Annotated in this window: 51 protein-coding genes, 1 tRNA gene and 1 pseudogene; 35 read left to right on the forward strand and 18 right to left on the reverse strand. The window is 57.7% G+C overall.

Annotated features, from left to right (window positions below):
• Positions 1–112 precede the first annotated feature (112 nt).
• Positions 113–448, forward strand: coding sequence for a YnfA family protein (locus tag AD949_RS03600; RefSeq protein ID WP_048836199.1), 336 nt, complete (start codon positions 113–115; stop codon positions 446–448).
• A 158-nt stretch (positions 449–606) separates the two neighbouring features.
• On the opposite strand, the gene AD949_RS03605 is transcribed toward AD949_RS03600, so the two are convergent.
• Positions 607–1,962 carry an inorganic phosphate transporter gene (locus AD949_RS03605; protein WP_048836223.1) on the reverse strand — a complete coding sequence of 452 codons (1,356 nt, stop codon included), beginning with the start codon at positions 1,960–1,962 and terminating at the stop codon, positions 607–609.
• A 422-nt stretch (positions 1,963–2,384) separates the two neighbouring features.
• Between AD949_RS03605 and AD949_RS14020 the strand changes: the two genes are divergently transcribed.
• Complete coding sequence (locus AD949_RS14020; protein ID WP_156475917.1) at positions 2,385–2,558, forward strand: hypothetical protein; 174 nt, start codon at positions 2,385–2,387, stop codon at positions 2,556–2,558.
• Between the two features lie 181 nt (positions 2,559–2,739).
• Here AD949_RS14020 and AD949_RS03610 read toward each other — a convergent pair whose 3' ends face one another.
• From AD949_RS03610 to AD949_RS03625, 4 genes are all read right to left on the reverse strand, one after another.
• Complete coding sequence (locus tag AD949_RS03610; protein ID WP_048836200.1) at positions 2,740–3,801, reverse strand: CorA family divalent cation transporter; 1,062 nt, start codon at positions 3,799–3,801, stop codon at positions 2,740–2,742.
• A 138-nt stretch (positions 3,802–3,939) separates the two neighbouring features.
• Complete coding sequence (locus tag AD949_RS03615) at positions 3,940–4,212, reverse strand: hypothetical protein (protein WP_048836201.1); 273 nt, start codon at positions 4,210–4,212, stop codon at positions 3,940–3,942.
• A gap of 173 nt (positions 4,213–4,385) precedes the next feature.
• Entirely contained in the window at positions 4,386–5,453 is a 1,068-nt protein-coding gene (gene hisC / locus AD949_RS03620; RefSeq protein ID WP_048836202.1) for a histidinol-phosphate transaminase, read from the reverse strand.
• 90 nt (positions 5,454–5,543) lie between these two features.
• The gene (locus AD949_RS03625) at positions 5,544–6,113 is read right to left on the reverse strand and encodes an ankyrin repeat domain-containing protein (protein WP_048836203.1); all 570 of its coding nucleotides are present in this window, start codon (positions 6,111–6,113) and stop codon (positions 5,544–5,546) included.
• Positions 6,114–6,682: 569 nt separating this feature from the next.
• Between AD949_RS03625 and tkt the strand changes: the two genes are divergently transcribed.
• From tkt to AD949_RS03660, 8 genes and pseudogenes are all read left to right on the forward strand, one after another.
• Positions 6,683–8,785, forward strand: a complete 2,103-nt coding sequence (tkt, locus tag AD949_RS03630; RefSeq protein WP_048836204.1) for a transketolase — start codon at positions 6,683–6,685, stop codon at positions 8,783–8,785.
• A 90-nt stretch (positions 8,786–8,875) separates the two neighbouring features.
• Positions 8,876–11,731, forward strand: a complete 2,856-nt coding sequence (locus AD949_RS03635; protein ID WP_048836205.1) for a bifunctional transaldolase/phosoglucose isomerase — start codon at positions 8,876–8,878, stop codon at positions 11,729–11,731.
• 47 nt (positions 11,732–11,778) lie between these two features.
• On the forward strand, positions 11,779–12,777 hold the full coding sequence (gnd, locus tag AD949_RS03640) for a phosphogluconate dehydrogenase (NAD(+)-dependent, decarboxylating) (RefSeq protein WP_048836206.1): 999 nt from the start codon (positions 11,779–11,781) through the stop codon (positions 12,775–12,777).
• A gap of 219 nt (positions 12,778–12,996) precedes the next feature.
• Complete coding sequence (locus tag AD949_RS03645) at positions 12,997–13,911, forward strand: Cof-type HAD-IIB family hydrolase (protein ID WP_048836224.1); 915 nt, start codon at positions 12,997–12,999, stop codon at positions 13,909–13,911.
• A gap of 32 nt (positions 13,912–13,943) precedes the next feature.
• The gene (gene pgl / locus AD949_RS03650; RefSeq protein WP_048836207.1) at positions 13,944–14,687 is read left to right on the forward strand and encodes a 6-phosphogluconolactonase; all 744 of its coding nucleotides are present in this window, start codon (positions 13,944–13,946) and stop codon (positions 14,685–14,687) included.
• 93 nt (positions 14,688–14,780) lie between these two features.
• Positions 14,781–15,479, forward strand: a pseudogene (gene rpiA / locus AD949_RS03655) (ribose-5-phosphate isomerase RpiA); the annotation flags it as partial.
• 102 nt (positions 15,480–15,581) lie between these two features.
• The gene (locus AD949_RS13680; protein WP_082064763.1) at positions 15,582–16,115 is read left to right on the forward strand and encodes a gluconokinase; all 534 of its coding nucleotides are present in this window, start codon (positions 15,582–15,584) and stop codon (positions 16,113–16,115) included.
• 211 nt (positions 16,116–16,326) lie between these two features.
• Positions 16,327–16,557, forward strand: coding sequence for a hypothetical protein (locus tag AD949_RS03660; protein WP_048836208.1), 231 nt, complete (start codon positions 16,327–16,329; stop codon positions 16,555–16,557).
• A gap of 3 nt (positions 16,558–16,560) precedes the next feature.
• Here the strand turns inward: AD949_RS03660 and AD949_RS03665 are convergent, their stop codons facing one another.
• Complete coding sequence (locus AD949_RS03665; RefSeq protein WP_174766790.1) at positions 16,561–16,761, reverse strand: hypothetical protein; 201 nt, start codon at positions 16,759–16,761, stop codon at positions 16,561–16,563.
• 92 nt (positions 16,762–16,853) lie between these two features.
• Between AD949_RS03665 and AD949_RS03670 the strand changes: the two genes are divergently transcribed.
• From AD949_RS03670 to AD949_RS03735, 14 genes are all read left to right on the forward strand, one after another.
• Positions 16,854–18,014 (forward strand): TroA family protein, encoded by a 1,161-nt coding sequence (locus AD949_RS03670; protein WP_082064761.1) that lies wholly within the window; start codon positions 16,854–16,856, stop codon positions 18,012–18,014.
• A 118-nt stretch (positions 18,015–18,132) separates the two neighbouring features.
• Positions 18,133–19,902 (forward strand): chloride channel protein, encoded by a 1,770-nt coding sequence (locus AD949_RS03675; RefSeq protein WP_048836210.1) that lies wholly within the window; start codon positions 18,133–18,135, stop codon positions 19,900–19,902.
• A 66-nt stretch (positions 19,903–19,968) separates the two neighbouring features.
• The gene (locus AD949_RS03680; RefSeq protein ID WP_048836211.1) at positions 19,969–20,997 is read left to right on the forward strand and encodes a hypothetical protein; all 1,029 of its coding nucleotides are present in this window, start codon (positions 19,969–19,971) and stop codon (positions 20,995–20,997) included.
• A complete protein-coding gene (locus tag AD949_RS03685) occupies positions 20,994–21,710 on the forward strand; it encodes an ATP-binding cassette domain-containing protein (protein WP_048836212.1) in 717 nt (238 codons plus the stop codon). The genes AD949_RS03680 and AD949_RS03685 overlap by 4 nt, the downstream gene beginning before the upstream one ends.
• Before the next feature lie 34 nt (positions 21,711–21,744).
• The gene (locus tag AD949_RS14500) at positions 21,745–22,371 is read left to right on the forward strand and encodes a Dabb family protein (protein WP_244463390.1); all 627 of its coding nucleotides are present in this window, start codon (positions 21,745–21,747) and stop codon (positions 22,369–22,371) included.
• Between the two features lie 228 nt (positions 22,372–22,599).
• Positions 22,600–24,321 carry a D-lactate dehydrogenase gene (gene dld, locus AD949_RS03695; RefSeq protein WP_048836213.1) on the forward strand — a complete coding sequence of 574 codons (1,722 nt, stop codon included), beginning with the start codon at positions 22,600–22,602 and terminating at the stop codon, positions 24,319–24,321.
• A gap of 49 nt (positions 24,322–24,370) precedes the next feature.
• Entirely contained in the window at positions 24,371–26,020 is a 1,650-nt protein-coding gene (locus tag AD949_RS03700; protein ID WP_048836214.1) for an ABC-F family ATP-binding cassette domain-containing protein, read from the forward strand.
• Positions 26,021–26,078: 58 nt separating this feature from the next.
• Entirely contained in the window at positions 26,079–26,501 is a 423-nt protein-coding gene (arfB, locus tag AD949_RS03705) for an alternative ribosome rescue aminoacyl-tRNA hydrolase ArfB (RefSeq protein WP_048836215.1), read from the forward strand.
• A 97-nt stretch (positions 26,502–26,598) separates the two neighbouring features.
• Positions 26,599–27,633 (forward strand): NAD(P)H-quinone oxidoreductase, encoded by a 1,035-nt coding sequence (locus tag AD949_RS03710; RefSeq protein WP_244463391.1) that lies wholly within the window; start codon positions 26,599–26,601, stop codon positions 27,631–27,633.
• A gap of 127 nt (positions 27,634–27,760) precedes the next feature.
• A complete protein-coding gene (locus AD949_RS03715) occupies positions 27,761–28,444 on the forward strand; it encodes a YggS family pyridoxal phosphate-dependent enzyme (RefSeq protein ID WP_048836216.1) in 684 nt (227 codons plus the stop codon).
• Between the two features lie 97 nt (positions 28,445–28,541).
• The gene (locus AD949_RS03720) at positions 28,542–30,539 is read left to right on the forward strand and encodes a potassium transporter Kup (RefSeq protein WP_048836217.1); all 1,998 of its coding nucleotides are present in this window, start codon (positions 28,542–28,544) and stop codon (positions 30,537–30,539) included.
• A gap of 8 nt (positions 30,540–30,547) precedes the next feature.
• Entirely contained in the window at positions 30,548–31,717 is a 1,170-nt protein-coding gene (gene hemW, locus AD949_RS03725; RefSeq protein ID WP_048836218.1) for a radical SAM family heme chaperone HemW, read from the forward strand.
• A 426-nt stretch (positions 31,718–32,143) separates the two neighbouring features.
• Positions 32,144–33,256, forward strand: coding sequence for a nucleoside hydrolase (locus AD949_RS03730; protein WP_048836219.1), 1,113 nt, complete (start codon positions 32,144–32,146; stop codon positions 33,254–33,256).
• A gap of 168 nt (positions 33,257–33,424) precedes the next feature.
• On the forward strand, positions 33,425–33,853 hold the full coding sequence (locus tag AD949_RS03735) for a DUF1489 family protein (protein ID WP_048836220.1): 429 nt from the start codon (positions 33,425–33,427) through the stop codon (positions 33,851–33,853).
• Between the two features lie 60 nt (positions 33,854–33,913).
• Here the strand turns inward: AD949_RS03735 and AD949_RS03740 are convergent, their stop codons facing one another.
• Complete coding sequence (locus AD949_RS03740; protein ID WP_244463392.1) at positions 33,914–36,889, reverse strand: TonB-dependent receptor domain-containing protein; 2,976 nt, start codon at positions 36,887–36,889, stop codon at positions 33,914–33,916.
• 365 nt (positions 36,890–37,254) lie between these two features.
• Here AD949_RS03740 and AD949_RS03745 point away from each other — a divergent pair, with 365 nt between their 5' ends.
• The gene (locus tag AD949_RS03745; RefSeq protein WP_048836221.1) at positions 37,255–39,402 is read left to right on the forward strand and encodes a M3 family metallopeptidase; all 2,148 of its coding nucleotides are present in this window, start codon (positions 37,255–37,257) and stop codon (positions 39,400–39,402) included.
• A 55-nt stretch (positions 39,403–39,457) separates the two neighbouring features.
• Here AD949_RS03745 and AD949_RS03750 read toward each other — a convergent pair whose 3' ends face one another.
• Positions 39,458–39,790 (reverse strand): hypothetical protein, encoded by a 333-nt coding sequence (locus tag AD949_RS03750; protein ID WP_244463393.1) that lies wholly within the window; start codon positions 39,788–39,790, stop codon positions 39,458–39,460.
• 334 nt (positions 39,791–40,124) lie between these two features.
• On the opposite strand from AD949_RS03750, the gene AD949_RS03755 reads away from it, so the two are divergent.
• From AD949_RS03755 to AD949_RS03775, 4 genes are all read left to right on the forward strand, one after another.
• Positions 40,125–40,200, forward strand: a tRNA-Glu gene (locus AD949_RS03755).
• 131 nt (positions 40,201–40,331) lie between these two features.
• A complete protein-coding gene (locus AD949_RS03760) occupies positions 40,332–41,480 on the forward strand; it encodes a site-specific integrase (protein ID WP_061504634.1) in 1,149 nt (382 codons plus the stop codon).
• A gap of 181 nt (positions 41,481–41,661) precedes the next feature.
• Positions 41,662–42,036 carry a helix-turn-helix transcriptional regulator gene (locus tag AD949_RS03765; RefSeq protein WP_052944628.1) on the forward strand — a complete coding sequence of 125 codons (375 nt, stop codon included), beginning with the start codon at positions 41,662–41,664 and terminating at the stop codon, positions 42,034–42,036.
• A gap of 893 nt (positions 42,037–42,929) precedes the next feature.
• Positions 42,930–43,820 (forward strand): 3'-5' exonuclease, encoded by an 891-nt coding sequence (locus AD949_RS03775; RefSeq protein ID WP_006560305.1) that lies wholly within the window; start codon positions 42,930–42,932, stop codon positions 43,818–43,820.
• A 135-nt stretch (positions 43,821–43,955) separates the two neighbouring features.
• Here AD949_RS03775 and AD949_RS03780 read toward each other — a convergent pair whose 3' ends face one another.
• The gene (locus AD949_RS03780; RefSeq protein WP_048837087.1) at positions 43,956–45,380 is read right to left on the reverse strand and encodes a DHA2 family efflux MFS transporter permease subunit; all 1,425 of its coding nucleotides are present in this window, start codon (positions 45,378–45,380) and stop codon (positions 43,956–43,958) included.
• A gap of 48 nt (positions 45,381–45,428) precedes the next feature.
• Positions 45,429–45,995 carry a hydrolase gene (locus AD949_RS03785; protein ID WP_048837086.1) on the reverse strand — a complete coding sequence of 189 codons (567 nt, stop codon included), beginning with the start codon at positions 45,993–45,995 and terminating at the stop codon, positions 45,429–45,431.
• Positions 45,996–46,103: 108 nt separating this feature from the next.
• On the opposite strand from AD949_RS03785, the gene AD949_RS03790 reads away from it, so the two are divergent.
• Complete coding sequence (locus AD949_RS03790; RefSeq protein WP_048837085.1) at positions 46,104–46,763, forward strand: TetR/AcrR family transcriptional regulator; 660 nt, start codon at positions 46,104–46,106, stop codon at positions 46,761–46,763.
• Between the two features lie 319 nt (positions 46,764–47,082).
• Here AD949_RS03790 and AD949_RS03795 read toward each other — a convergent pair whose 3' ends face one another.
• Positions 47,083–48,147, reverse strand: a complete 1,065-nt coding sequence (locus tag AD949_RS03795) for a hypothetical protein (protein WP_141325436.1) — start codon at positions 48,145–48,147, stop codon at positions 47,083–47,085.
• 53 nt (positions 48,148–48,200) lie between these two features.
• Here AD949_RS03795 and AD949_RS14265 point away from each other — a divergent pair, with 53 nt between their 5' ends.
• Positions 48,201–48,842: a hypothetical protein gene (locus tag AD949_RS14265; protein WP_052944626.1), complete on the forward strand. Its 642-nt coding sequence runs from the start codon at positions 48,201–48,203 to the stop codon at positions 48,840–48,842.
• Entirely contained in the window at positions 48,836–49,306 is a 471-nt protein-coding gene (locus AD949_RS14270) for a hypothetical protein (RefSeq protein WP_048837083.1), read from the forward strand. Before AD949_RS14265 ends, AD949_RS14270 begins: the two co-directional genes overlap by 7 nt.
• Before the next feature lie 282 nt (positions 49,307–49,588).
• Here the strand turns inward: AD949_RS14270 and AD949_RS03810 are convergent, their stop codons facing one another.
• On the reverse strand, positions 49,589–50,584 hold the full coding sequence (locus AD949_RS03810; RefSeq protein WP_048837082.1) for a lipase family protein: 996 nt from the start codon (positions 50,582–50,584) through the stop codon (positions 49,589–49,591).
• Between the two features lie 972 nt (positions 50,585–51,556).
• On the opposite strand from AD949_RS03810, the gene AD949_RS03815 reads away from it, so the two are divergent.
• Complete coding sequence (locus tag AD949_RS03815) at positions 51,557–52,924, forward strand: AbiJ-related protein (RefSeq protein WP_048837081.1); 1,368 nt, start codon at positions 51,557–51,559, stop codon at positions 52,922–52,924.
• Positions 52,925–53,291: 367 nt separating this feature from the next.
• Here the strand turns inward: AD949_RS03815 and AD949_RS03820 are convergent, their stop codons facing one another.
• The 5 genes from AD949_RS03820 to AD949_RS03835 all read right to left on the reverse strand — a co-directional run bounded on the left by AD949_RS03820 (position 53,292) and on the right by AD949_RS03835 (position 55,403).
• Entirely contained in the window at positions 53,292–53,948 is a 657-nt protein-coding gene (locus AD949_RS03820) for a class I SAM-dependent methyltransferase (protein WP_048837080.1), read from the reverse strand.
• Positions 53,949–54,140: 192 nt separating this feature from the next.
• On the reverse strand, positions 54,141–54,644 hold the full coding sequence (locus AD949_RS03825) for a hypothetical protein (RefSeq protein ID WP_048837079.1): 504 nt from the start codon (positions 54,642–54,644) through the stop codon (positions 54,141–54,143).
• A gap of 75 nt (positions 54,645–54,719) precedes the next feature.
• Positions 54,720–55,007 (reverse strand): hypothetical protein, encoded by a 288-nt coding sequence (locus AD949_RS03830; protein WP_020943931.1) that lies wholly within the window; start codon positions 55,005–55,007, stop codon positions 54,720–54,722.
• Positions 55,000–55,137, reverse strand: a complete 138-nt coding sequence (locus AD949_RS14025; RefSeq protein ID WP_156102453.1) for a hypothetical protein — start codon at positions 55,135–55,137, stop codon at positions 55,000–55,002. Before AD949_RS14025 ends, AD949_RS03830 begins: the two co-directional genes overlap by 8 nt.
• A 26-nt stretch (positions 55,138–55,163) precedes the next feature.
• Positions 55,164–55,403, reverse strand: coding sequence for a hypothetical protein (locus tag AD949_RS03835; RefSeq protein WP_048837078.1), 240 nt, complete (start codon positions 55,401–55,403; stop codon positions 55,164–55,166).
• Positions 55,404–55,586: 183 nt separating this feature from the next.
• On the opposite strand from AD949_RS03835, the gene AD949_RS03840 reads away from it, so the two are divergent.
• Both AD949_RS03840 and AD949_RS03845 read left to right on the forward strand, forming a co-directional pair.
• A complete protein-coding gene (locus AD949_RS03840; protein WP_048837090.1) occupies positions 55,587–56,231 on the forward strand; it encodes an XRE family transcriptional regulator in 645 nt (214 codons plus the stop codon).
• Between the two features lie 145 nt (positions 56,232–56,376).
• Entirely contained in the window at positions 56,377–57,255 is an 879-nt protein-coding gene (locus tag AD949_RS03845; RefSeq protein ID WP_048837077.1) for an FkbM family methyltransferase, read from the forward strand.
• Positions 57,256–57,346: 91 nt separating this feature from the next.
• Here the strand turns inward: AD949_RS03845 and AD949_RS03850 are convergent, their stop codons facing one another.
• A complete protein-coding gene (locus AD949_RS03850) occupies positions 57,347–57,556 on the reverse strand; it encodes a hypothetical protein (protein WP_048837076.1) in 210 nt (69 codons plus the stop codon).
• Positions 57,557–57,671 lie beyond the last annotated feature (115 nt).

The raw sequence follows: 57,671 nt of genomic DNA on the forward strand, positions 1-57,671 counted from the left end.
GCATCGCATCGCATCGCATCGCATCGCATCGCATCGGGTGATTGCGGCCAGCACAACCGCTTTGTAAAGCTGCCTGCGTGTTCAGACTGACCTATTTTGGAAGTATGAAGCCATGCTTTTGCTCAAACCTCTCCTGATCTATCTGGCCGCAGGCTTTGCGGAAATTGCCGGATGTTTCGCCGTCTGGCTATGGCTGAAGGACCATCGCTCCGCATGGCTGCTGCTGCCCGGTCTTGCCAGCCTCTGTCTGTTCGCCCTGCTGCTGACCCGCATTGAGTCGGACTCCGCAGGGCGGGCTTATGCAGCCTATGGGGGCGTCTATATCACGGCATCATTGATCTGGATGCGCGTGGTGGAAGGCCGCTCGCCGGACAGATGGGAGCTTCTGGGCGCGCTGGTCTGTCTGGCGGGCGCAACCCTGATTCTGCTGGCTCCCCGCGGGACGTAGTCTGAACCCGGGATACGTAGTTTGAGAAACGTGCTTCACGCGCAATAAAAAGGGCGGACATGCAGAGGATCTGCCTATCCGCCCTTCAAAAAACCTCAGCCACGCTGAACGAAACGCCCCTGCCCGTGCGCGTCTGGCACAAGCAGAGAGTTCGGGTTTTACATGCTGATAACGTAAAAGAGTGTCGCTGCGATCAGGATGGTGATCGGCAGAGTGAAAATCCATGCCAGAGCAATTTTGGTCAGCATCTTCGGGTTGATCCCGCTGCCTGAGCCCAGCATGGTCCCGGCGATACCTGCCGTAATGATGTGCGTGGTGGAAACCGGCAGGCCGGTATAACCCGCCGTGGCAATCAGGCCCGCACCCACCAGTTCGGCAGAAGCTCCCTGCGCAGGGGTAAGATGCGTGTTGCCGATCTTTTCACCCAGCGTATGCACAATGCGTTTATAGCCGACCATGGTGCCGATACCGAGGCACAGAGCACTGAGCAGACGCACCCACCAAGGGGCATATTCCACTGTCGGGCGCAGGCTGGCACCGATATCTTTGGCGGTTTTCTTCTCCGCCGCGGAAGCCTGCTCACTGGAAGCCACGGATTTCAGACCCGCCAGAACTTCATAAATATCTGCGCGAAGCTGAGAAGCTACAATCTTTTCGGGGTCAGTCGCCTGCAGGCGCTGGACAGACTCCAGAGCTTCCGCACGCAGGCCGTCATGATCATACTGTTGCAGCAGCGGGGCTGCGATAATGGCCTGTGGGGCCACGTGCGGGATGTGGGAGCCTGCTTCCGGGCTAAGCGCAAACGTGGCGGGCAGAATGCCGATAATGGTCAGCATAATCAGGCCGATACTCTTCTGGCCATCGTTGCTGCCGTGAGAGAAGCTGACCCCAGTGCAGGTCAGGATCAACAGGCCACGCACCCAGCCATGCGGGGGCTTTTCACCCTGCGGCGGCTGGTAGAGTTCCGGGTCCTTCACCACATGCTTCATGATGAAATACAGGCCACCGGCCCCGATCAGCCCCAGAATCGGAGAAATGGCCAGAGCGCGTAGCACTTTCCAGATCTGGGACCAGTCCACACTATTGCCCAGTCCGCGTGTGTGCAGGAAGGCATCGCCAATGGCCACGCCAATCAGAGCGCCAATAACGCAGTGAGAGCTGGAGTTGGGAATCCCGAACCACCAAGTAAACAGGTTCCATGCCAGCGCCGTGCCGAACAGAGAGATCAGCATCGGGATGGCCGGGTCTCCATTGGGAGGAGACAGCACGTCCGCAGGCAGCAGTTCCACCAGCCCGTAGGCCACGCTGATACCGCCCGCCAGCACACCGATAAAGTTCATTAGGCCGGACCAGATAACGGCCACGCGCGGTTTGAGGGAATGGGTGTAAATGACTGTCGCCACCGCGTTGGCGGTGTCATGAAAGCCGTTTACAAATTCAAAAACGCAGACCAGCAGAAAGCATGTGGCCAACGTCAGGAGGGAAAGCACCGAATACGGGGCAAAATGAAGCATGGAAACCAGTACCTGTGTTACACTGTTCCGCATTAAGACCAATTTTGTACTTTTTTCATCGCCCTGACAGTGGATTTCACAAAACCTTAATCGTACCGATCTTGCATCACCCAGCCTCATGTCAGGAAATGCGTTGTGTTTTCAATGGGCTGTCAACAGTCTGTCAATTAGGGCTTCCGCTTTAGAGAAATAGACAGCGCAGCTCTTTTGGCATTCAATAGCCCAGCCACCAGCCTTCTAGAGCGCCAGCCTGTTGCGGTTTGCCCCCGTCTGACCGATCTGGCGCTCTTTTCAGCCGTTGGGAAACATCACCAAAGACCTGACCATGCCTGCCAACGACGCTGAAAACGTAAAGACGCCAAACACGCCAAAATTATGCGTATTCCAAACGTCTGCCCCCCTATCATAAAAGAGACGGTAAAATGATTAAACAGGCTTTTCTTCCAGCGCTTTTTGGAATTTTATTCTATAAAATATTAGAAGCGCCCATGCATACTTATCCCTATATTGCCGAGATCGCTGGAGCTTTGGGAGGATGCTTCATGGTCTGGTTTTGTGATCGCATGAGCTTTTTTCTTCGCAAGAAGAAAATCTAAAAACCTATATCATTTCTCCGCCCCTTCCCCCGGATCATGCGGGTTCGGGTTCTGATACGGGCATGACTGCTCCTGTTGCCCGATCCTATAGCTCTACGGCATCGCCTTATAAACCTGCGAAGAACACAAACAGGGAAACGATGTCGCAGAAGCTCTCACCTGCGGAACGCAAAGCTGTCTCTTACAGCAGACGGGTGAACTTAAGCAGCACCCATGTTCCCAACATGATGGCAAAGCACAGCCCCCCGGCCTCCACCGTGCCCCATGATCCATTGGTCAGAAACATACCGCCGGTATTCATGCCGAAAAAACCGGTGACAAAGGTGGCAGGGAGCATCAGCGTTGTACCAAGGGACACGATATACAGCCGATGGTTGGTTTCTTCCGCCTGATTGGACGTTAGTTCATCCTGCAGGGAGCGCGCGCGGTCCTGCAAGGCGAGAAGGTCATCCAGCGCGGCGTGAACCTGCCGTTGGGAACGGTCACGCAGGTCATCCTCCGCCCATTCCGGCAGTTCCAGTTCCTCATCATGAAAAAGACGATCCACCGGAGCCAGAACACGGCGCAGTTCCGTGGACCGACGGCGCACAAGGCCGAGTAGACCGCTCATGCGGCCCAGATCAGTATCCCGGTCCAGCATCAGCAGGACATCTTCCGCACGGTCCAACTGATCATCCAGCCGGGCGAAGTCCCGTCGCAGAGTATCGGCAAATTCTAGCAGGGCACGGTCGACCAAATAGGCGGGAGAGCGCGGCACCAACCTGCGCCGGAGTTCATGAAACACCACGCCAAGGGCTGGAATCGGGTGCCGACGGGTTGTCACCAGCAGATCGGGCTGGAGCGCAAATCGCCATGTGCTGACATTACGGTCATCATCCGTCGTGGTATCATCAAAGGCAGGCAGTGCGCCAAACACTGTCTCGTCCTCACTATCCAGACGGATACTGCGCTCCAGATTGGTCAACACCTGCCGCACTTCTTCCGGCAGAGAAGGAATGCTTTCAATCTGTGTACGAGAAAGCGTGTGGACAATATCAAAGTGAAACCATGCCCACCCGTCTGTTTCCGCCAGTTCTGGCGGAAAAGCGCCGGTTAGCAGACGTTGGGTGACAACACTGCGTTCCAGTTCAACCGGCTCATGCCCCGGGCGACAGAAAATGGCCCAGATCAGGCCATCACGCAGGAGCGTTCCCCCTTCCGAGATTGGCTCAGGTAAAGTGGATGAGGCTGTTCCGGCCATCATTGAACTCCCTGTTTCCCGAAAAGGGCGATCGTTACCTGTCCCGTAAGGAAGCGCACTGTCCACGACCGGTCGCCGCAAACTGGTCCGCTTCATATCACAGCAGGCTTACAGGACCAAGGCTCTGTTCTTGCCTCCGTTTTAACGCGGGCGCATCGGGCGGGCGGGACGACGCGCATCCCCACCAGCCCGAGGCGCAGCCGCGGGTTTGTTGCCCGGCTTAAGGGCGGGGGCCGCCGTCACTTCCGCCTCAAGCTGGGCAATCCGTTTCCGCACGCTTTCCCGCAGAGCCGGAGACGTATGAGATTTCATTGCGGCCAGCGTTTCCTTCAGGTCCCGAAGCTGCTTCTGCTTTTCCTGCAGGCTACGGCGGATAGGCTGGTTGTCTGACATCTGACCATGAAAGGCACGCATGGGTTTACTCCCTTAATATTGTAACAGCCCTTCAGCAGCCATCAGGCTGCCAGAGCACACAGACACACGCCCGCCACCGGGTTAAGGCCGGACTGGCGGGGAAAACACTGTTTTTTCATGTAAGGTACGCACAAAACCTAGTCGGCGGGTTCAAGCCAGCCGGACCACCGCATTCAGCGGTTGTGGAGAAGACACTCCCGCAGGGCGGAGAGAAGCATCTCGCTCTGCTGGTCCGTCCCAACCGTGATCCGCAGCCACGAGGATGTGCGTACACCGCGCAGATGCCGGACGATAATGGCGCGTTCCCGCAGGGTTGCCGCCAAGGCCGCAGCATCGCGGTCAGCATGGTGAATATACACAAAATTAGCCTGTGATGGCAAGACCTTGAAGCCCAGTTCCGCAAGCTTTGTGGACAGGATTTTGCGCGTGGCCATTACCTTTTCCACACTCTCCAGAAACCACTCCTCATCCTCCGCCGCAGCCGTCGCCCCGGCCAGCGCAATGCGGTCCAACGGGTAGGAATTGAAGCTGTCTTTCACCCGCGTCAGACCTTCAATCAGCTCTGGCTGAGCAAAAGCAAATCCCACGCGCGCCCCGGCCAGCGCGCGGGATTTGGAGAAGGTCTGCACTACCAGCAGATTCGGATAGTCTTTCACCAGTGCGACAGCACTCTCCGCGCCGAAATCCACATAGGCTTCATCCACCAGCACTACGCGGTCCGGGTGGGCGTCCAGCAGACGGCGGATTGTGGCCAGATCCAGCGCAATGCCGGTGGGAGCATTGGGATTGGCCAGCACCACGCCGCTGCACGGGCCGGTATAATCCACCACATCAATCGCCATCTCCGCGTTCAGCGGCACGAGGCGATAGGGCAGATTATACAGACCGCAATAAACCTTATAAAAACTATAGGTGACATCCGGAAACAGAATGGGCTCGCCATGCGCGAAAAAGGCCTGAAAGGCATGGGCCAGCACTTCATCCGAGCCATTGCCGACAAACACGTTTTCCGCCTTCAGCCCCACGCGCTCCGCCAGCACCGTGCGCAGGCGGGTCGCTTCCGGGTCTGGATACAGACGCATACTGTTATCCGCCGCGGCCCTCATGGCGTCCAGAGCGCGAGGGGACGGGCCGTAAGGGGATTCGTTGGTGTTCAGCTTGATGAGGTCTGCCATTTTGGGCTGCTCACCCGGCACGTAGGGCGTCAGGCGATGGACAAGAGGGCTCCAGAAACGGCTCATGGCTGAAACATCCGCAAAAAGAAAAGGTAGCCCGAATGGACTGCCTTCACCCCTAACCGATGCGTTTCCGCCTGAAAAGCCTGCCTGCCGTCAGCCCTGCCCGGCGTTCTGCTCTTTTATAAGCGCCACCAATGCCGCGTTGCCCTGCCTCTGGGCAAGATCCAGCGCGTTCAGCCCTTCTCCGTCCCGGCAGGTGGGGCTGGCCCCCGCCTTGAGCAGGAGTTTTGCCATATCATCCCGCCCGAACATAACGGCAAACATCAGCGGTGTGCGGCCTACGGCGTTAGGCACATCAACCTTTGCTCCTGCTTCCAACAGCATATGTGCAATAGGCATAAACCCCTTGAACGCCACACCAGCCAGTGCGGTCGCTCCTTTTTCATCCTGAAGGTCAGGCAACGCGCCACGCATCAGGAGTGTGCTGACAGCCTCCTTATGGTCGTTATAGGAGGCCAGAATGAGCGGGGTGTAGCCTTTTTCCGCCCGCAAATTGGGGTCCATCCCGGCATCCAGAAAGCTGGAGAGCAGATCGGCCTCCCCTTCTCGCGCGGCGTTGACAAACAGGGCTTCAACCTGCGCCTGCGTAAAATCACTCAATGCGCCGGCTCCCGGGGTCTGGGCACCCTGAGAACGCGGGTCCTGAGAAGAAACCTGTGTCATGCTCGACCTCCGGTGAAATTCATACATCTGACATAAGCAGTCACACTCTATAGTGCAAACGGCCCGCCCTGTGCAGCGTTTCCTGCCCGTGCCACGGCTGACTTTTAGGAGAGGCTGCGCAGAGAGGGTTCAGCCTGCAAGCAAAGAGCGCCAATAAAGAGCGTAAGGCATATCTGGCGCAGGCCGATCGACGGCCAATCAGGAGTCTCACGAGCAAGTGATGACCGCTACTTACGCGCGCTCTTTAATGGCCGATTTACCCGCCAAACCCACGAAAAAACAAAACGCTATCCGTTCAACCATCAAAACAACACTGCCCGTTTCAAGCGGTGTTATTTCTCTCAAAAACGAAATTATTGGTGTCTTTCAGGCAGCCTGCACCCTGCGGATTGCGTTGCGTGATAGAATAACAGCTCCTCACCCACACGGAAGAGGCAGGGTCTCGCATCAGCTCTCTTGCTCATTACGGTCGGACCGTGTGATTGTATTTCCCCCGACCCGGCCGGGTTTCCGGCTGCGTGCTCCCACCGGGCCAGAACAAAACGTCCATTCTGAAGGATTAGGTTTGCATGTGTGCTTCTTCTCCCACTCCTCTTCACGCACCAAACAATCTGGAAGCCGGGGGGACATCCAGCCTCGATAACCTGTGCATCAACACCATCCGCACACTCTCTATGGATGGGGTCCAGAAAGCTAATTCCGGCCACCCCGGCACGGCCATGGCGCTGGCACCAGTTGCCTATACGCTGTGGCAGGACGTTCTGAATTACGACCCGGCAGACCCGCTCTGGCCCAACCGGGACCGCTTTGTGCTGTCTATCGGCCATGCGTCCATGCTGATCTATTCGCTGATCTATCTGGCCGGTGTCCGGCTGGTGAAGAACGGCAAAGTGACCAATGAGCCCGCTCTGACACTGGCTGACCTTGAGCAGTTCCGCCAGCTTGATTCCAAAACGCCCGGCCACCCGGAATATGGTCACACCTCCGGTGTTGAAACGACCACCGGCCCGCTCGGGCAGGGCTGTGGTAACTCCGTTGGCATGGCGATGGCGGAAAAATGGCTGGCCGCGCGTTTCAACAAGCCGGGTTTCGAGCTGTTCAACCACCATGTTTACACGCTGTGTGGCGATGGTGACATGATGGAAGGCATCTCCAGCGAGGCCGCCTCCACCGCAGGCCACCTTAAGCTAGGCAATCTGGTCTGGATGTATGATGCCAACCGCATCTCCATTGAAGGCTCGACCGATATCGCGCTGACAGAAAATGTCGCCGCCCGCTTTGCCGCCTATGGCTGGCAGGTGTTGGAACTGAAGGACGCGAACGACACCGCCGCCCTGAAAGACCTGCTGGCACAGGCCAAAGCCGAGACGGAACGCCCCACCTTTATTGTGGTCCATTCCGTGATTGCATGGGGTGCCCCGCATAAGGCGGGCACCGCCGCTGCACATGGTGAACCGCTGGGCGCGGAAGAAATCCGTGAAACCAAAAAAGCCTATGGCTGGCCGGAAGACCGCAGCTTCTATGTGCCGGATGGTGTGCAGGCCCACATGCAGGACGGCATGGGCGCTCGTGGCGCCAAAGCCCGCGCCGCGTGGGACAAGCTGTTTGCTGAGTATCACACCGCTCACCCGGAACTGGCGGCTGAACTGGATGCTATCCTGAACGGCACCCTGCCTGAAGGCTGGGATGCGCAGATCCCTGTTTATGACGCCAATGCAAAAGGCATTGCCTCCCGCGCCAGTTCTGGCGAGGTGCTAAATGCCGTCGCAGGCCGTCTGCCGTGGCTGCTGGGCGGCTCGGCTGACCTCGCCCCCTCCACCAAGACCCTGCTGAAGGGCGAAGAAAGCTTCCAGCCCGCCGCATGGGGTGGGTCTTATTCAGGCCGCAACTTCCATTTCGGGGTGCGTGAACATGCCATGGGCGCCATTGTCAACGGCATGGCGCTGTATGGCCTGCGCCCCTTCTGCGCCGGGTTCCTCATCTTCTCCGATTACATGAAAGCCCCCATCCGGCTTTCCGCGCTGATGCACCTTCCCGTCACCTACATCTTCACGCATGATTCCATTGGCGTGGGGGAAGACGGGCCAACACATCAGCCGATTGAACAGCTCGTCCAGCTCCGCGCCACACCGGGCATGACGACTTTCCGCCCCGGCGATGCGAACGAAGTGGCCGAAGTCTGGCGTTATCTGATTGCCAAACAGGACGGCCCGGTAGCGCTGGCCCTCAGCCGTCAGGACCTACCAACACTAGACCGCAACCGCTTTGCTCCCGCCTCCGGCGTGGCCAAGGGCGGCTATATTCTGGCCGACAGCACGGAAACGCCTAAGGTGATCCTGATTGCCTCCGGCAGTGAACTGGCTCTCGCGGTTTTCGCCTATGAAGCCCTGACCAGCGAGGGCATTCCCGCCCGCGTGGTTTCCATGCCAAGCTGGGAAGTGTTTGAAGCCCAGCCATATTCTTACCGTGATACGGTGCTACCGCCCTCCATTACAGGCCGCGTGACGATTGAAGCGGCCTCCCCCATCGGCTGGGACCGCTATGCCGGCCCGACGGGTGAGATTATTGCTATGCGTGGCTTCGGGGCTTCTGCGCCCGCAGGTCTGCTGGCGAAAAAATTTGGCTTTACGCCGGAAGCCGTGCTGGAAGCGGCGCGCCGTCAGGCGCGTTAACAGCGCAGTTTTCTACCCGTATCAGAGGCTTCTAGGCTGCTCCGCCCCGCTATTCAGGCGGGGCAGCATACAGATTAAAGGACATTCGTGATGACTGCTTCTTCACACAAAGGTGCCAATCCGCTGCGGGATCTTGCCGCTGTGCAGCAATCCCCATGGTTTGACTTCATTCGCCGCTCCTTTGTTGAAGACGGCTCTCTGACCCGCCTTGTGCAGGAGGATGACGTGCGCGGCGTGACCTCCAACCCCGCCATTTTTCAGAAGGCGATGGGCGAAGGCACGGAATATGACGCCCAGATCCGTGAGGTTCTGGCGCATGAGATTGTCTCCCCCGGCGCGCTGTATGAAAAGCTGGCCGTGCGGGACATTAAAACCGCAGCCCATATTCTGGCTCCGGTTTATGAAGCGTCCCATAAAAAAGACGGGTTTGTCAGCCTTGAAGTCTCTCCCTATCTGGCGCGGGACGGCAAAGGCACAACGCATGAGGCCGCCCGCCTGTGGGCCGATGTGGCTGAATCCAACCTGATGATCAAAATTCCGGCCACGCCGGAAAGCATCCCGGCCATTCGGGAAACCATCGCGGCGGGCATCAATGTTAACGTCACGCTGATTTTCGCCCTGTCTGCTTACAAGGCGGTGGTGGAAGCATGGCTGGCCGGACTGGAAGACCTGCATAAAAAAGGCGGGGATCTGTCCAAAGTCGCTTCCGTGGCGTCCTTCTTCGTCAGCCGCATTGACGGCAAGATTGACGCGGACATTGATCGCCGCGTGAAAGCGGGTGACAAGGATGCCGAAACCCTGAAAGCCCTGCGCGGCAAGGTCGCCATTGCCAACGCCAAAGAAGCCTACGCTTACTGGCAGGAGATGGTCAAAACCCCGCGTTGGAAAACTTTGGAAGCCGCTGGTGCCCAGCCGCAACGCCTGCTGTGGGCCTCCACCGGCACCAAGGACAAGGCCTATAGCGATGTTCTGTATGTGGACAGCCTGATTGGCCCGCACACCGTCAACACTGTGCCGCCCGCGACCATGGATGCTTTCCGTGACCACGGCACTGTTGCTGAAACACTGACGAAGGGACTTGAAGACGCCCGCCATGTGTTGGCGGAAGCCAAGCGGCTCAAGCTGGATCTGGACGGTGTGACCGCAACACTGGTGGATGAAGGCGTGACCTCTTTTGAGGAAGCGTTTGATAGCCTCCTCGGCTCCGTGGCTGCCAAACAGCAGGCCATGCTGGCGGACAAGCTGACGGACATGAAAACCAGCCTGCCTGCCCCGCTGGAAGAGGCTGTGCAAAAAGGTCTGGACGCATGGCGCAAAGACGGCACCATCCGCAAACTGTGGGCTAAAGATGCCTCCGTTTGGACCAATGGCCCGGAAGGGGACTGGCTGAACTGGCTGACTATTGTGGATGACCGTCTGGCCCACCTGTCCGAACTGGAGAGCTTTCAGGCCGAGGTAAAAGCCCGCAACTTCCATCAGGTTCTGCTGATGGGCATGGGTGGCTCCAGCCTTGGGCCGGAAGTGCTGGCCATGACCTTTGGCAAGCATGAAGGCTTTGGCCACCTGTACGTGCTGGACAGCACGGACCCGCAGCAGGTTGCCACATTTGAAAAGAAGATTGATCCGGCCAACACGCTGTTCATCGTCGCCTCCAAATCCGGCGGCACGCTTGAGCCGAACATTATGCTGGCGTATTTCCATGACCTCGCCAAACGCGCGCTGGGTGAGAAGGCTGGCTCCCATTTTGTGGCCATTACGGACCCCGGCTCCAAGCTGGAAGCACAGGCGAAAAAAGACGGTTTCTGGAAGATTTTTGCAGGCGACCCGAAAATTGGCGGCCGCTATTCCGTTCTGTCCAACTTCGGCATGGTGCCCGCCGCCGCCGCTGGCCTGCCGCTGAAGCTATTTCTGGAAGACGCCCTGCGCGGCGTGCGCATGAGTGACGCCAGCGTGCCGCCAGCCCTCAACCCCGGCGTGATGCTAGGCACCATCATGGGGGTTGCTGCAACACAGTTCGGGCGGGACAAGCTGACCATTGTCGCCACGCCGCAGATTGCCGATTTCGGCGCATGGATGGAGCAGCTCATTGCTGAGTCCACCGGCAAGCACGGTAAGGGCATTATCCCGATTGATGATGAAACACTCGGCGGCCCGAAACGCTACGGCACCGACCGCCTGTTTGTTTACCTGCGTCTGGTGCCCGAGCATCGGCATGAGCAAGATGAAGCCATTGCCACGCTGATTGACGCCGGGCAGCCGGTTATCACCATCAATCTGCACAGCAAGCGCCAGATTGCGCAGGAATTCTTCCGTTGGGAAATTGCAACGGCTGTGGCCGGGGCGTTTCTGGGGATTGATCCGTTCGATCAGCCGGATGTGGAAGCCAGCAAGGTGGAAACCCGCAAGCTGACGGATGCCTATAACCAGACCGGCAAACTGCCTGCGGAACAGCCTTTTGCGCAGCACGGCTCTTTCTCCTTCTTTGCGGACCCGGCCAACGCGAAAGCCCTGAAAGGCGATAGCGCGGAAGCTATCCTGAAAGCCCATTTCAACCGCGTGAAAGCGGGCGATTATGTCGGCCTGCTGGCCTATATCGAGCGGGACCGCGCCACGATGGAATGGATTCAGCACACACGGCTGAAAATCCGCGATGCTAAAACCATTGCCACGGCAGCGGAATTTGGTCCGCGCTTCCTGCACTCCACAGGGCAGGCCTACAAAGGCGGCCCGGACACGGGCGTTTTCCTGCAAATTACGGCGGATGATGCGAAGGATCTGCCGGTACCGGGCGCCAATTACAGCTTTGGCGTGGTGAAGGCCGCACAGGCGCGTGGGGATTTTGATGTGCTGGCTGAACGCGGCCGCCGTGCCCTGCGCGTGCATATCCATGGCTCTCTGAAAGACGGGCTGGCTGCTCTAGCGACCGCTCTGCACGGTGCGCTGTAAGAACCCCGCACGTCAGACACGATAAGAAACGATAAGGAAAACTGAGTATGCAGATCGGCATCGTCGGACTTGGCAGAATGGGCGGCAACATTGCCGTCCGCCTCACACGGCATGGGCATGACGTGGTGGTGTATGACCGTGACTCCGCAACAGTTGAAAAAGTGGTCTCCCGCGCGGAAGCTGGGCATGCAGTCGGTGCCAGCAGTCTTGCGGATGTGGTGAGCAAGCTGAAAGGCCCGAAACGGATTGTCTGGTCCATGCTTCCGGCAGGCGAGATTACGGAAGAAACCGTAATGTCACTCGCGGGCGTGATGCAGCGCGGCGATATCGTGATTGACGGGGGGAACACCTACTACAAAGATGATATCCGCCGTGCCAAAACGCTGGCTGAAAAAGGCATTGATTATGTTGATGTCGGCACATCTGGCGGCGTGTGGGGGCTAGAACGCGGCTACTGCATGATGTACGGCGGAGCGAAAGCGGCGGCTGAGCATATCGACCCCATTTTGTCCGCCCTTGCCCCCGGTATTGGCGATATCCCCCGCACCCCCGGCCGTGACCGGGAGGGTGTGGACCCGCGCGCCGAGCAGGGTTACCTGTATTGCGGCCCGGCAGGCTCCGGCCATTTTGTCAAAATGGTCCATAACGGCATTGAATACGGCATGATGCAGGCCTTTGCCGAAGGCTTTGACGTGATGTACCGCAAGGACTCCCCGCTGCTGCCGGAAGAGGAACGCTTCTCGCTCAATATGGCGGATATTGCGGAAGTCTGGCGGCGCGGCAGCGTGGTGTCCTCATGGCTGCTGGACCTGACGGCGCAGGCCATGACCAAAAACGAATCCCTCTCCGAATTCTCCGGAGAAGTCAGTGACTCCGGGGAAGGCCGCTGGACCATTGAAGCCGCGATTGAAGAAGCCGTGCCCGTCCCGGTCATGACGGCCGCTCTTTTCACCCGCTTCCGGTCCCGCTCTGGCAATACGTTTGCAGAAAAAGTGCTCTCCGCCATGCGCTATGGCTTTGGTGGGCATGTTGAAACCAAAGAGTAAGAGAGTGTTCCAGACGGTCTGAGTAACGGTCTGGCAGAGTATTTTTTGCTCTGAATAGGCAGTTTTGCACCCTCGGTGCCGTGGCATTAGGGCCAGACTGCACTCTGTTCAGACGCACAAAACATGCCAGCCCCGCCCTTGGGCGACTTTTGACACACTCGCTCAGCCCGTATTTTAAAACGCTGACGCCACAGGGAGCGCAAACGCAGCATGACGGTTATGACGGTTACCGATAACGCCCTTCACGCAGCTCTTGCGCCCCCATCCTCTCGTATCAGGCTGGTGGTGTCAGACATGGATGGCACCCTGCTGACGCCTGAAAAGCAGGTTACGCACCACACACTCGCCGCCGTGCAGGCGCTGAAGGATGCGGGTATTCCGCTCTGTCTTGTCAGCAGCCGGCCGCCGAGTGGCATTGAAATGTATTTTGACGTTCTGGGCCTGCACACGCCCTATGGCGCGCTGAATGGCGGCACGATCCTGAACGCGGATCGCACGGTGCGCTCCCAGCTTGCACTCGACCCCGGTGCCGTGCAGGACACGCTGGATATGCTGAAAGTCCATAATCTGGATGCATGGCTGTTCCGTGGGCATGAATGGCTGGTGGATAATCCCACCGGGGCTTATGTGGAAATGGAACGCAAAACCTTACGGATGGACCCGCATATCGTATCCAGCTTTGCAGGCTCCACGTCCGGCATCGGCAAGATTACAGGCTCCACCGCGGATTATGACGCCGTTGCCCGGCAGGAAGCCGAAATCGGCATGCTGCTGGAAGGCCGCGCCAGCGTTGCACGGTCCAGCCAGTGGTTTCTCGACATCACCCCGCTGGATGCCAACAAAGGGAACGCTTTGCGGGAACTCGCCGCGTTCTACGGGATTGACCCTTCGGAAGTGGCCTGCATCGGCGATATGGACAATGATATCCCAATGTTCAAAGTCGCGGGGCTATCCATCGCCATGGGGCAGGCGTCTGACTCCGTGGCCGCGCAGGCCCATTTCACAACCGCCGCCAATACGGATGAAGGCTGGTCCAAAGCTATTGAAACCTTTGTGCTGCCACGGGCGGTCGCCCTGAATGCTCAGCCCGCCAGCACACCCGCCGCAGGCTCCGGCGGCTCCACCGGGCACTGAATGCGGTTTGTGTCAGGAGAGGACTTGATATCATGACAGGACAGAACACCCGCACGGGCAAAGTCTCCGTTTTTGCAGACAAAGCCGCCGCCTCCCGCCATCTGGCCGACTGGCTGTTGCAGGAAGCTCTGGCCAAACAGAACGGCCCGTTCAGCATCGCCCTTTCTGGCGGTAGCACGCCGCAACTGCTGTACAGCATGATGGCGTCCGAACCCTACGCCAGCCGTTTTCCGTGGGCGCGGATGCAGTTCTTTCTGGGGGATGACCGCTTTCTGGCGCATGACCATGCAGACAGCAATTCCGGCATGCTCCACCGCCTACTGTTCTCCCGCGTGCCGGTATCTGCCGAGAACGTGCATCTCATTCCCACAGCAGACACGGCGGAAGAGGCAGCCAAGGCCTATGAGGCTGAAATGAAGGCTTTTTACGGTGCGGATACGCTTCAGCCCGGCCGACCGCTCTTTGATGTCAATCTGCTGGGGCTGGGCAGCGATGGCCATACGGCCTCCCTTTTCCCCGGCCAGCCGGTGCTGAAGGAACAGACGGCATGGGTCTCCACCTGTGTCCCGCCCGTGGCCCCCTACACCCGCCTGACTATGACCTATCCGGCCATTGACGCCAGCCGCCATGTGATTTTTCTGGTGGAAGGCGCGTCCAAGCGGGAGACCGTCGCCAAAGTCCGTGCGCAGGACCCGGCCTGTCCGGCCAGCGCCATTACCGCCATGGGGGAACTGACCTGGGTGCTGGACCGAGATGCCGCCCCGGCGGACCAGTAAAAGGCGGAGCAGTAAAGGCAGGTCAGTAAAACACCGCCAAATCTGCCAGACAAGAAAACCCGACAGACAAGAAACAAGAACAAGGGAAACACCATGACCGGCACCCAGCCAGACCCCATCGCCAACCTGAAACAGCAGGCCGCCATCAAGGCCGCAGCCCTTGTGCGGGATGGCATGGTTGTCGGACTTGGAACCGGCTCCACGGCATTTTTTGTCGTGGCGGAACTGGGCCGCCGCGTGCGGGAAGAAGGGCTGAAAATCTGCGCCATTCCGACCTCCAATGCGACAGAAGCGCAGGCGCGGGAAGAAGGGATCCCGCTGACCACCTTTGGCGCTCACCCGGAACTGGACATCACCATTGACGGCGCGGATGAAATTGAGCCGCGCACGCTCAACCTCGTCAAAGGCCGGGGCGGTGCCCTGCTGCGGGAGAAAATCGTGGCGTCCGCCGCAAAGCAGCTCGTGATTGTGGCAGACGACAGCAAATATGTTGACCATCTGGGCACGCTGTGCCCGGTGCCGGTGGAAGTCATCCCTTTTGGCTGGGAAAACGTGGCCGTCAGGCTCGGCCAGCTTGGCGCGCATGTCACACCACGCAAGGTACGGGACGGGTCTTTCTATCTGACGGATGAAAAAAACCTGATTCTGGACTGTGTCTTCGGCCCGATTGAAGACCCGCATGCGCTGGGAGCCGCCATCCATAGTCTGGTCGGCGTCGTGGAACACGGACTATTTATCGGCATGGCGACGCAGACCATAACCGCCGGGGCAGACGGTATTCGAGTCATTACTCACCCCCACGCCGAAGAACTGAATGCCGCCTCAACGCATGATCCTTCACGAACTGCGACTCAGGCAATAGCACCGAGTGGCCATGACAACACCCAGACCGTAATGCCCGCGCAGCCGGTGGCGGCAGGGATCAGAAAACGATTACTGATCCTGATGGGTGTTTCGGGCTCAGGCAAGAGCACCCTTGCGGTAGGCCTACGGAATGAACTGGGCTGGCCGTTTCAGGAAGGGGATGACCTGCACCCCCCAGCAAACGTCGCCAAAATGGCCGCAGGCATTCCGCTGACGGATGACGACCGCTGGCCTTGGCTGGCGCGCTGTCAGGAATGGCTGGCCCATTGCGAGCAGACTGGCACCGGCGGCATTCTCACCTGCTCCGCGCTGAAACATGCCTACCGGGACGCACTGCGCAAAGGTGGGCTGAACCCGATCTTCCTTTATCTGCACACCACGGAATCCGTCTTGCTGGAACGGTTGCAGAACCGGACGGGCCATTACATGCCCCCTACCCTGCTGCCCAGCCAGTTGCAGACGCTGGAAGTACCGGGGGCTGATGAATGCGCCCTCGCCCTTTCCGCTGATGCCCGACCGGCGGATACCATTGCGGAAATTCTGTCCTATCTGAAAACAACCTGACTGTCATAGACTGTTTTAAAAGTTAGAGGCACGATTGGCATGGCGTGGTTGTGACTGAACAGGCAAATTTGCCTCCGCCATGTCAGAACGTCGGGGCACCGAAGCTCGGAGCATTAGGGGCAAAAGACAGCACAGTCAGACCCCAATCACCAGACCCGGTCGACTTCAGGCGATTTTTGAGACACGCTCTTGAGACAAAAGGACCTGTATCATGGGCCATAATTACGCAAAACCGTTGACCTCCGGGCAGAAGATGGACCGGTTACTCTCGCGCATTCCACCCTCATGGGCCGTGCGGATTGAACGTGCGGCCGGTACCGCCACATGGCGCGCCACAATCCATGCCCCGGAAAACACCGAAGGCGCGTGGAGTGACGCGCATCAGGACCCGGCAGACGCATTGGAAGACGCATGGCGGCGCAATCGCACGGTTATCGTCTGACGCTTAACGCACCCGCCCACGCCTGCGCGGCTGGCCTGTAAGCGGATTGATCTGCTGTTCCCGGATCGGTTTGGGTGTTGTATCCGGCACCACATGGCAAGGAATACCCTCCGCCCGTCGCGCTGCGGCAAAGCGTTCCGCGTGGCTGAGCTGGGCCGCCTGATAGAGCACCTTATCTCCCAGCATCACTTTATGCTGTCGCACAGGTCTGTCCTTTTTCTGTCCAGAAAGCCGTCCACTTGCAACGGCACTCGCTATATTTTAACGTATATAATACCATCACGCTGGAATATCTCATGCGCTCTTTCATGCCCCGTAGCGGACTGCTCTGCTCCACATCCGTCCTGCTCACCCTGCTGGGTGCCGGGGTGGTCACGCCTCTGGTCCTGCCCCAGCACGCCGCAGCGCAGAATACAGCGGCAGCAAAACACCCGGCGGAGAGCCCCGGCGCACACGTTGTCGCACAGGCCGTGGCCACCATGCCGACTATCAACAATATCCCGGTTTATCCACGCATGGTTACGGATATGAGTGGCACCAGCGTTGCGCTGGACAAGAGTGCAGCCCGCATTGCGGATCTTTGGTTTGCCCATAACGAAATTACCGTCATGCTGGGCGGGGCGGAGCGCATCAAAGTGACGGCTGATAAACCCGTTGATCTACCATGGCTGTTTAAAATTGCGCCCGTGCTGCATACGGCGGAAACCGGCATCCGCCCAGAAAGCGCCAACCCGGAAGACCTGCTAAGCCGCCAGATCGGGCTGGTCTTTGTGCCCACCCACGCCAAAGCGGAAGAACTGCGCCGAACCGGCCTACCCACGCTCGATGCCCATTATATCACGTTGCCGCAGATGCTCACCTCCGTGGATATGACAGCCGATGCGCTGGCCACACCATACGCCCACCTGATCGCGCATCAGTATCGTGAAAAGCTGGACGGTGTGCAGCATCTTCTACAGACACGCACGGCATCCCTCCCGGCGTCCGCCCGCCCGCGTGTGCTGCATATTGCGCGCCTCAACCCGTTGCAGATTGATGGGAAAGATACGCTGATTGACGCTTGGCTTCAGGCAGCGGGCGGCCGTAATGCGGCGGCAGAGGTTTCCGGCAACCATCGGCCCGTCACCTTTGAGCAGATTGCCGCATGGAACCCGGACATGATCATGATCGGGGCCAATGCGGGGCCACTTGCTGCGGACTCTCCCCTGCGCACCCTCACCGCCTTCCGGCAAGGCAAGGTCTGGACAAACCCGCAGGGCGTGTTCCCGTGGGACCGTTACGGGTGTGAAGTCCTGCTCCAGCTTGAATGGGCCGCACAGCATATTCAGCCCAACCTGTTCAAAGATATTGATCTGCGTCAGGACCTGAAAACATTCTACACGCAGTTTTTCCGTTACGCCCTGACGGATGATGATGTGACACGTATTCTGGCGGGACAACCACCGGCCACCCCCTGAAATATCAACCTCCCAGAACAGGAAATAAAATTAGGCCTTCCCTCCGGTAGGAGAAAGCAGGCATTACATGGAGCGTGAGACACCGGACAGACGCCCCTCCGCCTGTGCCTGAGCAGCCATGACCGGTCTGCTGGACCATGTGCGCACCCACAACACGCCCCCCGAACTTCTGGCGGCGCTGCGGGCTCTTGTGCGCAAAGACACCCTGTGGCTGATTGCATTGGCTGCTCTTGTCGGCGTGCTGGCAGGCAGTGTTGTCGCCCTGATGACGGCCACCACTTTCCTCACCCACCATCTTCTGGCCCCCGGCTCCGGTCGTCTCTCCGGCCTGACCAGCGTCAGCCCCACGCGGGCGCTGCTGGTGCCTATGGGCGGCGGCCTGCTGCTGGGGCTGACCAGCCTGTATCTGGCCCGCAAAACCCGCTTCCGCCCGGTTGATCCAATTGAAGCCAACGCCCTGCACGGTGGCCGCATGTCCCTGCGGGATAGTCTAATTCTGGCTGGGCAGACCATTCTCTCCAATGGCTGCGGGGTATCGCTGGGGCTGGAAGCGGGGTTCAGCCAGCTTGGCGCGGCCTTTGGCTCGCGCATCGGGCGACAGTTACGCATGCACCGCTCGGATGTGCGCCTGCTGGTGGGCTGTGGCGCGGCCGGGGCCATCGGAGCGGCGTTTGACGCCCCTCTGGCCGGAGCGTTCTATGCGTTTGAACTGATTATTGGCACCTACACCTTTACCGCCCTGCCGCCGGTGGCTCTTGCCTCCATCTGCGGTATTGCCGTCGCACATCTGACTGACACCGTTCTGCCGCCGGTGCTGGTGGCCACACCACCGAGCATCCCCTTAATGGCCAGCTTCCCGATCATCCTACTGGGTATTCTCGCTGGAATGATGGGGGTTCTGCTGATGCGCGGCGTCACGCTGACCGAATATATTTTCCAGCGCCTACCCATCCCGGTCTGGCTGCGCCCTGCGCTGGGCGGGCTGATGGTGGGCGGGCTGGCGCTCCTTTCCCCTTCTGTTCTGTCCTCCGGCCATATGGCCATGCGGGCGGGGCTTATCAGTTCTCCCCCGCTGCTGCTGGCTCTCGGTCTGCTGGGCCTCAAGGCGCTGGCATCCGCCATTTCCATCGGCTCCGGCTTTCGCGGTGGGCTGTTTTTTGCCTCGCTCTATCTAGGCGTGCTGACAGGAGCGGTCTTTGCCGGGATTATCGCCCCGCTGGCCGTACTGCCTGTTTCCGTCTGCACTATTGTGGGCATGTGCGCGCTCGCCGTGTCGGTCATTGGCGGGCCCATGACCATGATCTTTCTCGCACTGGAAACAACCGGCAGCCTGCCGCTGACAGGCGCTGTTGTGGTCTCGGCCATTGTCTCCTCCATGACGGTACGGCGGACCTTCGGCTACTCCTTCGCCACATGGCGCTTCCACTTGCGCGGGGAGAATATCCGCTCGGGCGTGGATGTAAGCTGGATGCGCACACTGACTGTGGAGCGGATGATGCGCACACAGATTGTCACCTTCCCCGCTACAGAAACCGTGCAGGCCGCCCGTCTGGCCTTCCCCAACCAGACACCGCGCTACATCATTCTGTGTGACAAGGATAACCAGTATAAGGGACTGGTGGAAAACGTGCTGTTCCACGCCAGCCATGTGCCGGAAACCACTCCACTGACGGCCCTTGTGGCCCCCGATGATGTCGCGCTGACTCCCGCCCTCTCCCTCTCCACGGCCATTGATACGTTTGAGCGTCTGGCCCGCCCCGCTCTGGCCGTAGTGGATGAGCAGAACTTCATTCTGGGCCTGCTGAGCGAACGCTATGTGTTGCGCCGTTACGCTGAAGAACTGGAACGCACCCGGCAGGAACTAGCGGGGGAGAAATATCGCGCGTAACGTCAGGCATTGCTCTTCCGCCGGGACTCGGACCTCCGGACATCGGATCAGAAATTGTAAGACGTCATGATTTTAGAAAAAGCGGCCCCCTCTGGCCTTCTATTCCAATATGATACGCTGCTTGTCTGGAAGACGCTGACTATCACGTTCCGACGCTGGCGGGATCGGCTGACCGTTGCCGCTGTGCTCCTCGCCGGTTTGCTGGTCCTTCATCTGCGCATGGCATCATGCCCATGGCGACTTGCTGCGGGGATTTTTCTGGCTATCGGGTTTCTGGGCGCCCTGACTGTCCTGCGGTCCGCCGCTGCCCGCCTGTCCAACCATATCACATATGGCCTGCTGGCTCCGGAAGCCCTGACCCCATCTTTGCGACGGCGCTATCTGGCCACATGGTGCGCCATCGGTCTGGGGAGCCTGACTGCCCTCACGCTGATTATCCGGCCGTCCCTGCTGATTGTCTGTGTGCCGGGTTATCTGGCGGGGTCTGTTCTGGGGTTCGTGGGCCTGAGTAAGGGGCCGGGTTCTGCCGGGCCGGACCATGCGGGCGCTTTCATACAAAAGCATCCTTTCTTCTCACGGTTCCGGCGTCCTGCCGCCCCTTATGCCGGGCTGGTTTGTGCGCTGGGTCTTCTGGCCGTGGCTGATTGCACGCGCCTCTTCCTGCCACCGGCCTTCTTCACGCCTGTTCTGATGACGGTAGCAACCCTGATGCTGTTCAGGCTCAGCGCCACAGACCATGCCGTTGTGAAGTTCCTCTGTCAGTCAGGCTCTTCACCATTACAGAGTATCCAGAGGACCTCGGGGGATGACGCTGCCTTCCTGCTTGCCGCAGGTCCTGCCGCGTGGAGTCTATATGGCTGGTTTCCGGCTGTGCTGATCCTCGCACTCTGCGTGACCGCCGGTCTTCTGAAAACGCTATGGATCTGGACAGCCTGCTGCCATGATAAAAAAAGGACCGATCTGATCATGACGTGTGAGACAGGCGTTCTGATACTGACCGGCTATGAAGAGGCTGTTCTTCTCCCCGCCGTGCTCGCCTTTTTTCTCTGGATATCCTACCGGCGCGCAGCCGCCCGGACATGGCTGATGCCATGACCCCACTCCTCCGGCTTGCCGAAGTCTCCGTTAGTCGCCATGCCGCGCGGGTGGTCACGGATGTCAGCCTCAGCGTCCGGCAGGGCGCATGGTTTGGCCTGATTGGCGCGAACGGTTCCGGCAAGACAACCCTGCTGCGGGCTGTGGCAGGGCGACTGCCCTTTGCTTCCGGCTCCTGCCTGCTGGACGGAGCGGAGACCGTGTCCGACCGCCCGTACCGGGCCACACAGATCGGCTTCTGTCCGCCGGCCGAAACTCTTCCCGACATTCTAACGGGCCGTGAGGTGCTGAAACTCCTTGCCGGGTCCGAGGACACCCTCTGGCGCTGCCTTGGTCCGTTACGAACAGCCCTACAACTCGATACGTTGCTGGACCGGCGGATTGGAGACTGTTCCGCAGGAATGCGCCAGCGCATTGCCCTTGCCACGGCCTTTGCGCGCGGACAAAGGCTGGTCATTCTGGATGAGCCCTTCAACTGGCTGGACCCGGTCGCCATTTTTGACGTACGGGAGACTCTGCGGAGCATGGTGGACGAGGGGCTGACGCTCATCACCGCCCTGCATGATCTGACAACACTGGCGACAAACTGTGACACCGGCCTCCTACTGGCAAACGGTCGCACAGCCCTGACGCTTGATGAACAAGCTTTGAAGACCGCACGCCACGATCTGCTGGACTTTGAGCGCAGGACAATCGCCTTATTAAGGTCTTGACCCCCCACAGATATAAAAGGAAGGAAAACACCCTGTGTCTCGTGGCCCCTCCCTGAAAACCGCGCCCCGCCTGACAGCCCTTACCACACTGGCCTGTGTGCAGGCGCTGCTGCTGACCGGCCCTGCGCTGAGCGCACCTGTGCCTCAGAATGCCGCCCAGCCGTCCTCTCCCCCACCCTCTTCTGCTACCCGATCTTCTGCCACGCCATCAGCACTGGACGCCGCCGCTCTGGCCGCGCAGAGGGAACAGCGTGCTGTCGGCGTCGCCCGTTTTACCGCGCCGGATTACAAACCCGGTCTGCTGCGCCATATGGTGATGTTCGCCTTCCGCCCCGGCACGACTGCCGCGCAGCGGGCCGAGGTCACCCGGCGTTTCATCGCGCTGGCCAGTCTCTCCCGCAGGCCGGATGGCAAACCAGTGGTGACATCCATTGAAACAGGGGCGCAGAACAGCGGAGAAAATACGGACCTCGGGCTTGAACAGGGCTATCTGGTCACTTTTGCCTCAGAAGGGGACCGGAATTTTTACGTTGGCCGCCCGATTGTCACAGAGCCACGCTTTTTTGACCCGGCGCATGACGCGTTCAAAACCTTTGCAGCCCCTTATCTGACTAAGGGTGTGGTGTTTGATTTCACCCCCGGAGCCCCGGCAGTTCCATAATTCGCCCTGTGGAGCCCGCCTTCTGGAATTCACCCTCTGGCCCCGCCTTTTGCCTCCCCCTCTGGCTTTCCGGACGGAATACTGCAAGGATTTCAGAATATGGCATCCCTTTCCAACCGGAGCGGGATGCCGCACCAACCCAGACGCATATCTGTGATCTGGCACGGAAGAAGAAGAGTGTTATAACACCAACCGCATTACTGCCTGACCCAGACGGAGCCTTACCTTATGACCGCCCCTGCCCAGACCCCGGCGAACCAGTCTCTGCTGGGCCGCCTGAAGGATATTGCCGGACACAGCCACGTTCTGACCAGCGAAGCCGACACCTACCGCTTCCGCCACGGTTTCCGCTTTGGCGCGGGCAAGGTGCTGGCGGTCGTGCAGCCCGGCACGCTGGTGGAGTTGTGGCGGGTGGCGCAGGCTTGCGTGGCGGCAGGCAAGATTATCATCATGCAGGCCGCCAACACGGGCCTGACGGGTGGCTCCACGCCGGATGGCAATGATTATGACCGTGAGATTGTGCTGATCAGCACCCTGCGGCTGACCGGTGCGCATCTGATCGGCGGCGGCAAACAGGTGGTCTGCCTGCCCGGTGCCACCCTGTATGAGCTGGAAAGCATGCTGGGCGCCATCGGGCGGGAACCCCATTCCGTTATCGGGTCTTCCTGCATTGGTGCGTCTGTTCTGGGCGGGATCAGCAACAACTCGGGTGGCGCGCTGGTGCAGCGCGGCCCGGCCTATACGGAAATGGCCGTGTTTGGTCAGGTGGGGGAAGACGGCACGCTGCGGCTTGTCAACCATCTGGGTATCCAGTTGGGGAATGACCCGGAAGCGATCCTGAACAAACTTCAGGCTGGCACCTTCTCCGATGCCGATATCGACTGGGATGCAGGCCGAGGGCATGACAACAACTACATCACCCATGTGCGCGATGTGGATGCGGATACCCCGGCCCGCTTCAACGCGGACCCGGCCCGCTGGCATGAAGCCGCAGGGTGCGCGGGCAAGCTGGTGGTATTCGCCGTGCGTCTGGATACCTTCCCGGCTGCAAAAAATCCTGCGGTATTCTACATCGGCTCCAACAGCACGGACGAGTTGGAAGACCTGCGCCGCCACATGCTGACTGCCTTTGAAGAACTGCCGATTGCTGGCGAATACATCCACCGCGATGCGTTCAACATCGCCGAAAAATACGGCAAGGATACGTTTGCCATCATCCGCAAATTCGGCACGAAGTTCCTGCCGAAACTTTTTGCCACGAAGGCAAAATTTGACATTTTCGCCAAGAAATTCGGCTTCCTGCCAGAAAATCTGAGTGACCGCATCATGCAGGCCCTCAGCGTGTTCATCCCGCCCCAACTTCCCCGGCGGATGCTGGACTACCGGGATAAATTTGAACATCACCTGATGGTAAAAACCTCCGCCACGCTGGCAGGCCCGATGAAGGCGTATCTGGAAGAATTCTTTCGCACCGCCACGGGTGAGTTTTTTGAATGCACGCCTGATGAAGGCACCTGCGCCTTCCTGCACCGCTTTGCCGTGGCGGGAGCCGCCGTGCGCTATCGCGCCGTGCATCATAGGGAAGCGGAAGATATTGTGGCGCTGGACGTCGCCCTGCGCCGGAATGACCGCGACTGGTTTGAAAAACTGCCGCAAGAGATTGAAGAGAAAATCATCGTCAAACTCTATTACGGCCATTTCCTGTGCCATGTGATGCATCAGGATTACGTCATTAAAAAAGGCTATAACGCCATGGACGTGGAGCACAGCATGCTCCCCGGTCTGGACCAACGCGGCGCGCGCTACCCGGCGGAACATAATGTGGGCCATCTTTATCACGCCCCGGATGTTATGCTCGCGCATTACCGGGAACTGGACCCCTGCAACTGCATGAATCCGGGCATTGGTCTGGCCACCAAAAAGAAAAACTGGGTGGCGGAAAGCGTCTAAAACGCGATAGAGAGGTCCGGCCCTTTCCTGTTACCGGACTTCTCGCTTTATGCTTCAGATCGACAGCCTCGTGTTCAACGCATGGGGACGCCAGTTTTTCAATCGTGCCAGCGTCAGCCTGCCCAACCCCTCCAAAGTCTCTCTGGTGGGGCGGAATGGGGTGGGTAAATCCACGCTGTTCAAGCTGATCAAAGGCGAGTTGCAGCCGGATTCCGGCGAGATTTCCATCCCCAAAGCCGCCCGCGTTGCCGCTGTGGATCAGGAGCATCCGGCCACGGATATCAGCCTGATTGACACCATTCTGGCCGCGGATGCAGAACGCGCCACCCTGATGGCCGAGCTGGAAACGGCGGAGCCGGAACGCATGGGCGATATCTGGATGCGGCTGATTGAAATTGATGCCGACAGCGCCCCGTCCCGCGCGGCTGAAATTCTCAACGGCCTCGGCTTTTCAACCGAAGATCTGGACCGCCCGATGGCGGAATTCTCCGGCGGCTGGCGGATGCGCGTGGCCCTTGCCGCCGCCCTGTTCTCCGAACCAGACCTGCTGCTGCTGGATGAACCGACCAACTATCTGGACCTTGAAGGGGCACTCTGGCTGGAAGCCCGGCTGGAACGCTACCCGCACTGCGCCCTGATTATCAGCCATGACCGGGAACTGCTGAACAACTCGGTCGATTTCACGCTGCATGTCACGGAAGGCAAGCTGGAACTCTATACCGGCGGCTATGATTCCTTTGAGCATCAGAGAGCCGAGAAAATCCGTCTGCAAAGTGCGACCCGCGCCAAGCAGGAAGCCGAACGCGCCCATCTGCAATCTTTTGTGGACCGCTTCAAAGCCTCCGCCGCCAAGGCCGCGCAGGCGCAAAGCCGCGTCAAACGGCTTGCCAAGCTGACGCCGATTGAAACCACCATCGAGGCTCAGGTCTCCCCCTTCATCCTGCCCTCTCCGCCACGCCCGCTGGCCCCGCCACTGCTGCGGCTGGAAAATGTGGAGGTCGGCTATGGGGATGATCCGGCGATTCTGAAAGACCTCGACCTCCGGCTGGATGTGGATGACCGCATCGGCCTGCTGGGCGTAAACGGGGCCGGGAAATCCACCTTCGCCAAGCTCGTGGCGGGAGCGTTGCAGGCGCGGTCCGGGCGCGTGTCCCGCTCCGCGCGGCTTGAGGTGGGCTGGTTCCACCAGCATCAGATTGAAGCGCTGGACCCGCAGCAGACTCCGCTGGATATCATGCGAGAAGCGCGGCCTACGGACAGTGACCAGTCCCATCGTTCCCGTCTGGCCCAGTTCGGCATTCATTTTGAAAAGCAGGGCACCAAGGTTGAAGCCCTTTCCGGGGGTGAACGCGCCCGCTTGCTGCTGAACATGGTCGCCATGTCCGCTCCGCATCTGCTGATTCTGGATGAACCGACCAACCATCTGGACATCGATAGCCGCCGCGCCCTGCTGGACGCGCTGAATGCGTATGAAGGGGCCGTGCTGCTCATCACCCATGACCGCTCCCTGATGGAACTGGTGGCGGACCGGCTGTGGCTGGCGGCAGACAACACCATTGTCCCGTTTGATGGCGATATGGATGACTACGCCCGCTTTGTGATTGAACGCGCCCGTGGCGGCACAGCCGCCCCGTCCCAGCGCGCCGCGAAAGACAAACGGAACAAGAAAGAGAAAAAAGAGAAGAAGCAGAAATCCTGACCATGCAGGGCGGAGGGCACCCGGCCCTCCGCCCTGCATGAGGCGACCCTGAGGTTTTATGAAAATCGCCATCACCCCCACCCTTGCGCTGGATGACGGGGAACTCTCCTTTACCTATATTCTGGCCTCCGGCCCCGGCGGCCAGAATGTCAACAAGGTCGCCACCGCGGCGCAGTTGCGGTTTGACGCTGCCAATTCGCCTTCTCTGCCCGAACGGGTGCGCACCCGCCTGCTGGAACTGGCGGGCAGCCGCGCCACGCGGGAGGGCGTAATTGTTATCACCGCCCGCAACTACCGCACCCAGCAGCAGAACCGGGACGATGCCACCCAACGACTTGTGGAGTTCATCCGGCAGGCCGCACATAAGCAGGCCTACCGCGTGCCCACCCGCCCCGGCAAAGGCGCCCGCCAGCGGCGGCTGGATGGCAAGGCCCGGCGCTCCAGCATCAAGCAGGGGCGCAGCAAACGGTTTGACGATTAAACTCCGCCTACCCCAGACGTGAAGTCCGCGCCTCTTTTGCGCCAGAGAAGAATGAGCTTTCATGCGCCCTCACGGTTTTTCTCCGCGAGGCGCATCCATGACAGCTTCCCACCGCCCCACCCAGTCCAGCACCATGACAGCCGTCTGTTTTACAGAACCGGGCGGCCCGAATGTGTTGCAGTGTGAAACCCTGCCCATCCCGCAGCCGGGCCGGGGAGAAGTGCTGGTGCGTGTGCTGGCGGCAGGCGTCAACCGGCCAGACCTGATGCAGCGCGCAGGGCTTTACCCCCCACCGCCCGGTGCAAACCCGCGCCTTGGGCTGGAAATTGCCGGGGAAATCGTGGCCTGCGGCGCCCAGCAGGACGGCACCCTTATGCCTGACATTGGCAGCATGGTCTGCGCGCTGGCCAATGGTGGCGGCTATGCGGACTATTGTCTGGTGCCCGCCGGGCAATGCCTGCCCATCCCCAAAGGGTTTGACGCCGTGCAGGCCGCCGCCCTGCCGGAAACCTTTTTTACGGTCTGGTCCAACCTGTTCATGCCAACACCTCCTGCTGTGGGGCAACGGGTGTTAATCCACGGCGGCAGCAGCGGTATTGGCGTTACGGCCATCCAGTTGGTACGGGCCTTTGGCGCCGTTCCTTACGTTACAGTGGGCAGTGCGGAAAAATGCGCCCTGTGTGAAAAGCTCGGAGCCGTTGCCATCAATTACCGTGAGGAAGATTTTGCCGCGCGCCTGCGCGAATTGACGGATGGCGTGGGCGTTAACCTCATTCTGGATATGATCGGCGGCGCGTATTTTGACCGCAATATCAAAAGTCTGGCGCAAGACGGTCGGCTGGTGATTATTGCCCTGCAAGGTGGGGCCAAGGCTGAACAGGCTGATCTGGCACGCATCATGACACGCAGACTAATTGTGACTGGCAGCACCCTCCGTGGGCGGGACACCGCCGCCAAAGCCCGCATCGCGCAAGAACTGCACACGCAGGTCTGGCCCCTGCTGGCCAGTGGCACCATCAGCCCGCGTATTGATACAGTCCTGCCCTTCTCCAAAGCCGCCGAGGCCCACCAGATGATGGAAGACGGGAAACATCTGGGCCGCATCATTCTGGTGCCTGACGCGAAAGCCTGAGTCCTCTACCGCCACGGCCTGCGCATGACGCACACATAGCGGCATGTCCGCACGGCACTCCCCTGCCGGGACTTTTTTCGCTACAAGGAGGGAACTCTTCCTCTCTTATTGAGAAAAGCTCCGTTTTATGGCCCCATCCTCTTCCCTTGCGGACAGGCTTGCTGATGTCCGCGCCCGCATCACGACTGCCGCGCAGGATGCCGGGCGAGACCCTGCCTCTGTCACGCTGGTCGCAGTTTCCAAATTTCATCCGGCCAGCAGTGTGCAAGACGCCATTGGCGCAGGGCAGACGGTGTTTGGTGAAAATCGCGTGCAGGAAGCCGCCGCCAAATTCCCGCCCCTGCGGGCGCATAATCCAGCACTGCGCCTGCATCTGATAGGCGGCTTGCAAACCAACAAGGCGAAAGAGGCCTTACGCATAGCCGATGTGATTGAAAGCCTTGATCGCCCTGCTCTAGCCGATGCTCTGGCCCGCGCTGCCGATAGCGAAGGCCGGATGCCCAGCCTGCTGATTGAGGTGAACACCGGGGATGAACCACAGAAGTTTGGTATCCCGAAGGAAGAAGCAGACAGTTTTATCCGCACCTGCCGCCAACGGTTTGGGGCCAGCTTACAGGGGTTGATGTGCATACCCCCAGCAGAGCAGGACCCGACCCCGCATTTCCGGCTGCTGCGCGGCATGGCGCAGACGCACGGCCTGCCAGTGCTCTCCATGGGCATGTCAGCAGACTATCCGATTGCCATTACCGAGGGCGCAACGCTTGTGCGCGTCGGCACCGCCATTTTCGGCCCCCGGCCACCCACGGCCTGAAGGGCCACCAGCCCGAAAACTTGCCAGCCCCCGGCCTCCGCCCTATGCAAACGCCGGGACCCATTTTCCCCACGAGCGACGTGGAGTCAGAACTGACATGACAGACCCAGCTATTACCCCCGGAACAGACCCGCAGTCTGGCACACCTCCCCACGCTGCGGCACACCCCGCTCCGGCTCCGGCTGAAAAGCCGCAGATTACGGAGTTTGACGCCGACCAGCCGCAACATGCCGCAGCCCCCGTGGGCTTTGCCGCCCTACTGGGTGTGCTGGGCGTTGTGTATGGGGATATCGGTACCAGCCCGCTTTACGCCTTCCGCTCAACAGTGGAAGTCATTTCCGGGCACCATAGCGTGGCACCGTGGGAGATTATGGGGGTTGCCAGTCTTATTTTCTGGACACTCCTTCTCATCGTCACGGTCAAATACGTCATTCTGATCATGCGGGCCGACCATAATGGAGAGGGCGGCATTCTGGCCATTATGTCCCTCGCCCAGCGTATGGCCACCAGCCCCAAAACCCGATGGGCGCTGGGGCTGGTTGGCATTGTGGGGGCCTGTCTCTTCTTTGGGGACGGCATTATTACCCCGGCCATTTCCGTGCTTTCAGCCATCGAGGGCGTGGAAGTCAGCGTGCCTGCCGCGCATGATTTTGTGATCCCCATCGCCATTCTGGTCATTATCAGCCTGTTCAGCGTGCAATGGATTGGCACCGGCAAGGTTGGGACCATTTTCGGGCCGGTTATGCTGCTGTGGTTCGGCACGATTGGGGCCTTGGGTGTTGTGCAGATCCTACACCATCCGGGTATTCTGATGGCGCTTTCCCCCACCTATGCGCTGGAATTTGTGTTCTATCACGGCAAGCTTTCCTTCCTTGCCCTTGGGGCCGTGGTGCTGTGCGTTACGGGGGCTGAGGCGCTCTATGCCGATATGGGCCATTTTGGTCGCGCGCCTATCCGCTACGCATGGCTATTTTTCGTGCTGCCTATGCTGGTGCTAAACTATTTCGGGCAGGCCGCTCTGGTCATTGCGGACCCCAAAGCGCTGGTCAATCCGTTCTTCCTGATGTGCCCGCACTGGATGCAGGGGCCAATGGTGGTGCTCTCCACCTTTGCGACCGTTATTGCCAGTCAGGCCGGGATTTCCGGTGGGTTCTCCGTCTGTCGCCAGCTTATCCAGCTGGGCTATATGCCCCGCCTACGCATGACGCACACCAACGCGGAAGAAGAAGGCCAGATCTATCTGCCGGACTTCAACCGTTTTCTGGCTGTCGGGGCCGTACTGCTGGTGGTGGCTTTCCGCAGTTCTGACGCACTGGCCTCCGCTTACGGCATTGCGGTAACGGGCACGTTCATCTGCACTTCCATTCTGGCCATTGTCGTGTTCCGCAAGCATTTCAACTGGCCAGCTTGGCAGGTCGGCCTCGTCTTCGGCAGCTTCCTTGCGCTGGACGCCACCTTCTTTGCCGCCAACGCCTTGAAAATCCCGGATGGCGGCTGGGTGCCGGTAATGCTGGGCTGCGTGCTGACCCTGATGATGACCACATGGAAAAAAGGCCGCAGCCTGATTGTCAGCCGCCAGCGGCAGGACAGTCTGCCCATGGGCTCCTTCATCGCGCGCCTGCCGCAGTCCCGCATTATCCGTGTGCCGGGCATGGCCGTGTTCATGACGGGCACGCCGGATTTCGTGCCGCCATGCCTGCTGCATAACCTCCGTCATAACAAGATCCTGCATGATCACGTGCTGTTTGTTACCGTGCAGAACCTTGACCAGCCGGAAGCAGACCGCGGCCACCGCGTAGCCGTGGAAGAACTGGCGCCTAATATCTACCGCGTCATCCTGCGCTACGGCTTTATGGAAATGCCCAACATCCCCCGCGCACTGGAAGACCTGAAATCCAACGGCGTGGACTTTGACGCGCTTCAGGCGTCCTACTTTACCTCACGCGAACTCATCACCCGCTCCTCCATGCCGCGCATTTCGCACTGGCGGATGTCTCTGTTCCTGTTCATGGCGCGTAACTCCACCTCCAGCATGGAGTTCTTCCGTATTCCGCCAGACCGCGTGGTACAGTTGGGCGTGAAGGTGGCCATCTGACCGCCCTTCTGCCCACCGCCGCGGCCAAAGCCGAGCCGCTCGCGCTCTACATCCACTGGCCGTTTTGTCTGGCCAAATGCCCGTACTGTGACTTCAATTCACACGTACGGGAACGGATGCCCGAAGCCCGCTTTGCCAGCGCCCTGCGGACGGAACTGGCGCATGAAGCCGCAAAGCTGGGCCGCCGAAAACTCGGCTCCATTTTTTTTGGGGGCGGCACCCCCTCCCTCATGGCGCCAGAAAGCGTGGCCGCGCTGATTGCTGAGGCCACAACCCTTTTCGAGCCGCTGCCCAACCTTGAAATCACGTTGGAAGCCAACCCAACCAGCGTGGAAGCTGGCCGCCTGAGCGCCTTCCGACAGGCCGGGGTCAACCGTGTCTCACTCGGGCTTCAGGCAATGGATGATGCGTCTCTGCGTTTTCTGGGCCGGGAGCACTCGGCACAACAGGCGCTTGCGGCGTTGGAAATTGCTCGTAGCCTGTTCCCCCGCATTACATTTGACCTGATTTACGCTCGCCCCGGCCAGACTCTAGCCGACTGGCAAGCTGAACTGGATATGGCCCTCAGTCTGGTGGCGGACCATGTCTCGCTCTATCAGTTGACCATTGAACCGGGTACGAAGTTTGAAGCGCTCTATCGCACTGGAGCCTTCACCCTTCCGGATGAAGAGACCGCCGCCCGGCTGTATCAGGAAACCGCCGATGTGACCGCCCGCCACGGGCTGGCTGGATATGAAGTCTCCAATTACGCTCGCCCCGGCAGTGAAAGCCGCCATAATCTGACCTACTGGCGTTATGGCGATTACCTCGGCATTGGCCCCGGCGCACACGGCCGTATCACGCAAGGTGATGCGCTGTTTGCGACCCGCCGCCACCGCGCCCCGGAACCGTGGGCCGATCTGGTAGAGCGCACCGGCACCGGCCAGACCTCTCAGGACGCGCTGGACCCGACAGACCGTGCACGGGAAATGCTGCTGATGGGCCTGCGCGTGACAGAAGGCATCAACACCAGCCGCTTTACCGCCCGCACCGGCCTGACTCTGCAAGACGCGCTGGACCCGGTCATTCTGGAAGCTGCCCTTGAGGAAGGTTATCTGGAGCAGACACCGGACACCCTGCGTGCCACAGCGGAAGGCCGCCTGCGGCTGGAAGCACTATTGAGCGCACTGGTTCTGTAAGGTCCGCTCCCGTTTTTGACACAATCCTTCATGAATTATGATGAGTTGCGACAGAATCAGCGTCCAGAGAAGCAAGAAAAATAAATCGTATAGACACGCATAGCGATCCTTAATGACCGCACCTGCTATCAACACAAGACTTAAGGGGAGAAGAAATAGGGAAAATTTCCATCTGTTTTTTATCATGATCTAAAATCCACTTCGTTTATTTCTATTATGCAATATTCCGTGCGTTTTGAAACTCAAAAATCACCGCACCACACATCCTGCTCTGCATCAAACACACAGAGAGAAACGATTTACCCGTCTTTCCACCCATGGCTCGGATGAAATTTTTACACGCCATATTTCCTTATGGTCCGGTTTAACGATACGCTTACAGTCCATTACCCAACCGGGTGTTCTTCTTAACCAACCGAGGCTGTCATGCGTCCGCGCTCCCTTCCCCATCGCCCCTTCCTGCGACTGACCTCCGCTCTCGCCGCAACGCTGGCCGTGCTGTGCGCGACCCCTCATGCCCGCGCGGATGAAAAGACTGACGCCCCGGAACTGGTCATTGAAGATAACGATTTTCTCGGACCGGGCGGGTCAGATATCCAGTCCACCATCCCTCTTCTCGCCAACCCGCACATCAAGGTCCTTGGTTTTACGGTTTGCGCTGGGGATGACTGGGAAAATGCGGAATCCGCGCATCTGCGCCGTTTTCTTGAAATTACCCATCATGAAGATATCCCAGTCGCGGATGGCGCAGTCTATCCGCTGATCAACACGGTGGAACTCATGCGCCTGCGGGAGCAGCAATATGGAACCATTCCATGGAAAGGCGCATGGGGCGGCACCGGATCCATGGCCAAAGTACCGTCCATCCAGCCGCCTTTACCGACATTGGCTGAAGGTGCTCCCAAAACACCCGCGATTGCCGAACCTGCCGCCCTGTTCCTGATCCGCATGGTGCATGCCCACCCGCATCAGGTTACCATTTTTGCGGCGGGCCCCATGACCAATCTGGCACTGGCCATCCGTCTGGACCCAACCTTTGCCGCCACCGCCAAACAACTGGTTTTCATGGGCGGGCTGATTGACATCAGCATGATGTCTCTCACAGGCAGCGCAAACTTCGCGTCTGACTTCAACATGATTTTTGACCCGGAAGCCGCCCATATCACGCTGACAGCCGCATGGCCCTCCATCACGGTGGTCGGCAACGTCTCTAATGATATTATGATGACAAGACCCTACATGGCCCTCATTGCCAGCAAGATCACTCCTGTCACCCGCTATATGAACCGCAACTTCGCACCACTCCCCCTGTGGGATGAAATGGCCGCCGCAATCGCGGCTGATCCGTCACTCGTGAAACAGTCCGTCAAAGCCTACATGGATGTGGAAATCGCCAAAGGCTACAGCTACGGCCACGCGCATGTCTGGCCGAAGACTCTGGCTCCGGTCGCCATGGGTGTACGGGAAGTGACACTCGTGCAGAAAATTGATGCCGAGAAATTTCAGGAAAATTTCGTGAAGCAGGCGCAGAGTCTGTAAGCCTTTTTTTCCTCCTTCGTCTGGCAGATGTCGCAACACCCGACACTCTGCCAGATACCCCGGTAAAACACACAAGCTTGCGTAAGAGAGGCCCAGCCCGGCCGCTGGCTCACGCAGACTTATCAGCCGGATTTTCAAAATCCACGCAATTTGCTGTAGGCTGGCAGCATGCTCAACCTCATCAAACTGGTTGTCGGTGTCAGTTCGGTTGAAGAACTGGCGGAACGGCAGAAAGACCCGCACAACACCCGACAACACCCGCAGCACAGTGCGCGGCTGCCGGTGGTGCATACCCGCACCTTTCCCCGCCAGAGTGAGGAAATCCTGCATAGCGGTTCACTCTATCGGGTGATCAGCGGTCTGATCCAATGTCGCCAGCAGGTGCTGGACCTGCAAACCGAAACACGGGCAGACGGCACACAGGGCACGCTCATTCTGCTCTCCCCGGAGATCATCCGGGTTGAACCCCGCGCCATGCGCCCGTTTCAGGGCTGGCGCTATCTGAAACCAGCCGACGCCCCACCAGACCTGTCGGGCACGCGGCACACCAACCTGCCGCCCCATTTACAAAAAGAGCTTATGCTGCTGGGTCTTTAAAAAAGACATAAAAAAACCCCTTCTCTCGAAGGGGTTTTCTCATTCCGTAGACTAGAAAATTTAGAAGTTCATGCCTGCCTGAAGCAGGAAGGACCGCCCAGCATACCAACCACCATAAGTGGAATCGTTACTGTTGCTTGACGTATTAACCAGGAACGGCGGCTGCTTGTCTGCCAGATTCTGGATTTCAAACTGGAAGTTCCAGCGCTTCAGGTTGTAGTTGAACGTCAGATCCTGCAGTACCATGGACGCGTTCTTAACACGGCCATAGCCATCAGCTTTATAGATGGTGTTGGTGCCATCGTTCCAATGCATCCCACTCATATACTGCATCATGTAGGTCACACTGAAATTGTTGTGGTGCCAGCTAAGAGATGCATAGTCACGCACAGTCGGGTTAGACGTCCCCTGAGCCTGATACGTGATGGACCCCAGAAAGTTGTAGTGCGGGCCACCGGGAACAAACTGCTGCTTGAAGCTGACCAGACGCTGGAAATTATTTTCTACCATAAACCAGTCCGCATCCGTCACACGGAACCGGTAGCTGAGGTCCCAATCCACACCGCTGGTGGTCAGAGCGCCAAGGTTTGCGTTCAGTGCGGAAACGGTATTGATCTGACCATTGCTGAGACGATTGACATTCTGACACATCGTGGGGCTGGAGCCCGTATAGCAACCATCAAGCACATACTGTGTGGACAACGCACTGATGGTGTCAGACACACGATAATGCCAGAAAGAAGTACTGGTGCTCAGGCCCGGAATCCAGTGTGGCGTAAAAGTCGCCCCAAAGGTGTACGTTCGACCGATTTCAGGGCGCAGCTTGGAGTTACCACCATTCAGAGACGGCACCTGCCCGGAGCCAGACTGCTGGAACGTATTCGGATTAATGCCCTGTTTCATGCAGTTCGCCATCACAGCAGCCTGACGACCGCCGTAGCTGGTGATCTGCGTCATATCACACGGGTCATTCGCGCCGTTATAGCTCATGAGCGTGCCACCATACAGTTCGGACACGCTTGGCTGACGGAAGGACGTGCCCAGTGTGCCACGGAACGCAACATCCCGCACGGGCGCCCAATTGATTCCAGCTTTCCAGTTATAGGTCGTGCCGAAGGTATTGTAGCTGGAAAAACGTCCCTGCCCATCGATAGACAGATTTTTGGCGAAGGGAACATTGTGCAGCAGTGTCAGGTTACCTTCTAGGTAAGCTTCTGACACGTTGAAGCCGCCGCCCGTCGGCAGCACGGTATTCGTCAGTGACCCACCCTGCGCAATGAGCGGATCAGGGTGATAGCTCATCTGCTCACCACGATGTTCCATACCCAGAGCGATACCGAGGTCGCCACCACCTTTGTAGGGCATGTGTACAACGTGATCATTGTGGATACGCGCATTGAAGTCACGCAGGGTATATTGGGAATGATCGTGCTCGGTATAGTTGGCGTACTGTGCAGCTTCGGGTGAAAGACGGCTTAACATGCTGGACTGTACGCACCCGGCATATCCAAGGCAGGAATTCGGGTTGTACATCATGTCAGAGCCTGAATCGCCCGGTGTTACCGCGTCCAACCCCCACTCACGCAGCAATTTGCCATAATCGCCAACACCAGATGTCTGGAAAGTAGACATGGTAGAACCATACGTGAAAGATGCATCATACATCCAGCCCGCTATGATTTCACCACTTGCGCCAACTTTAGCCGTCAGACTGTCAACGGCTGTTTCGCTTTTACGGTTCCCAAACTCTCCCATACGGCGATACATCTGGAGTTCTTCTCCAGAAATATTGCCGGGATAATCCTCTGGCAGCATGATCGCATTGGGCAGAGTGGACGGGGCCACACTTCCTGTTGCAGGGATGGGCGCCATCTGAGTCCATGACGTTTTGTGGCTGTACATCACGTTGGAATACAGCGTAAAATGCTTGCTGAAGTCATAATGGGCATCGCCCATCAGGCTCGCATTCTGCGTATTATTCAGCAGAGAGGTATCGTTGTTATAATTATACCGGCTAGATTTGCTATATGGAACCAGCCCCCCGGCATTGTTGCTGTTATAAACCGGATTCCCTGTACTAGGATCAAAAAATGTCCCACTGGTCGAAATAATCGAGCCGAAGCTAGGATGTAGAGAATCATTCGCCTGCGGATTACGGGACCATGCACGATTCTTCATCATCACGCCACCAACGGTGTTGTACTGCCCCATGAGCGTGATGTTGCCGCGATCATGGTCAAAGTTCCAGCCTTTATAAGCGGAAATCAGACCCGTCTTGTTATCGCCACGCTGGCTGATATCACCGCGCATAGTCACTGCGCCGGCGTTGATATCATGGCGCATCTTGATGTTGATCACACCTGAGACAGCGTCAGCGCCGTACAGTTCCGAACCACCATCTTTCAGAATTTCGATAGACTGAATGGCCATCACGGGGATGGTGTTCATGTCCACGCAGGACCCGCCGCTCATCCCGGTCTGGGTCACACGTTTCCCGTCAATCAGCACAAGAACACGGCTGCTGCCAAGGTTCCGCAAATCCACACAACCGACACCGGCACCACCGTTTGTATCCGCGTTCCCAGTGCCGCCAGAACCAATGGACGGCATACGCTGCAGGAAATCCCCTACGTTGGTCACGCCTGTCTGCTGGATTTCCTTAGAGGTAATGATCTGCACAGGGTTCGGGCTGGTGTTACGGCCCTGACGCAGAAAAGAGCCGGTAACTTCCACAGTTTCCGTGCCACCAGCGGCAGTCCCGAGGTTCCGAGCCTGTTGAATGGTTCTGGTTGAAGACGCAACCGGAGCAGCAACACGCGTGCTCACTGTCCGCGGGGCACCTTTCTGCACACCAGACGTCCGGGCATTCACCTTATGCGCAGCCACCTTTTTATGGGATGCCGCATGAACGTGGGAAGAAGACGTGGTCGTGGCAGCCTGCGCCAGAACAGGCGCGACTGCTGCAAAAACCGGCAACGCATACAGCAGGGAGAAAGAGAGCGGCAGGCGCTTCTTTCTACGATCGGGGTGGGACATCAGAGACTTCCTGCGAAAGTGTTACATTTAAAAGTCATTAGTATTTCCGAATTAAGAAACCCCCCGGCACCTGTCACGCTAAAATTTCGATATAAAAACCTTTTATCGGAATATGCGGCATTTAAAACACACTCCAACCGTAATGATGTCATTTTCTTTCCCAAAAAAGCCAAAAAAAGTACTAAATTTTATTTTGATTCAATATTTTCTTTCTGGAAAGAAAAGTCGTTTTGAACCCATTCCTTATGTGACCCAAATACCACAGAGCTTTCTTGACTCGCCACTCTTCCGCCCCCTAACCGTGGAGACCCTACCCCGGCGTAACGGGACTCCTGCTGCTCCGGGGCCTTTGAGGAGAGTTCTGTATGACCCATCGTTCCTGGCTTTACACCCTGACAGCCGCCACCTGTCTGGCAGGATGGAGCACGGTTGCCACAGCCGCCTCCCTGCCTTCCCCTCTGGCCGCATCCAACCCGTTTGCCACAGAAAGCACGCTGCCTTTCCACGCCCCACGCTTTGATCTGATCAAGGACACGGACTACCAACCGGCGTTGGAGCAGGGCATGGCCGAACAGGCCAGCGAAATGGAGCAGATCGCCAACACGTCCGCACCGGCGACCTTCGAGAACACCATCACCGCCATGGAACGCTCAGGCCGCCTGTTGGACCGCACGTTAGAAACCTTCAACGGTGTCTATTCCGCCAATACCAACCCTGTTCTGGATAAGGTGCAGGAAGTGGTGGGGCCGAAACTGTCCGCGCATGAGGACAGCATTTACCTCAACCCCAAACTCTTCGCGCGTGTAAAGGACCTACATGCCCACAAAGAGACGCTGGGGCTGAACGCTGAACAGAAGCAAGTTCTGGATGTTTACTACCAGAATTTCGTGCAGGCCGGAGCTCAGCTTTCTGATGCTGACAAAGCGAAACTGCGTGACCTGAACACCCGTCTGTCGAAACTGGAGACCGTGTTCCAGCAGAAACTGCTGGCCGGCACCAAGGCCTCCGCCCTCATTATCTCAGATAAAGCGAAGCTGGCAGGTCTGGATAATGGAGCCATCACAGCAGCGCTGACCGCCGCCAAAGACCGCAAACTTGAGAACAAATGGCTCCTGCCGTTGCAAAACACCACACAGCAGCCTGCCATGGAAAGCCTGACCGACCGTGAAACCCGTCAGGCCCTGTTTGAGCAGTCATGGACGCGCGTGGAAAAAGGCGGAGATAACGATACGCGCGACACAATCGCCACCATCGCACAGCTCCGCGCCCAGAAAGCAGCCTTGTTTGGCTACAAGAATTATGCAGCCTATGTTCTGGCGGACCAGATGGCTAAAACGCCGGAAGCCGTGCACAATTTTATTGCACAAATTGTGCCCGCCCTTGATGCGGAACAGAAGCGTGAAGCCGCTGATATTCAGAACACCATCACCAAAAATGGCGCATCTTTCCAGCTCAAACCGTGGGACTGGCCCTATTACGCGGCGCAGGTTCGTAAAGCGCGCCTCAATTTTGATGAAAATCAGGTCAAACCCTATTTCGAGCTGAAGACCGTCTTGCAGGATGGTGTGTTTTTTGCCGCCAACCGCCTTTATGGCATTACCTTCAAGCAGCGCACAGATATTCCGACCTACAATCCGGATGTCATGGTGTTTGAAGTGTACGATAAAGACGGGTCTGAACTCGGCCTGATCTATTTCGATTACTTCCAGCGCGATAATAAGAACGGCGGTGCGTGGATGTCCAATTTTGTCGGACAGTCTACTCTGCTGGGCACAAAGCCGGTTGTGTATAACGTGGCCAATTTCACCAAACCTGCAAAGGGCGAACCGGCCCTGATCAGCTTTGATGATGTCACCACCATGTTCCATGAATTCGGGCATGCTCTGCATGGTTTGTTTGCCAGCCAGACCTACCCGATTATCTCCGGCACGTCCGTCGCACGGGACTTTGTGGAGTTCCCCTCTCAGTTTAACGAACACTGGGCGCTGAACCCCACGGTACTGGCGCATTATGCCCGCCATTACAAAACGGGCGCGGCCATGCCGGAAAATCTGGTAGCCCTGCTGAAAAAAGCGGCGACCTTCAATCAGGGTTATCGTCTGGGTGAAGTTGTAAGTGCTGCAGAACTGGACATGGACTGGCACAGCCTTGGTGCCGATGCTCCGAAACAAGATGTCGATACGTTTGAAAAATCCGCTCTAAGCAAAATGGGGCTGGAAACAGACCTCGTGCCACCACGCTACCGGTCCAGCTACTTCCTGCATATCTGGTCCAATGGCTATTCAGCCGGGTATTACGCCTATCTGTGGACCGAAATGCTGGATGACGACACGTTCGCATGGTTCGAGAAAAATGGTGGCCTGACCCGCAAGAATGGCGAACGCTTCCGCAGCATGATCCTCTCCCGCGGTCATACGCAGGATTACGGCCCGATGTTCCGCGCCTTCTACGGCAAGGACCCGGATATTGGCCCGATGCTGACGTTCCGTGGCCTGAACAGCTCCAAAAACTGATTTTGCTCTTTCGGGGGCGCTTTCGAGCACCCCGCTGAACCTTGCAAAACGGCGGTTATTCTGCGCTCTGCGGGATAACCGCCGTTCCTGTATAAGGGCCCTCGCAAAACGTAATCTGGCCCAGCGTCAGATCACACCGTGCATACGTGCCGTGCGGCTCTCGAACGACGGCACGACCAGTGTAAAACCCAGCACAGAACCGCACCGTGCCGAGCGTGACATCACACAAATGAAAGCCCCCCTCCTCCCGCACCACCGCCTGTCCGGTATAGGGGGCGCCACAAAACACCGGCCGCCCGATTGTCAGATCACACCGGGCAATATGGTCGAACTCCTGCTGCTGAAAACCAACCCCGTCGCCTCCAGAAGCCAGTCCGGTCTGTGTCATCAAGCATGTGCCACTCACGATCAGACACAATATCAAGACAGCCACTCTGAGAAGAGGTTTCCGCGTTATCTGACGCCACATCGTTTGTTGCTCTATCCCATGCTGCTCAGTCCCCCGCCCACGACGTGGTCCAAAATGATACGGATGTCTGGCACACACTATAAGAAGCACACACTACTCCTTGCATGATAGCACGCCACAAGGCTCAGGAACCCCATGCCCTGCGAAGCATTGTCCATGCGTTTTCTCTCCGATAAAAAAAATGAAAAAACTCAAAAAACTCGCTTGACGCTCCCCAGAAACCCCTCTAAATCAAGGCCCAACGCAGCCTCTTGTCCCGTTCGTCTAGAGGCCTAGGACACCGCCCTTTCACGGCGGCAACACGGGTTCGAATCCCGTACGGGACGCCATTGTTTTCATTGGCTTTTTTGGCGAAACTCTTCCAAAAAATATTAGTTTTTGCACCATTTTTGCACCATCGCGAGGAACGTCGTAGTATCTTCTCATGGTGGAAGATATCAACACGCCGGCAGGTGATGTCATGAGCGGGCGTACAGATCCCGCCACAGGCAAGGCTTTACCGCGCGGCGTAAGCTATCGTGGCCCCAGGCAATACATGACCCGTAAGGTGGTCGATGGCCGCCGGGTGCAGCAGACTTTCTCCACTGCGGCACAGGCCCGACGCTGGCTCAATGAAACAGCCGCCAAAGCAGAGCTTGGCCAGTTCACAGATACACGCCCTCTCGACAAGATGACGATTGGCACACTTGTTGAACGGTATCGCGATGAGTGCATGGCCGATCGGAAAGCTGACAGGATCGGGCATATCCCGGCCATTCTGCGCGACACCGTACTGTCTTCGGTACGATTATCGAAATTCTCAGCCGCAGACGTCCGTGGCTTCCGTGAACGTATGACCGCGGCCGGATATGCAGCCGCGACTGTGGTGAAACGCCTTAATCTTTTGGCCTCTATTATCCAGCATGCCATCTCGGAATGGGATATCGCCATCGTCAATCATGCGTCTGGCCGCGTTGTAAAACGACCCGAGGGGGCTGACAAAAAGCGTAACCGACGCCTCAAGGAAAATCGGGACTCTTCCCTTCCTGGAGAATTTGAACGCCTGATTGAAGCCGTCAGCGCCTCCCCTCACCCGGATGATGTCTGGCTTGTGCGATGGTCGATTGAGCAAGGCACACGCCGGGGCGAAGCCCTCCAGCTTCGCTGGGGCGACATTGACCTTCAGCGTCGCACCCTGAAGCTGGGCGGCGAAAGCGGAAAGACCAAGACGCATCGCCATCAGGAAGAGCACGGGCCAGAGATACGCCCCCTCACGCCGGGGGCACGTCGCCTCCTGATCGAGAAGCTTGCAACGCTTCCGTATCAGCCCAAGCCAACACAGCGCCTCTTTGATGTCGGGTCTGAAGCGGCGTTCAGTGTTCGATATGGCCGTATGGTACGAGAGGCCGGACTGAAAGATCTGACCTTTCACGACCTGAGACATGAAGCAACCAGCCGGTTAGCAAAATTGCTGCCCAATCCGCTCGACCTCAAACGCGTGACCGGTCATCGCGACCTGAAATCACTGGATCGCTATTATCAGCCCGTTCCTGAAGACATCAGTCGTCAGATTGAAGAGGCTGAACGTGTATTGGGTATGCTGTCAGAAGAGAAACTGCTGAAGGACTGAGGTCTCTTCATCTCCAGTCAGATCCCCCTCACTTCGCCAGAAAATGAAATGAAAGATCAGAGAAAGAATTTTCTTTCTCTGATCTCTCGTCCTGTGCTATCAGGTTTTCACGGTTCAACACCGTTCTTCTCCCCCCAAAAAACAATCTGGAATCTTGTGTCTTTTGGGGAGTCCTGCATCCTTGGCCCAGTCACCCGTCACGCCTAAAGTTTTGCGCTATCGCGATGCCGCAACCTATCTGGGCATTAGCCATGGCCGATTACGGAATCTGGTCAGCGAGGGACGTGGTCCAGCTTCCGTAACCTATGGCAAACGGGACAGGGCTTTTCCAATCGCCGCTCTGGATGCGTTTATCGATCAGCGGACAACTGGCTATCAACCCGCTACGCCAGAACCCGTCACGGTCAAACGTCGACCTGGCCGTCCCCGCAAGACCGAACAACGCAGTCAGAAACAGATGGCGCATTGGACCGCAGTCATGATGGCACTGTTCATGACCTATCTTCTTTGGGCCTATGGTTTTCTTGGTCTTGCAACAGGTTTCATGACAAACTGAGAACCATTAAAAAAACAGCACTCCTCGCTTTTGCCCGCGAGAAAACAAGCCTGTCATATCCGGAAGGTTCTGTTCGCTCTCTGGGTACAATACAGATGCATCAGATATTCTGACGATCACCAAAATGTACACTGAAGATAACTTCCGCTTACGTCTCTACGGAATTCAGAAACACCGGCCTCTCTTTCTTCATTGAAGTGCCTATCTCCAATTTCGGGGTACGGGAGCCAATTTTGACCTGACCTTTTCCCAACATAAACGGCACCTGAACAAGCCAACGCAGGTCACCCTTCATTCCTTTCGCCATCTGGTTTCAACAACGCTCAGAAATCAGGAAAGTCACATTCGAGAGCTTTGGCTTCATGACCTGTTAGGCCGTGAAGCCACCCATAACCGCCAGGACACAACCCAAAGAAAGATTCACCTTCGCTCAACCGAACACCTCTTTCCAATCAATGTATGACAGGAAATCGGTCGCTTAATTCAAGGCCCAACAGCGTGACGTCGGCACATTCTGATCTGTCTGGGGATTAGGTGCAGTTAACACACACAACACCGTCTGCTTACGCCCTTCTATTGTTAAAAGAACCCCTTGCCCCGAATAGTCCGTCGTGCTGATGACCTTGAAGCCCTTGTTCAATAACTCGGTCAAAGACATCGGGAGCGGTTTCAACATCGTGGGAACCGCTAAAGGACTATAGGGAGATTTCACACCTGATTGTGGCAACCAGTCCCCCGATGACTGGGCAAAACAACCAACAGGCCCTAAAAGACCAAGAGCTGTCGCGAGGATAAAACTGGCTTTTCGCATGAGACTTTTCCCTTCTAATGCTGCCATAGCCTGTAACGGACTGTCTCCTGTCTATCATACCAGACTGTAAGGGAGAACTTCTGTGAAACACGCGCCTTTGGAAGCCCAAGCACGCACCTTGGAAGCCACGGGCGCTTACCGGGTCTTACGTCGTATCGCACCCCTTCCGCTTGAGACGCAGGGGCCACGTGATCACACCCGTATAGGCCTTTTTCTGGATCTGGAAACGACCGGCCTCGACCCGGCCTGTCATGAAATCATCGAATTCGGGATGGTGCCGTTTGTCTATACGCTGGATGGCCGCATTCTCGGCACCTTACCAGCCTTCAATCGTCTGAGAGAGCCTTCCCACCCCATCCCTCCCGAAATAACCGCCCTCACCGGCATCACACAGGAGATGGTTGCAGGTAAAACCATAGCCCCTGAAGAGGTCGCCCAGTTCGCGACACAGGCAGCCCTCATCGTTGCCCATAATGCCAGATTTGACAGGCTGTTTGCCGAACGCTTCTGGGAGGGGTTTTCCACAGTGCCCTGGGCCTGCTCCATGGAAGATGTGCCCTGGCAGGCAGAAGGCTTTGAAGGGCGCAGCCTTGGCTATCTCGTCATGCAGGCCGGATGGTTTTTTGATGGACACCGGGCCGCCGATGATTGTCTGGCTGGTGTTACCCTGCTCACCACACGTCTGCCTAAAACACAGACCCCAGCCCTCTCCGCCCTGCTTCAGGAAGCGCGGCAACCCCGCTGGCAGATCTGGGCAGAAAATGCGCCTTTTGATCTCAAAGAGAAACTCAAGGCCCGTGGCTACCGCTGGAATGACGGCACCGATGGTCGCCCCAAAGCGTGGTTTACGGAAGTGCCACAAGCCCAAAAAGAAGACGAACTGCATTTCCTGAAAACGGAAATCTATCTTCGTGAGGTCGCTCTACTCACCCGTGAAATTACCGCATGGGATCGTTTCTCACACCGCGCCTGAAACACACCTTTCCATTCTCATCTTCCCTTACTCTTCGGCATGACAACAGCAGACTGACGGCAATCGCCCTCAAAGCAGAAAAATTCAGCAGAGCTTGCCTGAATTTGTTTTTTTTGGTGACCGCTCAAAGTACAGTCACGTCGAAGGTTGTCGAGGTTCGCGGCTATTTTCTGGGTGGTTGATGAAGCGCGTCGTGAGCAGCAGAACGCCATGAAATAACGCGAGCACTCCAAATGCTTCCGCAAAAGCCTCTGATGGGATATGAGACGGACCGGTTGTCGCGAGCCGCCATCCAAGGAATGTGGCGCACACCGTGGTCAACGTCGGCCCCCCGATCCTTTGCATGATGTTCAGCGCGGTCGTTGCCATGGGAATATCGTCCCGAGCGATCGACGCATACCCCGCGCTCATCGCCGGAATGCCCACGGCTCCTCCGCCACCACCGCGCAGAAGCAGGGCGACGCTCAGCAGGGCAACGTTCAGACCGCTATAGGCAAGCACCACCAAAATCACTGTTCCGACCAACGAGATAAGAGCCCCGCAACCGGTCAGATCGCGCGCGTCAAACCGGTCACTCAGACGCCCAATGAGCGGATAGACGCACATCATCCCCAGACCCAGGGGTGCCATGAACAGGCCCGTCCGCTCGGGCGAGACACCGCAGGCGTGGATCAGCCATATGGGTAGAAGCATCTGACCAGCGAACGATACCCCGTTCGTCAGAAACATGATGATCGCCGACACCGAAAAGGCAGGCGCACGCAGCAGGCGCAGGTCGATCAGCGCGTCATCACCCTTGCGTCGCGCGGATCGGACATACAGGACGAACAGCACGAGGGACGCGCCTAAGGTCGCCTGTCCATAAGGCCGGGCGACATGATCCATGCCGTAAAGAAACGAGACGAGAGCGGGCGCGAGAAATCCTAGCCCTGTCAGGTCAAGTGGACGGAAACGCTCGTCATGTCGATCGTCAGGGAGAAACAGAACGGCAAGGGCAAAAGCCGCAAGCCCGACCGGCACATTGAGAAGAAAAATCCATCGCCAGGACGCGACGGAGAGAATGGCACCGGCGACGACGGGTCCAAGAAGCGGCGCGAGCAGAACAGGTGCCGTCATCGCGCTCGCGACCCTCGGCATCTGTCGGCCCGCCACACGAGCTACTGTCATCTGCGCCATAGGGGCGAGCAGTCCGCCCGCCATGCCTTGCAGCAGCCGGAATACGATCAGGGACGGCGCAGACCACGCTAGTGCGCACAGGCCTGATGTCAGCGTGAAGGCACCGAAGCACCATAAATAGACCGCTCGCCCCCCGAGGCGGCTTACGAGCCATCCATTCAGTGGCAACGTCAGGGCGAGCGCCAGCAGATAGCCGCTGACCACCCATTGAATGTGTGAAAACGGAGCGTGCAGGGTCGCGACGAGATCTGGTAGCGACACATTGACGATCGTGGCGTCCAGTTGCGCCATGAAAGATCCGACCGCCGCGACGCTCACGATTTTCCAGGTGCCCGGAGGCAGTTGATCCGGGTCTAAGGCTGGCAACGACGTTCTGGCGTTCATGAATGATCTCGCGGGAAACCGTGAGACGCGCAGACATGAGCCATGCGTTTACGCATCCAGCGCGATCGCGTCGCTCGTCGTCACCCGGCCAAGACGGGGAAAAATCTCTTCGCAGGCAAAGCGCTGCATCTCTTCGGTGAATGTGGACATGATATCCTCGACGAGCACGACGTTATATCCGTGCTCATGCGCCGCTCTGGCGGTAGATTCCACACCCAGATTGGTGGCGATTCCACCGACCACGATGGTCGTGATCCCGCGTCGCCGCAGTTGGAGGTCAAGATCCGTGCCGTAGAAGGCACCCCATTGCCGTTTCGTGATACGCAGATCATTCGGTCCGGCGAGCCCGTCAACCAGTTCGGTCCAGTCGGGAGCAAAGCCTCCGGGCGGCGAAAAGGAGCGATCGACGACCGCATGCACCGCGTCCGCGAAATCGGGCGCGAACGCGACATTCACCAGAATGACGGGAGCACCGGCGGCCCGGAAACGCGCCGCGAGTTCTTTCGATCGTTCGACGATCGTGGCCCCCGGTATCGGGGCCAAAGGCAGTCCCGTGATTCCCTTCTGGAGATCGATCAGGACGAGGGCCGTCCGGGTGGGCGGAAGTGAAATCATGGCGTGAGCTTCCCTGTTGACGTTCGCGCGACCGTCCCGAAGCGTTGTCCAGACCGCACGGAACCGTTAGAAGTTGAGCATATACTCAAACAGGAGCATTATTTGAGGATGGACTCAAATAAGTCAAGAGCAAAACGGACACCTCTTCAGCCGCTACGCTCGGCCGGACGCCAGCGCGTCGAGGAACTGCTCGCGGCTGCGTCCGACCTGATGGCGGAACGCGGTTACGAGGCGACGACCATGGCGGAGATCGCCGCGCGCGCCGGGGCGAAGATCGGCTCGCTCTATCGCTTCTTTCCGAACAAGGAGGCTGTGGCGGACGCTCTGGTGCAGCGGCATATCGCCATTCTGGAAGACGAATACGCAGCACTTGCCAAACGTGCGGCCACGCTTTCGCCGGAAGCGTTGGCGGATATCCTGATCGAACTGCTTGTCACGCTTCATCCGCGTGTGAAATCGCTGTCCGCCCTGATGGAGGCGCGGACTGACAAGATGGAGATCCGCGACCGCGCGCGAGGTCATGCCGTGGCCGGAATTGCGGCGGCTCTGCGCGTGTGTGCGCCGGGACTGGATGAGGCGCTGGCGAAAGACATCGCGGCGGTCGTTCTGAACACCATGAAAGTCTTGCGCGGCATGCTCGCGAACGACGCGCCCACGACGTCGGGCGCGCCCGATGAGTTGCGGCGGATGAACCGACTTTATCTTTCCGACAGGCTGGCGCCGTTCCGGCGCGGTTCAGACAGCGCAACGGATGGAAAGACACGCTAAATGCGAACCGGAGACGAAGCCACACTCTCCCGGTGTGATGCGTCCTTCGACTGACGACGCGAGAGATCGGCCGCACTTGCGAAGTGCGAGATGCGCAGCGGCGGCTTCCGCCCTCATCTTGGACGTCTTGACGATTTTTGTAGTTTCCCGAAAGCTGACGTCGCCACACCCACGTCAATAGGCCAAGTTTGGGACTTTGCTGCCATTCGCAAGCCTAGTTCTAAATATCTGCTTTTGATATGTAAGCTGCCGCGACGGCCAGCCAACTTTCTGCTTCTACGACAATATTGATTTACGCTTTGGCGGGGAGGGCCGCTGGCTAATCGCGATCCCAGCCCTTGCGGCCGTCACAATAATTGCAGCCCTTCCATTCGCTTCCCTCCATGTCACCGTTGCTACCTTCCCCGCACCAGCCACAGGCGCTGATGTGATCGGTAAGCTCAAGACATCCGGTACAGAGATAATGGTCATGGAAAGAGACGACGGTCTGATGTCCGTCGCAACGCGTGCAATTGGCCGGCGTGACCCGATCATAATAATTGTCCGTAGTGACCGGATCGTCATCGACGATTTCAGCGATATCTGATGCATCAAAGACCGTGTCGCAGACTTCGCAGGTCGACGTTTCGTCGCCATCGGCTCGAAACTCCGCCGAACAATGGGTGCATTCCAGCGCGAGCCAGTGAGGTACGAAATGGCAGACATGGCATTTCGCGCAGTGAAGCTCGTGCAGTACGACCGCCGTCTCGGCAGCCTCGAAACCGCATCGGCCACATGCCGCCAGCACCTTGCCTTCGCCCTTCAGGCTGGAAAGCTTCTCGGCGAGGCTGGTAAAACGCGTCTGAAGATAGAGACGGTGTTCGGCAAACCGGCCGTCGAGCGCCTCTATGTCGAGGTCGAAGCGCTCAAATACATCCCGCCACTGGCCACCGATCAGGCCGACTAGTGCGTGCCACGCGTTGAGCTCCTCCATCGCGATCTGCTCGCGCACCACTGGATCGTCGATGTCCTGAAAAAAGTGGACCATCTTGTTGCGGTGCTTCCGTATGACGTCGAGCGTCTGGCGAACGCGGTCGGTGGGCGGGCTCCCCACGATCTTCGCAAGGCGCTGGCAAGCCTCCTCGAACGTGACCGATACGAAATCGCCGCTCTCGAAGCTCGCCAGATCGGGCGTCTTACTCACGACCAGGCTCCAATGCTCCTCCAACAGCCGCGCTTTCAGAAACAGCTCGACAGCCGAATGAAAGGCGATGATTGAATGCTTCGGCCTTTCCTTGAACTCTTCCGTCGCAAGCGTCAGAAAATCGACGGCGTTTGCGACTAGGTCTCGCATCGGGTCGGGGCGCTTCGCCTTTGCGCGGGTCTTTTTATTACCAGAGGACATACCGCTCTCTAACTCGAACCAGCGCAAACGAGAAGGAAGGATACAGTGCTAACATGCTCGACATCAATGTCATCCGCGACCCAGCGATCCTCTTAAACGGGCTGACCGGCCTCGACCGTGTTTTTACGCTCCATTACGATGAAACCAACAACATTCGACGGCTCCACCTGACGCCGAACGGTCTGAACGTCCGGGCTCCCCAATGTTTCGTGCTGGGCGGAGTCGCTCACCTCGGCCCAGCGCCCGCCCTCGATTTTGAGGAGTTGCGACAGGCCTTCCATCTCCAGAAATCATCGTTGGAACTGAAGCTGGAGCAGCTTGGCAAGGGCGACTTCCTGAGCCTGCTGAACGCACCCAAGATCGGTGCCTTCCTCGATTGGCTATCCGCTGCCAATGTCTTCATACACTATCAGGTACTCGACCCGCTCTATTGGTCGATTGTCGATGTCATTGACTCGATCATTGATGAACATGGCGCCCACGAACTCATGGCAATCGCGCCGCTTTTGAAAAACGATATCTTCACGCTGCTGCGGGACAGTCCTGGCGAGACTGCGGAGTTTCTCGGCCGCTACAGCTATCTTGATGTCGGTCGAGCCAACCGGGCGTCCTTCATTGCAGAATTGCGCGACTTGCTCGAAGCGAGACGAGCTTGGTTTCCCGACTTCAATTTTCAGATGCTCAAGGGGTGCTGAAGATCGCGACGGGCCTAGAAAGCCTCCCCTATCTGGAGGACGAAACCGCCAATGTGCTGATTGACGGCTTCGGCAGCTTTTACCTGCACCGACTGTCGCTGTTCAAACATTCGGCGCACGTCCTCGACATCGAGAAGGTGATCCAGAGTTATCTGGCTGGCCTGAACCTCGCGGATGGTACTTCGCTGCTGACGAATTTCACCTTCGTCGACTCCCGGACTGTGCCCTGGGTGCAGGTTTCGGACGCCCTGACGGGCTTGCTCGGCAAAATGTTCATGTTCGCCGCCAATCACGACGTCAATGAGATTGGTGAAGCGCTATCCGGTCTGAACGACCGACAACGCACCACGCTCGACACGCTCAGAAACCTGATCGAGCGAGCGATCGACGAATGCCAGGCCTTCGTCCACTACGTCATTTCGCTGGAGGACCAGCAGCGCGGATCGCTCATTCTCGGCTTCTAATTAGGTCCAAGGCGGCATGTGGCTCGCAACGAGCTGGCAATGAATCAGGGATACAATCGTAAGGAGACCAATCACGGTCGGTCAATTCGATCATCATGTGCGCCTTTTCCATGCTGCCGGGGTCATTTTTCTGCTCTTGATCTATAAGGGCCCCCGAGATCCCAAAAATTCAAACATATCTTAGGGCATTCCTAGAGCCTACAGACGACTCGGGACGGTGAATTTTGGCGTACCCCCCCCCACCGTCCCTTTCTCCCGATCATGCCGAGTCTGGCGGGGCCGTCACTTACCGCCGCTTGCAGCCAAGATCTTCGCAGCAATGGCGTCGATATAGGCTTCGATATCGTGCGCGCTGAAATCGACCGGGCTTAATTTCCTGGTGCGGAACGCTCTCATGATCTTCCCGATGGCCCTCTCAGGCTGCACAGCAGGCTTGTCGTACTTTTCAAGATAGGTCGCCTCGAAATCCTCGTCGAACATCGGCGGGGTTTTCGGGACAGGATCTCCACGCACGACGAGGCGGTAGTGCGGCCGCGAGATGGCTTCCCAGATCACGCCCTTTCCGATCCGCGGCGTGCCAAAGGTAAAACTCGACACCAAGCGCAGGTTTTTAACTCCGCTCCGATGCAACATGCCGCGATAGTCGTGCCAGGTGTCCGAGTGATATTGCCGCGCGAAATTGAGCGCCAAGGCGCCGCCGAGGCTATGACCGCAGACAATCAGATCGAGAGGTTTGCCATTCACACGCGATCTCGACTCAACATAGCTCTCAAGCAGTTGGACGACCGCTGGATAGAGGTTGGCCGCAAGGCCCGTGAACCCCTTGTGCAGCGTATACCTCTTTTCGCCATGGCGGTCAGGCGGTGCAATTGCATCCCCGGCAAAGTTGTGGATCCAGTCTTGCCAGTTGGCCGTACCACGAAAGGCCAGGACGAGCCGGTCCTCATCCCAGATCATGAGCGCGCCCGCACGATCCACTGCAAGCGTCCGATAGCCCCGCCGCGACTCAAAATCTTCCCGCGCCTCGCCTCCCTCGGGATCAATGGCCTGCTCGATCACCACCGATTGCGCGGCGAAGGAATCGGCAAAGCGCGAGGGAATGCGATCCTTATCTGCGTCATGAGGCAGTGTCGGATAAACACTGTAGGCTGCCCAAGCTGCCTTCGCGCAGAACAGCTCGGCCTCGTCGGAATGACCCGAAGGGACATCCAGTTTTGGGAAGTCGGCGAGACTGACCCCGTAGCGCCGGTAGACGTCGTTTTCGATACCTGCGCTCATTCAAAGCTACCCCAATCAACAACCACTTCGCCATATTGAAAGCCGAGGCCTATGTCCAGACCGACTATCATGGCGATCGCGCGTCCGGCGCGCGATATCGCGGCAAAGACCCCGGACCAATCCAGCTAACGCTGGCAGGCGTCACAGAAAAAAGTAAATCTGCTTGCCTGGACGATCCACCTTATTCGGGCAGTACAATCGATCGTCAGGCAAGGATCATTAAATGCGGAAGCGTTCGGGAGGTCTGGCTTGGGGCGCCGCTTCGTGGCGCCTAGCCCAGATATGCGACGGTAGCACTTGGAAAGCCCCCCGATCGATAATTAGGAATCGTGTGAACCGGCCGACGACGGCCTTAGCGCATGTTGCCGTCGGTCCGCTGAATGGTGTGCGAATGGCCAGTTCCGGGATGAGTAGACATTCAAGCGTCGACCACGGAATGGCTGGAGTTGGTCGGAAGCCGTCATGAACGTGAGCGCTGCGAATGGCAGCTTTCGGTCAGGCCTTCCCGACAACCGACATTCCGTAATCCCCCCCCCTAAACTGTCTGTCTGCCCAGCAATATGGAACCAGACACGCGGCAGTTACCGTTCTGTCGAACATACAGCTTCCCATTAGCTACCCACCGAAGCGGACATTCGGTGAACTTATCGTGTTTGTGTTCACACGGTCGCCTTTCTCCTTGCCGCCCTCTCGCTCCTCTGGTGGAGAACCTATCGTCGAGGAAGGCATACACTCCCCATCACTCACATTGAAACCCAAACCAGTTCAATGAAGTTCATACCGCCAAGGCCAAAGGTCATGCTCAAGGTCGACCTTGACCAGTATGCTGTTACGGGCCAACCTATGTAAGACGCCTCGTCGAAGACATGTACGCTCTACGTGATCGTACGCCCGAGCAGTGGTAGCAGGATTTCTCCGGTCAGATCGACGCTCTGCTGTGCACCATGCCACTTCTAGCTTGAATCGTAAGCGATGGACTACACGCAACTTCGCTCTTTATTGTCTCCGCTTATCATCGCCTTAAAGGACGTCGGCCCGCGTTCTACGCTGCCGACGCTTTGCGAAGAATTGGGGTTGCCCGCGCCTGTTGCTAACGGCACCAAGCGTGATTGTATGGCCTCCAGTATTGAGGCCGTGGCCGACACCGATCTACCTGCAATTGCATGCAAGCTGTTGGATTTTCGTCCACCGGCTGCCGCGACCCGCAATCAGATCCAGGACCTTCTCTGGAGCGACAGAGGGGGGCCGTCGATCCCCAGGCGTTATCGGCGTGAGGTCGCTCGAAGACTCAATGGCGAGGAATTGTATGGGGACGCTAGCAGGTTCGATGACCTTCTGAATCGGTTGTGGATATTAGATACCGACGACTGGCTTCACGTAATGAGTGGCAAGCCCATAGGGTTGCGCGCGGACATTCAGCAGCACGTCCACCAGAATCCAGGGGACTGGTCGGTGGAAACGCTGTTCGACCAATTGGGTGCCTATGATGCTTCCGATCGCCGCTTTGCGCTGTTTCTTGAAGGACTGGCTTCCGCCGATGTGCGGCCCGACGAGGCAGCACAACGCCACTTTGTAGCGTGCGTTAACGAGATGTTGCGCAACTGCGGTGTTGAGTTGCGTGAGACTGATTTGGAGGGAGGTTACCCGGTCTTTTCGATCGTTTCATCGCACGCGGCAGTCAAAGGCCGACCGAAAAATCTTATCTTTGCCTCACCCGACAAGCCCGATCTACGTTTCCGCGATGCGCTGGATAATGACGTCGAGATCGTCACGAATGCCGATAAGGTGCTCGTTTATGACCGTCCCATTGGTAATGATGGACTGCGCTGGAACGATCTGCAGCAGTGGTGGAGTGATACAGAGCAGATCGCTGATGCCGAGCAAGCCAAGCGCTCGCTGTATACGCGTCTCAAAGCCAGCTTGCCTCGCAACTCTCCGCCACAGACCTTGTTGTTCGAGGCCTTCTTTGAGGCGTTCCGCAGTGCCGTACCGAACTTGCCAGCACTGATACCGGAAGTATGGCTTCACTGGGATCCACTTACTGTCAAGGAGCGGGGGCCGGATGCACTTTTGCGCTTTCGCATGGACTTCCTGCTGCTGTTGCGGCAGGGGGTTCGGGTTGTCATCGAAGTGGACGGAAAGCACCACTACGCGGACAGCGTAGGAAATGCCGATGTGCAACGCTATGCACAGATGGTCCGGGGTGATCGCGAACTCAAACTTGCGGGCTATGAAGTCTTTCGCTTTGGAGCTGTGGAACTGCAGGCACCAGAAGCCAAGGCAAATGTGAAGACTTTCTTCGAGGCTTTGTTCAAGCGCTACGGTGTTCTAACAAGCTGATAACCCATCTCCATGGTAACCTGGCAAGCCTTTGGGAAGAACAGGGCGGGAGTTCCTGAAGTCTAGTTGCTTGTTCGGTAGCTGTCCAACAGGAATATCAGTGCTGCGAACGGCTTCTTTCGATCCCCCGTTTCCAATGGCAGACATTCTGCTTGCCCCCCATTGCAGCCATTCCCAAGAATATGGTGGCTCTATTCGACGCCAGCCGACACATAGTGCCTGGCAGACAGATGCTGGCAGCACAGTACGATCCAGAAGGAAGATAACGTAGTGCTTCTCCTTACCAAAGGAGTCAGAAATCTGTCAGGACTTTGAGTGGATGTCGAAATCACTCACACCATGAAGCTGAGGAGCAAAAGCCCCTCGCTCATCCAACACGCCTGAAAAAAACGGAATGCGCAGGCTGCGTTGTTTTGTGCCGTCGCAGAGGTATAAAGCCGTACTGCTTAAAGAGCATGGTCAGATTGGTTTCATTAAACCATTGCAGATGCTCCGGCGGACAGATATCGGGCCATGCCGCCAGATTCTGCGGTGTAGCCCGGTGGCCCGCATCCGGTGCAGAGAGATAGACAACCGCGTTTGGCCGTGTGATGGCCCGAAGGGTTTCCATGAACATCACAGGACTTCTCAGATGCTCCAGCAATTCTGACGAAAACACAAAATCAAAGCGCAGCTCCCGTTTTGCAAAGGCTTCAATATCCTCGGCAAAAAACCTCTGCTCTGGAAAACTGCGCCGTGCAAAGGCAATGCTGTTCTCGCTCAGATCAACCCCCGTGCCACTTCGCGCAAAACGACACAGAGCCGACAGCATGTGTCCACCGCCACACCCCAGATCCACTATGTCACGATGATACACATATGGAATAAACCACAGACTCCGCCAGAATGCGCGCCACCGGCGGGAGCGATCCTTGGGATAGAAATCCGCACACGCGCCCCGGTAGGTCGTCGCATAATAGGCGGCGATAACCGCCTCAGTCGGCATGGGATCAACAAACAGGAACGCGCAGTTTGAACAGCGCACAATCCTGTAACCATTCTTCTCAAGCTGTGGGTGACACACAGCGTGACACACTGGACACGTCACAGCAGGACGCACCGAGACATCAGGCATCGGGGAGAAATCCATTTTTTCAACTGGAGATTATTGTGAGGACATCGGTCGCAACGAGAGACTGGATGTCCTCACAGCACAGCTTTCCTACTGGAAAACCGTTTAGCCGTGGAATGTTCTCAGGAATTTATACTGATGTGTCGGACCATCCCATCTCCAGACAGGCTGTGTGCTGCCCGGTTGCCCAAAAGACAGATCATGCACGCCATCCTGTGTGGTCGACAGAACGGTTATATCGACAGCACCATTGTGCCAGACAACCCGATTGTCACGATCGAGAACAGTGAGTTCACCCCCTGTCTGCCCCCAACATGAATCTGGATCATAGGTCACGGTCGCACCCTGCAGAACACCACCAAGATCAAGATGTAGAACGCCGATCCTGTTCCGGTTCCCACAGACATTTTTATATCCGTGTGCGGTTTTTTCCAGATCAGGAACATGCCGCAATACGGCATCATCTTTTGCTGTTGCAACAGGCAGGTCACTGCCCGGATAGCTTTTTAACTCGTGAAACGCCGTTCCCGCATCCTGTGCCTGCGCTGTCGACACCAGACCACTGGCCGCACAGAGCATGAGAGACAGAGTTATCATTTTTCTTGTCATTTTCTATTTTCCTGTAATCGTATTTTAGAAATAGCGTCTCATTGGTCGGCTGGATGAGAGGTCCCTGCCCTCTCGTCACTCCACACCGTAGAGCTGACGCCTGTGAGCATCAGCGTCGCATTTCTTGCGCACTTCTTTAACGCTCCCCCACAGGCCGATCCCTGCAGCAAAGGCAATGAAGGGGTGCCACCAAAGTCCAATCGCAACACCACACAGAACCTGCCCCATCACACTGCCATGCTGTGCGATCCGGTATTCTTCTCTGTGCTTGGCTTCAATTTCCCCGAATTCGGCTTCATACTCGGCCCGACGCTGCTCCAGCCGACTGGAAGACTGCGCGCCAGATGCATCGTGCTCACCCATGAAACACCTCATGCACAAGACCGGCGACAATCAGCATGATCCCCACTGGTATCATGATGTCCGTTGCCAGAAAGACCGCACCCAGCCCGATGACCGCAATCACAACGAGCCCGCCTAGCAGTGTCAGCATCTACGCCTCCCGTCCTGTTTATTCACTTAAAGCCGCCCGATATCACGACACAGGCCCAGCAGATGCGAGAGCCGCTGCTGCAGGACAGCGCCCAGAACGATCAGCCCTTCCAGCAGACGGGCTCCATCACTATCGCCACGCAGATCATCCAGCCGGCTTCTGAGCAATCCGTGCTCCAGTTCCACCAGCCTGAACACGTCGTGCAGGCCGGCATGTAACTCTTCGAGACGAGGATCCGAGGTATTTTCATAAGACGCAGACATCATAATCCCTTCGACAAGACGAGGGTTTCATGCGAAGTTCAGCTTGCAAACCACGACGCCTCGCACATTAACCTTTCTCAATTCATACGATGTTCCGACTATACATACAAGCGGTTTTCTGCATATTTCAAGCCTCCCTGTTCTTCTGGAGGTTTAATGTCCCGACGCAACCGAAAGCGCCCGCTCATGGATGATCAACTGACCCTCATGCGTGAACGGGGAGAGCGGCTCCGTCAGGCGGCTCAGGCCATCGGTATTACACGCGCAGCCAAAGCAGCCGGCGTGCCCTACACAACCCTGCGCGACTATATGAATGGCGGAGAAATGAAGTTCTCTTCCATCGCCTCTCTGGCACGGGTCTGCGGTGTGTCTCTCGACTGGCTGGCTTATGGCGTCGGAGAAGAACCACCCCCTCACCAGACACCGGAGGAAGCGCCCGCCAGGGGCGGTCATCAGGCCGTCATCCCCTGGCTGGACAACCGCGAAGACGGGCTGCGTATCAGCAAAAGCTGGCTTGCCAGAACCTTCCGACAAGATGGCACAGCCTTACGGCTCGTGAGCGTCATTGGGGATGCCATGCTCCCCACTCTGGTCGAGAACGATCTCGTGATCCTCGATACCGCCAATCAGCAAATTCATGGTAGCGGCCTGTTCGCTCTTGCTGTGGACGACAGTATCCTGATCCGGCGACTTGAACGCCGACTGGGAGGCGGCCTGCGCGTCATCGCTGACAATGACCGCTATCCCCCTCAGGATCTGACACAGGACGAAGCCTCCGACCTGAAGATTGTCGGGGAAGTGCTCTGGACTGGGGGCGTTCCCAAGCGTTAAGAAGCCCCGAGAAAGGCTCCGCAATGCGCTACAAATGATTTTTCGTAGATTATAGTCATTTTTTCGCTTGTTGCATGGGTTTCTTCGCAGTATTTGTTCCTGAGAAATGCCGCCTGTTTTCTGGCGGCGATCTCAGGAGTTCTCTGTGCTGTTCTCCCCTGCCCTTCCCCCGCTGACAGAAACCAGGCCGGGTCAGGCTGCACTTGCCCCGTTCGGCAGCTATCCCATGACACGCCGCCAGCACCTTGCCCGCATGCTGATGCATGAACGCCCGCTCGGACGAGGACGCTTACGGCGTGTCGCAGTCTCATGGTTCCAGCAGGGACCCCAGATCGTAGATGGCACCTTGTTTGGCTATCGGGTCAGATTTTATCCGCGCGATAACCAGACCGATGCCAAGGGTGCGGTCTGTGGTGCACTTTATAAGAGACGTGAACTTTGCTGGCTACGCCGCATTCTCTCCCCGGACGCCAGTTTCGTGGATATTGGCGCAAATATGGGGTTTTTCTCCCTGTACGCGGCCCGTTGCCACACACGTAAAATTTTAGCGGTTGAAGCCAATCCGGTTCTGATGGATCGGTTTCGGGAAACACTCGCCCTGAATGAGCCCCTTCCGATCTGGTGCGTTTCCTGCGCGGCGGGCGCGACATCGGGAAATGGACAACTGAGGCCCCGCCACCATGACCTCGGCAGCGGCCAGATCTCCGCCGTCACTTACAAAAAAACACAGACGGGACAACAGGCGGCAACCATCTCCGTTCGTCCTCTCAAAGATATTGTCCAGGAAGCTGGTCTAAAGACCATCACTCTGATGAAGCTTGATATCGAAGGAATGGAACATGCTGTGCTGGACACCTATTTTAGAAATGTCTCTCCGATGCTTTATCCGCAACACCTGATTCTGGAACGTCCCGTCCACAGAGAGGCGCAACAGGCCCTGGAGCATCTGCTGATTGCCAGTTCACTTTACAGGATCAGCGGACGCACGCGCGTCAATTTTCTTCTGTCACGAAACCTTTCATAAAAAACGATAGATTTCAAAAACAGGCTCATTGTTTCAAAGATTCCCTCTGTCTGGAAAAACTGCTGCCTGCGAACAGGCAGCAGTCGACCGGTCAACTCTGGTTGGCAGAGGCTTCCAGCGCTTCACACGCCCGTTCAAGCTTCTCGGCCAGATCCTCGGCCAGCAAAATCAGGCCATCAAGCGTATCTGTGGACCCATCACGCACCTCTTTCAGGCCGGCGATGAGTGCTGCACGTATGATCAGCATGATTTCGTAAACATCCTGAACCGGCGCTGAAGTCGCGCAGAATTGATTTGACATGGATAATTTTCTTTCTGAAAAGTCGTTATCCTAGAAAATGAAGAAAATCCTCGCGCGCAGTGACACGGGATCCCCGATGCCACGAACACACGATGACCTTTTCCTTTTCTGGGGA

Origin of the sequence: Acetobacter orleanensis, assembly GCF_001581005.1 — a bacterium.
Classification (GTDB): Bacteria; Pseudomonadota; Alphaproteobacteria; order Acetobacterales; family Acetobacteraceae; genus Acetobacter; species Acetobacter orleanensis.

What these genes read in the sequence shown, in the direction of transcription:
- AD949_RS03635 (WP_048836205.1), top strand. Translation starts at nt 8,876, where the DNA reads ATGACTGCTTCTTCACACAAAGGTGCCAATCCGCTGCGGGATCTTGCC.
- AD949_RS14265 (WP_052944626.1), top strand. Translation starts at nt 48,201, where the DNA reads ATGCTCGACATCAATGTCATCCGCGACCCAGCGATCCTCTTAAACGGG.
- AD949_RS03615 (WP_048836201.1), bottom strand. Translation starts at nt 4,212, where the DNA reads ATGCGTGCCTTTCATGGTCAGATGTCAGACAACCAGCCTATCCGCCGT.
- AD949_RS03685 (WP_048836212.1), top strand. Translation starts at nt 20,994, where the DNA reads ATGACCCCACTCCTCCGGCTTGCCGAAGTCTCCGTTAGTCGCCATGCC.
- AD949_RS03760 (WP_061504634.1), top strand. Translation starts at nt 40,332, where the DNA reads ATGAGCGGGCGTACAGATCCCGCCACAGGCAAGGCTTTACCGCGCGGC.
- AD949_RS03710 (WP_244463391.1), top strand. Translation starts at nt 26,599, where the DNA reads ATGACAGCTTCCCACCGCCCCACCCAGTCCAGCACCATGACAGCCGTC.
- AD949_RS03825 (WP_048837079.1), bottom strand. Translation starts at nt 54,644, where the DNA reads ATGACAAGAAAAATGATAACTCTGTCTCTCATGCTCTGTGCGGCCAGT.
- AD949_RS03750 (WP_244463393.1), bottom strand. Translation starts at nt 39,790, where the DNA reads ATGACACAGACCGGACTGGCTTCTGGAGGCGACGGGGTTGGTTTTCAG.
- AD949_RS03675 (WP_048836210.1), top strand. Translation starts at nt 18,133, where the DNA reads ATGACCGGTCTGCTGGACCATGTGCGCACCCACAACACGCCCCCCGAA.
- AD949_RS03645 (WP_048836224.1), top strand. Translation starts at nt 12,997, where the DNA reads ATGACGGTTACCGATAACGCCCTTCACGCAGCTCTTGCGCCCCCATCC.
- arfB (WP_048836215.1), top strand. Translation starts at nt 26,079, where the DNA reads ATGAAAATCGCCATCACCCCCACCCTTGCGCTGGATGACGGGGAACTC.
- AD949_RS03605 (WP_048836223.1), bottom strand. Translation starts at nt 1,962, where the DNA reads ATGCTTCATTTTGCCCCGTATTCGGTGCTTTCCCTCCTGACGTTGGCC.
- AD949_RS03840 (WP_048837090.1), top strand. Translation starts at nt 55,587, where the DNA reads ATGGATGATCAACTGACCCTCATGCGTGAACGGGGAGAGCGGCTCCGT.
- AD949_RS03730 (WP_048836219.1), top strand. Translation starts at nt 32,144, where the DNA reads ATGCGTCCGCGCTCCCTTCCCCATCGCCCCTTCCTGCGACTGACCTCC.
- pgl (WP_048836207.1), top strand. Translation starts at nt 13,944, where the DNA reads ATGACAGGACAGAACACCCGCACGGGCAAAGTCTCCGTTTTTGCAGAC.
- AD949_RS03830 (WP_020943931.1), bottom strand. Translation starts at nt 55,007, where the DNA reads ATGGGTGAGCACGATGCATCTGGCGCGCAGTCTTCCAGTCGGCTGGAG.
- AD949_RS03815 (WP_048837081.1), top strand. Translation starts at nt 51,557, where the DNA reads ATGGACTACACGCAACTTCGCTCTTTATTGTCTCCGCTTATCATCGCC.
- AD949_RS03785 (WP_048837086.1), bottom strand. Translation starts at nt 45,995, where the DNA reads ATGATTTCACTTCCGCCCACCCGGACGGCCCTCGTCCTGATCGATCTC.
- AD949_RS03790 (WP_048837085.1), top strand. Translation starts at nt 46,104, where the DNA reads ATGGACTCAAATAAGTCAAGAGCAAAACGGACACCTCTTCAGCCGCTA.
- AD949_RS03700 (WP_048836214.1), top strand. Translation starts at nt 24,371, where the DNA reads ATGCTTCAGATCGACAGCCTCGTGTTCAACGCATGGGGACGCCAGTTT.
- AD949_RS03625 (WP_048836203.1), bottom strand. Translation starts at nt 6,113, where the DNA reads ATGACACAGGTTTCTTCTCAGGACCCGCGTTCTCAGGGTGCCCAGACC.
- AD949_RS03850 (WP_048837076.1), bottom strand. Translation starts at nt 57,556, where the DNA reads ATGTCAAATCAATTCTGCGCGACTTCAGCGCCGGTTCAGGATGTTTAC.
- AD949_RS03745 (WP_048836221.1), top strand. Translation starts at nt 37,255, where the DNA reads ATGACCCATCGTTCCTGGCTTTACACCCTGACAGCCGCCACCTGTCTG.
- AD949_RS03795 (WP_141325436.1), bottom strand. Translation starts at nt 48,147, where the DNA reads ATGTCCTCTGGTAATAAAAAGACCCGCGCAAAGGCGAAGCGCCCCGAC.
- AD949_RS03680 (WP_048836211.1), top strand. Translation starts at nt 19,969, where the DNA reads ATGATTTTAGAAAAAGCGGCCCCCTCTGGCCTTCTATTCCAATATGAT.
- dld (WP_048836213.1), top strand. Translation starts at nt 22,600, where the DNA reads ATGACCGCCCCTGCCCAGACCCCGGCGAACCAGTCTCTGCTGGGCCGC.
- AD949_RS14025 (WP_156102453.1), bottom strand. Translation starts at nt 55,137, where the DNA reads ATGCTGACACTGCTAGGCGGGCTCGTTGTGATTGCGGTCATCGGGCTG.
- AD949_RS03810 (WP_048837082.1), bottom strand. Translation starts at nt 50,584, where the DNA reads ATGAGCGCAGGTATCGAAAACGACGTCTACCGGCGCTACGGGGTCAGT.
- AD949_RS03835 (WP_048837078.1), bottom strand. Translation starts at nt 55,403, where the DNA reads ATGATGTCTGCGTCTTATGAAAATACCTCGGATCCTCGTCTCGAAGAG.
- AD949_RS03740 (WP_244463392.1), bottom strand. Translation starts at nt 36,889, where the DNA reads ATGTCCCACCCCGATCGTAGAAAGAAGCGCCTGCCGCTCTCTTTCTCC.
- AD949_RS03670 (WP_082064761.1), top strand. Translation starts at nt 16,854, where the DNA reads ATGCGCTCTTTCATGCCCCGTAGCGGACTGCTCTGCTCCACATCCGTC.
- tkt (WP_048836204.1), top strand. Translation starts at nt 6,683, where the DNA reads ATGTGTGCTTCTTCTCCCACTCCTCTTCACGCACCAAACAATCTGGAA.
- AD949_RS03720 (WP_048836217.1), top strand. Translation starts at nt 28,542, where the DNA reads ATGACAGACCCAGCTATTACCCCCGGAACAGACCCGCAGTCTGGCACA.
- gnd (WP_048836206.1), top strand. Translation starts at nt 11,779, where the DNA reads ATGCAGATCGGCATCGTCGGACTTGGCAGAATGGGCGGCAACATTGCC.
- AD949_RS03600 (WP_048836199.1), top strand. Translation starts at nt 113, where the DNA reads ATGCTTTTGCTCAAACCTCTCCTGATCTATCTGGCCGCAGGCTTTGCG.
- AD949_RS03780 (WP_048837087.1), bottom strand. Translation starts at nt 45,380, where the DNA reads ATGAACGCCAGAACGTCGTTGCCAGCCTTAGACCCGGATCAACTGCCT.
- AD949_RS13680 (WP_082064763.1), top strand. Translation starts at nt 15,582, where the DNA reads ATGCCCGCGCAGCCGGTGGCGGCAGGGATCAGAAAACGATTACTGATC.
- AD949_RS03735 (WP_048836220.1), top strand. Translation starts at nt 33,425, where the DNA reads ATGCTCAACCTCATCAAACTGGTTGTCGGTGTCAGTTCGGTTGAAGAA.
- AD949_RS14020 (WP_156475917.1), top strand. Translation starts at nt 2,385, where the DNA reads ATGATTAAACAGGCTTTTCTTCCAGCGCTTTTTGGAATTTTATTCTAT.
- AD949_RS03715 (WP_048836216.1), top strand. Translation starts at nt 27,761, where the DNA reads ATGGCCCCATCCTCTTCCCTTGCGGACAGGCTTGCTGATGTCCGCGCC.
- hisC (WP_048836202.1), bottom strand. Translation starts at nt 5,453, where the DNA reads ATGAGCCGTTTCTGGAGCCCTCTTGTCCATCGCCTGACGCCCTACGTG.
- AD949_RS03610 (WP_048836200.1), bottom strand. Translation starts at nt 3,801, where the DNA reads ATGATGGCCGGAACAGCCTCATCCACTTTACCTGAGCCAATCTCGGAA.
- AD949_RS03660 (WP_048836208.1), top strand. Translation starts at nt 16,327, where the DNA reads ATGGGCCATAATTACGCAAAACCGTTGACCTCCGGGCAGAAGATGGAC.